This is a genomic window from Pseudomonas fluorescens, from assembly GCF_000730425.1.
In the GTDB taxonomy this organism is placed as follows: Bacteria; Pseudomonadota; Gammaproteobacteria; order Pseudomonadales; family Pseudomonadaceae; genus Aquipseudomonas; species Aquipseudomonas fluorescens_X.
On sequence record NZ_CP008896.1, the window covers coordinates 173,015 to 230,071 of the forward strand.

The 57,057-nt window shown below is 63.1% G+C and carries 47 protein-coding genes and 4 pseudogenes (1 of these 51 running past the window's edge); 29 read left to right on the forward strand and 22 right to left on the reverse strand.

The genetic code is table 11. From position 1 onward, the window contains the following. Positions 1–208, forward strand: partial view of a helix-turn-helix domain-containing protein gene (locus tag HZ99_RS00530; protein WP_038440507.1) — the 3' end only. It extends 356 nt beyond the left edge of the window; only the last 208 of its 564 coding nucleotides appear in the window; the start codon falls outside the window, past its left edge; the stop codon is at positions 206–208. A gap of 94 nt (positions 209–302) precedes the next feature. Here the strand turns inward: HZ99_RS00530 and HZ99_RS29080 are convergent. Next, a pseudogene (locus tag HZ99_RS29080) lies at positions 303–434 on the reverse strand (cupin); the annotation flags it as partial. A gap of 200 nt (positions 435–634) precedes the next feature. Between HZ99_RS29080 and HZ99_RS27470 the strand changes: the two are divergent. Further along, positions 635–895 (forward strand): annotated as a pseudogene (locus HZ99_RS27470) (M10 family metallopeptidase C-terminal domain-containing protein); the annotation flags it as partial. 194 nt (positions 896–1,089) lie between these two features. Here the strand turns inward: HZ99_RS27470 and HZ99_RS29085 are convergent. Continuing rightward, a pseudogene (locus tag HZ99_RS29085) lies at positions 1,090–1,190 on the reverse strand (GntR family transcriptional regulator); the annotation flags it as partial. Positions 1,191–1,605: 415 nt separating this feature from the next. On the opposite strand from HZ99_RS29085, the gene fae reads away from it, so the two are divergent. From fae to HZ99_RS00550, 4 genes are all read left to right on the forward strand, one after another. Further along, complete coding sequence (fae, locus tag HZ99_RS00535) at positions 1,606–2,118, forward strand: formaldehyde-activating enzyme (RefSeq protein ID WP_038440508.1); 513 nt, start codon at positions 1,606–1,608, stop codon at positions 2,116–2,118. A 10-nt stretch (positions 2,119–2,128) separates the two neighbouring features. Further along, the gene (locus HZ99_RS00540; RefSeq protein ID WP_038440510.1) at positions 2,129–3,163 is read left to right on the forward strand and encodes an aldo/keto reductase; all 1,035 of its coding nucleotides are present in this window, start codon (positions 2,129–2,131) and stop codon (positions 3,161–3,163) included. After that, positions 3,160–4,593, forward strand: coding sequence for an NAD-dependent succinate-semialdehyde dehydrogenase (locus HZ99_RS00545; RefSeq protein WP_038440512.1), 1,434 nt, complete (start codon positions 3,160–3,162; stop codon positions 4,591–4,593). The genes HZ99_RS00540 and HZ99_RS00545 overlap by 4 nt, the downstream gene beginning before the upstream one ends. A gap of 87 nt (positions 4,594–4,680) precedes the next feature. Beyond that, positions 4,681–6,042, forward strand: a complete 1,362-nt coding sequence (locus HZ99_RS00550) for an MFS transporter (RefSeq protein WP_038440513.1) — start codon at positions 4,681–4,683, stop codon at positions 6,040–6,042. A gap of 77 nt (positions 6,043–6,119) precedes the next feature. On the opposite strand, the gene HZ99_RS00555 is transcribed toward HZ99_RS00550, so the two are convergent. Continuing rightward, a complete protein-coding gene (locus tag HZ99_RS00555) occupies positions 6,120–6,995 on the reverse strand; it encodes a LysR substrate-binding domain-containing protein (protein ID WP_038440514.1) in 876 nt (291 codons plus the stop codon). A 137-nt stretch (positions 6,996–7,132) separates the two neighbouring features. Continuing rightward, positions 7,133–8,311 (reverse strand): hypothetical protein, encoded by a 1,179-nt coding sequence (locus HZ99_RS00560; RefSeq protein ID WP_038440516.1) that lies wholly within the window; start codon positions 8,309–8,311, stop codon positions 7,133–7,135. 195 nt (positions 8,312–8,506) lie between these two features. Between HZ99_RS00560 and HZ99_RS00565 the strand changes: the two genes are divergently transcribed. From HZ99_RS00565 to HZ99_RS00585, 5 genes are all read left to right on the forward strand, one after another. Further along, on the forward strand, positions 8,507–9,442 hold the full coding sequence (locus HZ99_RS00565) for a LysR substrate-binding domain-containing protein (RefSeq protein WP_038440517.1): 936 nt from the start codon (positions 8,507–8,509) through the stop codon (positions 9,440–9,442). 401 nt (positions 9,443–9,843) lie between these two features. Beyond that, the gene (gene aldA / locus HZ99_RS00570; protein WP_038440519.1) at positions 9,844–11,268 is read left to right on the forward strand and encodes an aldehyde dehydrogenase; all 1,425 of its coding nucleotides are present in this window, start codon (positions 9,844–9,846) and stop codon (positions 11,266–11,268) included. Between the two features lie 140 nt (positions 11,269–11,408). Continuing rightward, positions 11,409–12,731, forward strand: a complete 1,323-nt coding sequence (locus tag HZ99_RS00575; protein WP_038440521.1) for an MFS transporter — start codon at positions 11,409–11,411, stop codon at positions 12,729–12,731. Position 12,732: 1 nt separating this feature from the next. Continuing rightward, the gene (locus tag HZ99_RS00580) at positions 12,733–13,950 is read left to right on the forward strand and encodes a mandelate racemase/muconate lactonizing enzyme family protein (RefSeq protein ID WP_038440522.1); all 1,218 of its coding nucleotides are present in this window, start codon (positions 12,733–12,735) and stop codon (positions 13,948–13,950) included. A gap of 79 nt (positions 13,951–14,029) precedes the next feature. Beyond that, complete coding sequence (locus HZ99_RS00585) at positions 14,030–15,646, forward strand: GMC family oxidoreductase (RefSeq protein ID WP_038440523.1); 1,617 nt, start codon at positions 14,030–14,032, stop codon at positions 15,644–15,646. A 97-nt stretch (positions 15,647–15,743) separates the two neighbouring features. Here HZ99_RS00585 and HZ99_RS00590 read toward each other — a convergent pair. Further along, a pseudogene (locus HZ99_RS00590) lies at positions 15,744–15,893 on the reverse strand (cupin); the annotation flags it as partial. A gap of 179 nt (positions 15,894–16,072) precedes the next feature. Here HZ99_RS00590 and HZ99_RS00595 point away from each other — a divergent pair. From HZ99_RS00595 to HZ99_RS00625, 7 genes are all read left to right on the forward strand, one after another. Beyond that, entirely contained in the window at positions 16,073–18,232 is a 2,160-nt protein-coding gene (locus HZ99_RS00595; protein WP_051902965.1) for a TonB-dependent siderophore receptor, read from the forward strand. Between the two features lie 4 nt (positions 18,233–18,236). Next, entirely contained in the window at positions 18,237–19,583 is a 1,347-nt protein-coding gene (locus tag HZ99_RS00600; protein WP_038440524.1) for an alanine racemase, read from the forward strand. A 30-nt stretch (positions 19,584–19,613) separates the two neighbouring features. Further along, on the forward strand, positions 19,614–20,618 hold the full coding sequence (locus HZ99_RS00605; RefSeq protein WP_038440525.1) for an ornithine cyclodeaminase: 1,005 nt from the start codon (positions 19,614–19,616) through the stop codon (positions 20,616–20,618). Next, a complete protein-coding gene (locus HZ99_RS00610; protein WP_051902966.1) occupies positions 20,606–21,997 on the forward strand; it encodes an MATE family efflux transporter in 1,392 nt (463 codons plus the stop codon). Before HZ99_RS00605 ends, HZ99_RS00610 begins: the two co-directional genes overlap by 13 nt. A 186-nt stretch (positions 21,998–22,183) precedes the next feature. Then, positions 22,184–23,128, forward strand: coding sequence for an aminotransferase class I/II-fold pyridoxal phosphate-dependent enzyme (locus tag HZ99_RS00615; RefSeq protein ID WP_051902967.1), 945 nt, complete (start codon positions 22,184–22,186; stop codon positions 23,126–23,128). A 37-nt stretch (positions 23,129–23,165) separates the two neighbouring features. Continuing rightward, positions 23,166–24,176, forward strand: coding sequence for a PLP-dependent cysteine synthase family protein (locus HZ99_RS00620; protein ID WP_038440526.1), 1,011 nt, complete (start codon positions 23,166–23,168; stop codon positions 24,174–24,176). 178 nt (positions 24,177–24,354) lie between these two features. Next, a complete protein-coding gene (locus HZ99_RS00625; RefSeq protein ID WP_038440528.1) occupies positions 24,355–25,422 on the forward strand; it encodes an NAD(P)-dependent alcohol dehydrogenase in 1,068 nt (355 codons plus the stop codon). Positions 25,423–25,467: 45 nt separating this feature from the next. On the opposite strand, the gene HZ99_RS00630 is transcribed toward HZ99_RS00625, so the two are convergent. The 9 genes from HZ99_RS00630 to HZ99_RS00670 all read right to left on the reverse strand — a co-directional run bounded on the left by HZ99_RS00630 (position 25,468) and on the right by HZ99_RS00670 (position 36,192). Then, the gene (locus HZ99_RS00630) at positions 25,468–25,737 is read right to left on the reverse strand and encodes a DUF3325 domain-containing protein (RefSeq protein ID WP_080727639.1); all 270 of its coding nucleotides are present in this window, start codon (positions 25,735–25,737) and stop codon (positions 25,468–25,470) included. Position 25,738: 1 nt separating this feature from the next. Continuing rightward, entirely contained in the window at positions 25,739–27,277 is a 1,539-nt protein-coding gene (locus HZ99_RS00635; RefSeq protein ID WP_038440530.1) for a PepSY-associated TM helix domain-containing protein, read from the reverse strand. Next, entirely contained in the window at positions 27,274–27,561 is a 288-nt protein-coding gene (locus tag HZ99_RS00640; protein ID WP_038440532.1) for a DUF3649 domain-containing protein, read from the reverse strand. Before HZ99_RS00640 ends, HZ99_RS00635 begins: the two co-directional genes overlap by 4 nt. 210 nt (positions 27,562–27,771) lie before the next feature. Next, positions 27,772–29,112: a sensor histidine kinase gene (locus tag HZ99_RS00645; RefSeq protein ID WP_038440534.1), complete on the reverse strand. Its 1,341-nt coding sequence runs from the start codon at positions 29,110–29,112 to the stop codon at positions 27,772–27,774. After that, on the reverse strand, positions 29,109–29,828 hold the full coding sequence (locus HZ99_RS00650; protein ID WP_038440535.1) for a response regulator transcription factor: 720 nt from the start codon (positions 29,826–29,828) through the stop codon (positions 29,109–29,111). Before HZ99_RS00650 ends, HZ99_RS00645 begins: the two co-directional genes overlap by 4 nt. A 245-nt stretch (positions 29,829–30,073) precedes the next feature. Then, positions 30,074–30,895: a hypothetical protein gene (locus tag HZ99_RS00655; protein ID WP_115284142.1), complete on the reverse strand. Its 822-nt coding sequence runs from the start codon at positions 30,893–30,895 to the stop codon at positions 30,074–30,076. Next, the gene (locus tag HZ99_RS00660; RefSeq protein WP_038440536.1) at positions 30,892–32,493 is read right to left on the reverse strand and encodes a hypothetical protein; all 1,602 of its coding nucleotides are present in this window, start codon (positions 32,491–32,493) and stop codon (positions 30,892–30,894) included. The genes HZ99_RS00655 and HZ99_RS00660 overlap by 4 nt, the downstream gene beginning before the upstream one ends. Positions 32,494–32,638: 145 nt before the next feature. Then, positions 32,639–34,375 (reverse strand): hypothetical protein, encoded by a 1,737-nt coding sequence (locus HZ99_RS00665; protein WP_038440538.1) that lies wholly within the window; start codon positions 34,373–34,375, stop codon positions 32,639–32,641. Beyond that, complete coding sequence (locus HZ99_RS00670) at positions 34,372–36,192, reverse strand: tyrosinase family protein (RefSeq protein WP_038440539.1); 1,821 nt, start codon at positions 36,190–36,192, stop codon at positions 34,372–34,374. Before HZ99_RS00670 ends, HZ99_RS00665 begins: the two co-directional genes overlap by 4 nt. A 161-nt stretch (positions 36,193–36,353) precedes the next feature. Here HZ99_RS00670 and HZ99_RS00675 point away from each other — a divergent pair, with 161 nt between their 5' ends. Then, on the forward strand, positions 36,354–36,833 hold the full coding sequence (locus tag HZ99_RS00675; protein ID WP_038440541.1) for an Lrp/AsnC family transcriptional regulator: 480 nt from the start codon (positions 36,354–36,356) through the stop codon (positions 36,831–36,833). A 118-nt stretch (positions 36,834–36,951) separates the two neighbouring features. Here HZ99_RS00675 and HZ99_RS00680 read toward each other — a convergent pair whose 3' ends face one another. Further along, positions 36,952–37,380, reverse strand: coding sequence for a hypothetical protein (locus HZ99_RS00680; protein ID WP_038440542.1), 429 nt, complete (start codon positions 37,378–37,380; stop codon positions 36,952–36,954). Between the two features lie 119 nt (positions 37,381–37,499). Further along, positions 37,500–38,405, reverse strand: a complete 906-nt coding sequence (locus HZ99_RS00685) for a LysR substrate-binding domain-containing protein (RefSeq protein ID WP_038440543.1) — start codon at positions 38,403–38,405, stop codon at positions 37,500–37,502. A gap of 207 nt (positions 38,406–38,612) precedes the next feature. On the opposite strand from HZ99_RS00685, the gene HZ99_RS00690 reads away from it, so the two are divergent. The 7 genes from HZ99_RS00690 (at position 38,613) to HZ99_RS00720 (ending at position 45,269) form a co-directional block, all read left to right on the forward strand. After that, on the forward strand, positions 38,613–39,560 hold the full coding sequence (locus HZ99_RS00690; protein ID WP_029292973.1) for a branched-chain amino acid ABC transporter permease: 948 nt from the start codon (positions 38,613–38,615) through the stop codon (positions 39,558–39,560). After that, complete coding sequence (locus tag HZ99_RS00695) at positions 39,557–40,657, forward strand: ABC transporter permease subunit (protein WP_038440544.1); 1,101 nt, start codon at positions 39,557–39,559, stop codon at positions 40,655–40,657. The genes HZ99_RS00690 and HZ99_RS00695 overlap by 4 nt, the downstream gene beginning before the upstream one ends. Further along, entirely contained in the window at positions 40,654–41,427 is a 774-nt protein-coding gene (locus HZ99_RS00700) for an ABC transporter ATP-binding protein (RefSeq protein WP_029292970.1), read from the forward strand. The genes HZ99_RS00695 and HZ99_RS00700 overlap by 4 nt, the downstream gene beginning before the upstream one ends. Then, positions 41,420–42,136, forward strand: a complete 717-nt coding sequence (locus HZ99_RS00705; protein ID WP_038440546.1) for an ABC transporter ATP-binding protein — start codon at positions 41,420–41,422, stop codon at positions 42,134–42,136. Before HZ99_RS00700 ends, HZ99_RS00705 begins: the two co-directional genes overlap by 8 nt. Before the next feature lie 84 nt (positions 42,137–42,220). Continuing rightward, positions 42,221–43,360, forward strand: a complete 1,140-nt coding sequence (locus HZ99_RS00710) for a branched-chain amino acid ABC transporter substrate-binding protein (RefSeq protein ID WP_038440547.1) — start codon at positions 42,221–42,223, stop codon at positions 43,358–43,360. Between the two features lie 185 nt (positions 43,361–43,545). Continuing rightward, a complete protein-coding gene (locus HZ99_RS00715; RefSeq protein WP_038440549.1) occupies positions 43,546–44,037 on the forward strand; it encodes an L-2-amino-thiazoline-4-carboxylic acid hydrolase in 492 nt (163 codons plus the stop codon). Further along, positions 44,034–45,269: a Zn-dependent hydrolase gene (locus tag HZ99_RS00720; RefSeq protein WP_038440551.1), complete on the forward strand. Its 1,236-nt coding sequence runs from the start codon at positions 44,034–44,036 to the stop codon at positions 45,267–45,269. The genes HZ99_RS00715 and HZ99_RS00720 overlap by 4 nt, the downstream gene beginning before the upstream one ends. Before the next feature lie 53 nt (positions 45,270–45,322). On the opposite strand, the gene HZ99_RS00725 is transcribed toward HZ99_RS00720, so the two are convergent. Together HZ99_RS00725 and HZ99_RS00730 are read right to left on the reverse strand one after the other, a co-directional pair. Continuing rightward, entirely contained in the window at positions 45,323–46,690 is a 1,368-nt protein-coding gene (locus tag HZ99_RS00725) for an amidase (RefSeq protein ID WP_038440552.1), read from the reverse strand. A 13-nt stretch (positions 46,691–46,703) separates the two neighbouring features. Beyond that, a complete protein-coding gene (locus tag HZ99_RS00730) occupies positions 46,704–48,035 on the reverse strand; it encodes an MFS transporter (protein ID WP_038440553.1) in 1,332 nt (443 codons plus the stop codon). 212 nt (positions 48,036–48,247) lie between these two features. Between HZ99_RS00730 and HZ99_RS00735 the strand changes: the two genes are divergently transcribed. Beyond that, positions 48,248–49,276: a LacI family DNA-binding transcriptional regulator gene (locus HZ99_RS00735; protein ID WP_038440555.1), complete on the forward strand. Its 1,029-nt coding sequence runs from the start codon at positions 48,248–48,250 to the stop codon at positions 49,274–49,276. A gap of 57 nt (positions 49,277–49,333) precedes the next feature. On the opposite strand, the gene HZ99_RS00740 is transcribed toward HZ99_RS00735, so the two are convergent. After that, entirely contained in the window at positions 49,334–50,122 is a 789-nt protein-coding gene (locus HZ99_RS00740; RefSeq protein WP_038440557.1) for an AraC family transcriptional regulator, read from the reverse strand. A gap of 84 nt (positions 50,123–50,206) precedes the next feature. On the opposite strand from HZ99_RS00740, the gene HZ99_RS00745 reads away from it, so the two are divergent. Together HZ99_RS00745 and HZ99_RS00750 are read left to right on the forward strand one after the other, a co-directional pair. Further along, entirely contained in the window at positions 50,207–51,205 is a 999-nt protein-coding gene (locus tag HZ99_RS00745) for a bile acid:sodium symporter family protein (RefSeq protein ID WP_038447742.1), read from the forward strand. Between the two features lie 87 nt (positions 51,206–51,292). Beyond that, positions 51,293–52,468 (forward strand): sugar transporter, encoded by a 1,176-nt coding sequence (locus HZ99_RS00750; RefSeq protein WP_038440559.1) that lies wholly within the window; start codon positions 51,293–51,295, stop codon positions 52,466–52,468. A gap of 63 nt (positions 52,469–52,531) precedes the next feature. On the opposite strand, the gene HZ99_RS00755 is transcribed toward HZ99_RS00750, so the two are convergent. The 3 genes from HZ99_RS00755 to HZ99_RS00765 form a co-directional block, all read right to left on the reverse strand. Beyond that, on the reverse strand, positions 52,532–54,985 hold the full coding sequence (locus tag HZ99_RS00755; protein ID WP_038440560.1) for a TonB-dependent siderophore receptor: 2,454 nt from the start codon (positions 54,983–54,985) through the stop codon (positions 52,532–52,534). Positions 54,986–55,085: 100 nt separating this feature from the next. Next, positions 55,086–56,045: a FecR domain-containing protein gene (locus HZ99_RS00760; protein WP_038440562.1), complete on the reverse strand. Its 960-nt coding sequence runs from the start codon at positions 56,043–56,045 to the stop codon at positions 55,086–55,088. Next, positions 56,042–56,548, reverse strand: a complete 507-nt coding sequence (locus HZ99_RS00765) for a sigma-70 family RNA polymerase sigma factor (RefSeq protein ID WP_038440563.1) — start codon at positions 56,546–56,548, stop codon at positions 56,042–56,044. The genes HZ99_RS00760 and HZ99_RS00765 overlap by 4 nt, the downstream gene beginning before the upstream one ends. Positions 56,549–57,057 lie beyond the last annotated feature (509 nt).

Below are 57,057 nucleotides of genomic sequence, written 5' to 3' on the forward strand. Positions count from 1 at the left end.
GCCGGGCGATCGTTATTGCCCGGACCCCGACCTGGAGGGCTGGAGCGAACAGTTGTTCGTGTTTGAAGGCAGCCTGACCCTGGTGGTGGGCGACGGCGAAACCACCATCGCCGCCGGCGAGTTCTTCATGTTTCCCAGTCACCAACCCCATGCCTATCGCAATGAGGGGCCCGTGGCGGTGCGTTTCATCCGCAATGTGGTGATCTGACTCAAGCTGCAATGTCCCCTGTGGGAGCTGGCTTGCCAGCGATGGTCGCTAACGATAACGAGCGCGACCTGGATGATCGCGGAGCGGAGCGTTTCTAGATCCACACATCATTGAGCATGGTCCGCTCGCCACCCTGATCGCCGGTGTTCAAGACGCCGCGGGGTCCGACCAGCAGCAATTTCACCTCACCTTCGGCATACGGCTTGTGCTAGATGCCCTTGGGCACCTGTCGGTTTCCGAAATAAATGCGAGATTCCGCAAATAGCTGCGACTACAAATGCAGAAAAGGTCCACAGATGCGGGCCGGTGGTGTTGGGGGTTGGGGAGCAACGGAACAGAAAGTGCACTTAACCCCGCAACCCCCTGTGCCGCAAGGACAGTACGATAAAACCACCGTTTTGCCGAACCTGACCAGGGCTGCGTCCCTGGTCGGCGAATGACGCCGGCGCAAATAATACCCTGGACTTCTCCGGTTTTACCCAGGACCAGAAGATCAACCTCAACGAAGGCGCGTTCTCCAACGTCGGCGGCTTGGTCGGAAACGTCGCGATCGCCCAGGGCGTAACGCTGGAGAATGCCATCGGCGGCAGTGGCAACGATCTGCTGATCGGTAACGCCGCGGCCAACGAGCTCAACGGTGGCGCGGGCAATGACGTGCTGTTCGGCGGCTTGGGTGCGGATAAATTGTGAGTGGGCAGCGGCTGGCGAAACAGTGGAAAACTCTGAAAGCGCGTCCCGGGGTTACACAAGCGTTTTTCCCCTTGTTGTTTCCACCTGGGAGGCCTGTCAGTTTGACTTGAGTCATGAGCAGGCTGAGATCGTCGGCGTTATGCAAATAATCAAGGTGACGCAATTTCGCTCCCAGCCGGAACCGACCCCGGGTTGGCCAACAGGTCGTTATGGGGTGCGTCGGCAATCCGGCTGTAAAAATCCAGGTCAGGTTGCAGTAGCGCGTCAGGGGGGAGGCGCTTTCCATGCGCTGGAGCGTACGACTTTTTCCGAATTCTGTAGGCCCCCTAGAGGGGCATGCAGTGGTCAACCAAGGCCAAAAGCTCACGTCGCAATCATTCCGATCGATGTGCTCGCGAGCGTCCGATAGACGGACAGTCTCAATACACACGTCGCGGCAAAGGTCTTAGGCTATTACTAAAACTCATGACCGTATGACTTTTAATGGTTACGGGCCTCCGCAAACCCGGTGATACAACAGCGCCAACCTAGCTCATCCATAACAACAAAGAGCGTTTGCGCCATGACTCCATCCCGTCCTGCCGGCCTTCCCGGCCCACGCTGCCCCTGTCTCCGACTGTGCTCCTCGACCTGCATTTCCCACCTGATCCGGTTCCGGCTTGGCTGATCTGGCTCCCTTTCCTTGCATTCTCAAAGAGTAAGCCCCCATGCAACCACTCGACCTCTACATTGGTGAAGGTTTCGAAGGCCCGGGCGTCAACGCAGCCCATATCAACATCCTCATCGGTCCGCGCAACGGCCCCGCCGGGCAGGCTTTTGCCAGCAGCCTGGCCTCGCCGAGCCAGGGCCATTGCCCGTTCATGGTGATTGCCCAGCCGAACATTCCGGTCAAGCCCATGACCCTGTATGTGAACAAGGCGGCCATTGCCAGCGAGCTGCACGGCAACGCCACCTGGGGCGCATCTCAGGCAGGTATTGCCAAGGCGGTGCTCGAAGCGCTGCTGAATGGCGTCTTGCCGGCCGAAGCCGAAGACGAATGGGCGATCGTCACCGCCAACTGGGTCAATCCGGACTGCGACGATCTGGATGCGGTCTATCTCAACAACTACAACGCCTGCCGCACGGCGATCCGTGCGGCCCTGACCGGCAAGCCCGAGCGCGCCCAATTGGCGGATGTGGTGAGCCAGATCAGCAACCCGTTCTACACCCCCAAGGCCTGAGGAGCGCAGCATGCAATACATTCGTTTGGGTCATTCCGGCTTGCAAGTCTCGCGCCTGTGCCTGGGCACCATGAACATGGGCACCCCGGACTGGAAGCCCTGGATCTTCGATGAAAAGCAGAGTGAGCCCATCGTCGCCCACGCTCTGGATCACGGGGTGAACTTTATCGACCTGGCGGACTTCTATTCCGCCGGAGTCGGCGAGGAGGTAGTGGGGCGTATCGTCAAGCGTCTGGCCCGTCGTGAAGACCTGGTGATCACGACTAAAGTCGGCTATGGCACCCGCAGCGGGATCAACGCCAGTGGCCATTCGCGCAAGCACATCCTCGACAGCATCGATGCTTCGCTCAAGCGTCTGGGCATGGATTATGTCGATGTGTTCATGCTGCATTACTTCGATGTGAACACCCCGGTGGAAGAAACCATGCAGGCGCTGAACGACATCGTCCGCGCTGGCAAGGCTCGCTACATCGGAGTCTCCACCATGCTCACCGGGCAACTGGCGAAGCTGCTCATGGCCTGCGAACGCAATGGCTGGGTCAAGCCGATCAATATGCAGTTGCAACTGAACTGCGCCTACCGCGAGGAAGAGCGCGAGATGATCCCGTTCTGTCGCGACCAGGGGCTGGGTGTATCGGTGTTCAGTCCGCTGGCTCGGGGCCTGCTCACTGGTGACGTGCAGTCGACTCGCAACCAGACGGACTTCTTTACCCAGCAGATGTACAGCGATGAGGCCTCGTTGCAGATCGCCCATTCGGTGCAGCGGGTGGCCCGCGCCCGCGGCTTGTCCAACGCCCAGGTGGCCCAGGCCTGGGTGCTCAACCATGCCGGGGTCGACTGCATGCTGGTGGGCGCCGACACCACCGCGCAGTTCGACAGCGCCCTGGCGGCCTTGGATACCGCCCTGGATGCCGAGGAACTGCACGAGCTGGAACGCAACTACACGCCTTGCGATGTGATCAACGACTACAGCGCCGGCAAACGTATCCTGCGCACAGCCCGTCCGGGACTGGAGCGCTTTTCCCTGACCGAGGCCGTGGCATGAGTTCGTTGATCCGTACCGGTAATTTCATTGATGGCCAATGGTCCAGCGGCGGCGCCAGCTACCCGGTGTACAACCCGGCCAATGGCGAGCTGATCACCCAGGTGCAAAAGGCCGGCGCCGAGGAAACCCGCCTGGCCATTACCGCCGCCCAGCGCGCGCTGCCGGCCTGGCGCTCACTCACTGCCAAGGAGCGCAGTCAGCGGCTCAAGCGCTGGAGCGAACTGATGCTCGGCCAGCAGCGCGAACTGGCCACCTTGCTCAGCCGCGAACAGGGCAAGCCCCTGGCCGAAGCCATGGGCGAGGTGGTCTATGCCGCGAGCTTCCTGGAGTGGTTCGGCGAGGAAGCCAAGCGCGCCTACGGTGACGTGATCCCCAGCCATAAGGCTGACGCACGGATCATCGTGACCAAGGAAGCCATCGGCGTGGTCGCCGCGATCACCCCGTGGAACTTCCCCCTGGCCATGGTCACGCGCAAGGTCGGCCCGGCCCTGGCCGCCGGCTGTACGATGATCCTCAAACCCTCTGAAGAAACCCCGCTATCGGCCTTTGCCCTCGGGGTGCTGGCGGAGCAGGCGGGAATTCCGGCCGGTGTGCTGAACATCGTGTCCGGCGATGCCCCGGCCATCGGCGAAGCGCTGCAGGCTTCCAGTGTGGTGCGCAAGCTGTCGTTCACTGGCTCGACCCGCACCGGCAAGCTGCTGATGCGCCAGGCCGCCGACACCCTGAAAAAAGTCTCCCTGGAGCTGGGGGGCAACGCGCCGTTCATTGTCTTCGATGATGCTGACCTGGATGCCGCGGTCAAGGGCGCCATGGCCTCAAAGTTCCGTAACACCGGGCAGACCTGTGTCTGCGTCAACCGCTTCTTTATCCAGGATGGTGTGTACGAAGCTTTCACCGCCAAGCTGGCCGAGGCGGTTGCCGCGCTGCGGGTCGGCAGTGCCCTGGATGGCGATACCGAACAGGGCCCGCTGATCAACGCGGCGGCCCTGGCCAAGGTCGAGGCCCATGTCGGCGATGCCCTGGAGAAGGGCGCCCGGTTGCTTTGCGGCGGCCGTCGCCACGCCCTGGGCGGCACCTTCTTCGAGCCCACCATCCTCACCGAAGCCAGCGGCGAAATGCTGATCGCTCAGGAAGAAACCTTTGGCCCGGTGGCGGCGTGTTTTCGCTTCAAGGACGAAGCCGAAGTGCTGCAATGGGCCAATGACACGCCCTTCGGCCTGTCGGCCTATTTCTACAGTCGTGACATCGGCCGGGTCTGGCGCATGGCTGAAGGCCTGGAGGCGGGCATGGTGGGCATCAACGAAGGGATCATTTCCACCGAAGTGGCACCCTTTGGCGGGATCAAGGAATCGGGCCTGGGTCGTGAAGGCTCCAGGTACGGCCTGGACGACTACCTGGAGATCAAATACCTGCTGATGGGCGGCCTCTGAGGCCGGGCCCCTTGCCGCGCCGGCTCGCGGCAAGGGGCGCCTGTACCCGATTCATCTCTTATTCAAGAACAATAAATGGAGACGAACATGAGCACTGCAACCGTCAAGATCGATGACCTGCCCATTGGCCGGTTCCACCTGAAAATCGCCGGCCTGACCTTCGGTGCGCACTTCACCGACGGCTATATCCTTGGCCTGATCGGCATCGCCTTCACCCTGCTCAGTCCGCAGATGCAACTGGATGCGTTCTGGCAGGGCCTGATCGGCGCCTCGGCGCTGATGGGGCTGTTTATCGGCAGCCTGTTCTTCGGTTGGATCTCCGATCACCTGGGGCGGCAGAAGATCTTCCTGGTCAGTTTCGTGCTGATCACCCTGGCTTCGGTGATGCAGTTCTATGCCGAGACCGCCATGGGCCTGTTCCTGTGCCGGGTCCTGATTGGCATCGGCCTGGGCGGCGACTTCAGCGTCGGCCACGCCATGCTCGCCGAGTTCGCGCCGAAGAAGCACCGCGGTGTGCTGCTGGGTTCGTTCAGCGTGATCTGGACCTTCGGCTACGTTGCCGCGACCTTTGTCGGCACCGCGATGCTCAGCCTTGGCGACGACGCCTGGCGCTGGATGCTGGCGTCCTCGGCGATACCCGCCGGGCTGATCCTGCTGGCGCGCATCGGCACCCCGGAGTCGCCGCGCTGGCTGGTCAACCGTGGGCGCACCGCCGAGGCCCGCGCCATCGTCCACAAGCACCTGGGGGCCAACGTGGTGCTCGACGAACAGCCCTCGGGTGAAACCCGTTCCGGCTATGCCGTGCTGTTCAGCCCCGAGTACCGCAAGCGCACCACATTCAACTGCCTGTTCTTCGTGTGCATCGTCATGCCGTATTTCGCCATCTACACCTTCCTGCCGTCGATCCTGCAGAAGATGGGCCTGGCCGAGGGTTTTGGCACCGAACTGATGCTCAACCTGCTGCTGATCCTGGGCGCGCTGATCGGCATCTGGTGCACGGTGAAGTTTTCCCGCCGGGGGTTCCTGATCAACTCCTTTGTCATCCTGGCGGTGGCGCTGTTGCTGCTGGCGGTACTGCCGGGCAGCGCGGCGTGGCTGATGGTGCTGCTGTTCGGTGTGTTCACTCTGGTGCTGTCGGCAGTGAGCAACCTGGTGGGCGTGTTTCCGGCGGAGAGTTTCCCCACCGAAGTGCGTGCCAGCGGCATTGGCCTGGCCACCGCCGTGAGTCGCCTGGGTTCGGCCACCAGCACCTTCCTGTTGCCGGTGAGCGTGGCCGGGATAGGCCTCAGCCCGACCATGGGTATCCTCGCCGGGATCCTGGCATTGGGCGCACTGATTTCCTGGGCCTGGGCACCGGAGACCAAGTCCCTGACCCTGAGTCAGGCTTGCAGCGTCAACGGCGCCGAGCCGGCCAAGATCAAACTGCCTGGCGCGTCCGCCCCGATCTGACCTCCTGTTTTCAAGCAGGCCGCAGGCTCAGGTTTGGTGACTGCTACGAAGCCGGTTTGTTCAGGGGGTGTTCGTGCTCAAGGGTTACTCACCCGGCTCAGCCACTGGGTAAATAGCTGTACCTTGGACAGCCCCTGCTTGTCGTTCGCGACGTCTAGCCAATAGCCGTAGGGGCCGATCACTTCCACCGAGGTGATCGGCAGCAGGCGGCCGTCCGCCAATTCTCGCTCGATCATCTGGCGGTCGATCACCGCCAGTCCGCCACCCGCCAGGGCGGTATGGATCACTTGGTCCAGGGTGCTGAACTCCAGGCCCGCTCGGGCATCGAAATCGTCTCGGCCCATGGCCGCCAGCCAGTTCTCCCAGACCCGCAGGCGCTTGCCATCATGCAGGATGTGCAGCAGTGGAAACTGCCCCAGATCCGGTGCCAGGCCATCGACAAACAATTCCGGGCTGGCCACGGCGATGTGCCGCTCCATCACCAGCAACTGGCTTGAACAATGAGTGGCAGGCTCCAGGCCGAAGCGGATCTGGCAGTCGACCTCGGCCAGGCTGTCGTGGCTGCTGGTGTGAGTCACGCTGAGGCTGATGTCCGGGTAGCGCTGGCAGAAATGGCGCAGTTGCGCTGACAGCCAGCGGGTGGCCCAGGTCGGCGGCGCGACGATGCGCAGGCGCTGGCGCAGGTTGGGCACGCGCACGGCTTCCAGGGCGCGTTCGATATGGTCGAAGGCCGATTCCATCTGCGGTGACAGCGCCGTACCGGCCTCGGTCAGCGCCAGCCCTCGTGGGGTGCGCACGAACAGTGCGACACCGAGGTAGTCCTCAAGCTGCTTGATCTGGCGACTGACGGCGCCCTGGGTCACGTTCAGACCCTGGGCGGCCTGGCTGAAACTGCGATGGCGCGCGACCTCTTCAAAGACCCGCAACATGTTCAGGGAAGGCAGCTGACGCATGAAAGGGCGACTCCGCTGCGCCGTCGGCCCTCGGTCTTCGGGGCTGGGACCCGGGGCTGCGGGCAGGTTTATTGTTGTGGCCGGAACAGGCGCCAGTCCGTCCTGCACATTACCCAGCCCTCATCCCGCGGACTCGGTCAGAAGTAATACCCGAGGTTCACATACAGCTGGTTCTCCCACTGGTTGCTGCCGCCAGCCCCCAGGCTCTGGGTGTAGCTGCTGCCGCCGATATAGGGATCGTTCTTGCCGATCAGCCACTCGGTGGCAACCCAGAGTTTGCTCAGGGAGAACGAGCTGCCGAGGATCAGTCGCTGGGAGGTCTTGAACTCATCGGCGGATTTGTCGAAGGCGCTGTAGTTGGCGTACAGCTTGATACCGCTGAGCTGGTCGAACAGGTAATTGCCGGCGACGTCATAGCTCAGGTCCGCCACGTACAGGTTGCCGCGGCTCGCGACGTTGAAGGTGCCGTCGTAGCCGCCCAGGGTGACCACTTCATCGGTGCCGGCGTTGCGGGGCGACATCTGTTGGCGCGCCGCCTGCAACTGCAGGCCCCAGGGGCCGTTCTTGCCCAGGTAGTGCAGGGCCAGGGCGTTGCGCCGGCCGTGGTGGTCGGTGTCCTGGTTCTCCAGGGTAGAGGTCAGGCCGGAGAGCCCGACCTCGGATTTCCACGGCCCCAGGTCCAGGGCCCTGGCCAGCCGCAGCACCACCGTGTTGCGTTCCTGGTTGTCACTGCCGTCGGCCACGTAGCTGTCGGCCCCGGACACCACACTGGAGTAGGTCACGCCCTTGCTGGTGCCCTTGCCCTGCCACGCCGGGCGCAGGTAGTAGCCGGCCTGGAGGTTCCAGTCTCCACGTTGCTGGATGTATTTGGCGCCGACCTGCTGTACGTCTTCCAGGCCGATGACGTTGCCCAGGGTTTCGTAGAAGGTGCTGCCAAAGTACGGCTGCAGGCCGAACGGCACGCTGTTCAGGCCCACCTGCACTTGCTGGTCGGGGTTGAACCGGTAGCCGACCCAGGCGAACTTGGCGAACTGGATATCACCGTAGTCCCGGGTGTACTGGTAGGGGTAGGAACGGCCGTAGAAACGGTACTGGGCTTCGCCGATCCAGGTGTCGGAATTGTACTTGGCGCTGAGGTACAGGGTATCCAGGCCGAACTTCTGGATGTCGCGGTCCGGGTCGTAGTCCCAGCGCGCACGGATCGCGCCACCGAGGTCGAGGTTGTCGGTGACCTGGATCGCCATGGCCGGCGTGGCGAGGGTGGACAGGGCAGCCAGGCAGGCAGCGTTCAAGCGCAGGCAAGTGGGGCGGGGCATGGGGCGGCTCTCGTTTATTGTTATGTGAGATGCCAGGCAGTCTTGCCATAGAGCGCAGGATCGACAAACGATTATTTGGTCGGACAAACCTTCCTTAAATGCAGGTTACGGGTAGAAAAAATTGTCGCGACTGTAGGAAGAACCACCGCGGACGTGGGATGCTTGCCACCTCGTTAGCTGTGCTCGAGCCACTCCATGAAACGCAAAATGCCCGGTCTCAACGCACTCAAGGCCTTCGAAGTTGCTGGCAGCACCGGCAGCTTCACCCGCGCCGCCGAGTTGCTCAACGTCACCCAGAGCGCAGTCAGCCGCCAGGTACGCCAGTTAGAGGAGCAACTGGGCGAGAGCCTGCTGGAGCGGCGTCACCATCACCTGGAGCTGACCAACGCCGGCCGGGTGCTACTGCGGGCCTTGCACCAGTCCTTCGACAAGATCGAGCTGACGGTGCGCAGCATCCAGCAGAAGTCCCATGCCAATCGCCTGCACCTGAATGCGCCGCCGACCTTCACTAGCCGCTGGCTGATGCCGCGCCTGGGGCGCCTGCGCGAGCAGCATCCGGAGCTGGAGTTGAGCATCACCACGCGCTTGCAGGACAGCCTGGCGCAAACCAGTGCCCTGGACTGTGCAATCCGCTTTGGCGACGGTGAATGGGACGGCCTGGACAGCTCGCTGCTGTTCCAGGAGCGACATGTTGCGGTCTGCGCCCCCTCGCTGTACGCCCGGAAATCGAGCGAGCAGGACGTCGATCTGAGCCGCATGACCCTGTTGCACGTCCTGGCCCGGGAAGACCAGCGCTACCTGACCTGGAAGCACTGGCTGGATGCGGCGCGCATCAGCGGGGTCGATACCCAGGGCGGTTATGAGTTCGATCTGCTGGACCTGGCGATCCGTGCCGCCACCGATGGCCTGGGCATCACCATTGCCGACTGGCACATGGTCGCCCCGGACCTGGCCAGCGGGCAGTTGACCCAGGTTCTCAACGTGCATGTGGAAGGGCACCAGTCCTACTGGCTGGTGACGCGACCGGAGCAGACGCGGATGCCGCAGCTGCAGGTGTTTGGCCAGTGGCTGCAGGAAGAGATCTGGCTGGCGCAACGCCAGTTGGAACCGTCAACGGCGGTGACCGGCTAGGTGCCTTCGCTAACGGCGGCTTCCGCGCAAGGGCGGCGGCAGGCGATGCCAGTGCCGAGCCTCTGGCCTGGCCCTTTGTTGGCTAACATGCGTTTTTCGAATCTTTGTCGGCTTATTTAATCGTTTGTCCATTCGTAGCCGGATGCCAAGACTGCGGGTTACTCACATAACAAAAACCGAGTAACCCGCCATGCCTTACCTAGCTTCCTACGATTGTCCGAGTCCGCGCCTTGCGTTTACGACTCGTCACTTCCTGTCCGTTGCCATGCCGTCCCTTTTCTGGTCGCCGGCAGGCAGTGCCGTGCCCGGTCAGGCGCGCAAGGCGGGTTGAAGTTGAAGGAGTGGCCGAGATCGGTTCCCGGCCGCCCCAGTCATTCATGTCACAACGATGGGCATTCTCCATGCGACTCGAGCGAAATTTTGTCAACGGCCACTTCATCGAACCTGTCAGCAGCGCGTTGATCGCGGTGTACAACCCGGCCACCGAAGCCCAGGTTGGCGCGGTCTCGGCCGCCACCGCCGCCGAAGCCGTGGCCGCGGTCGACGCGGCCGCTGCGGCACAACAGATCTGGGGCACACTCACCAGCATCCAACGTGCCGAGCACCTGCGGGCCCTGGCCGATGCCCTTGAAGCACGGGCCGAAACCATTGGTGCAGCGCTGGCCGCCGAGTCCGGCAAAAGCCTGGAGGATGCCAGCAACGAAGCCCGCTATGCCGCGCAGATCACCCGCTACCACGCCGAGTGGGCGCGACGCATCGAAGGCGAGATCATCCCCAGCGACAGCCCGGACGAAAACCTGTTCCTGCACCGCGAGCCGATTGGCGTGGTGGCCTGCCTGATTCCGTTCAACTACCCGGTCTACACGCTGTTGCGCAAGATCGCCCCGGCGCTGATTGCCGGCAACACCGTGGTGGTGCGCCCGAGCAACAACACCCCGATCTCTGCCTTCGAGATTGCCCGGGCCGTGCAGCAGGCCGGACTGCCGGCCGGCGTGGTGAACATCCTGACCATGGACCACGCCACCGCCGCCAGTGTCTGCACCCACAAGGCCGTGGGCCTGATTACCCTGACAGGCAGCGTCAACGCCGGGCGCATCGTGCTCGACTACTGCAAGGCCAATATCGCCAAGCCTTCTCTGGAACTGGGGGGCAAGACCCCGGCCATCATCGAGGCCGATGCCGACCTGGAAAAGGCCGCCAGCGACATCGTCGGCTCCAAGACCACCCATTGCGGCCAACTGTGCACGGCGGTAGAGCGAGTCTATGTGCATGAGAGCGTGCACGAACCTTTCCTGGCCCTGCTCAAGGCCAAGCTCGTAGCGGTTCGCTTCGGTGATCGTACAGTCGACCCGGGGTTGATGGGGCCATTGGTCAATGCCAGTGCGCAACAGGCTGTCCATGCCCTGGTCGAGCGTGCCGTCGCTGCCGGCGCCGTGCTGGAAAGCGGCGGCGTACTGCCCCAGGGCAAGGGCCATTTCTACCCGGCGACCCTGCTCAGCGGGTGCAGCCAGGACATGGAGATCGTCCAGGAGGAAATCTTCGGCCCGGTGCTGCCGGTGCTCAAGTACCGCGACATCGACGAAGCCCTGGCCCTGGCCAACGATCATCAGTTCGGCCTGTCGTCGGTGCTCTACACCGAGAACTACCGTACCGCGATGAAAGTTGCCAATGCCATCGAAGCGGGCGAGCTGTACGTCAACCGCACCCCGGCCGACCCCTACCAGGGTTACCACGCCGGCTGGAAACGTTCCGGCCTGGGCGGCGATGACGGCAAGCACGGCATGCTCGAATTCACCCAGACCCGCCTCGTCGTCATGAAGTTTTAGCAGCCGCTGCAAATCTTGAGCGGCAAGCAAAGGCGCTGCGGTGCTTCTTGCGGCTTGAAGCTCAAAGTTTGCCGCTGCGCCTCTCCTATAAAAATAATGATCAGGGCGCCCGCATCGACGGGTAGCCCGAGGTTCCAGCTATGTCCAAGCATGCTTCCAGTACTGCCGCTGTTCAGGGTTCCACGCCGCTGGCCGCCGGCCAGAGCGACAAGGGCCGGCGCTATGTCCAATTGATGTTGCTGGTGCTGGCCGCGGGGGCGATCTATCCGATCCTCTACCTGCGCCAGGTCTACCAGACCACCATGCTCGAGGTGTTCCAGATCAATCACAGTGAGCTGGGCTATCTGTATTCGATGCTCGGGACGGTGTTCCTCATCAGCTACCTGCCCAGCGGCTGGCTGGCGGACCGCATCGCACCGCGTTTCCTGATTTTCTTCTCGCTGGTGGCCACCGGCGCCCTGGGCCTGTGGTATTCCACCGCGCCTTCTCTGACGGTGCTGATGATCATCTTCGGTTGCTGGGGCCTGACCACCGGCCTGACCTTCTGGGCCTCGGTGCTCAAGCGGGTGAAGATGATCGCCCGGCAGTCCGAGCAGGGACGGTTCTTCGGCATCCTCGACGGCGGTCGCGGGCTGGTGGAAGCCTTGCTGGCGACCCTGGCCCTGGGGCTGTTCGCCCTGGCCACGGAAACCCGTGGCGAGTCGGCCGCCGAGGGCTTCCGGCATGTGGTCTACCTGTATTCCTTTACCTGCATCGCCATTGGCTGCGTGCTGGTGCTGCTCAAGGATCCCAAGTCCATGACGGACACCGCGCCGGTGGAGCAGGGCAGGTTCAACCTGCTGAGCGACCTGGCGATCCTGGTGAAGATTCCCGAGCTGTGGCTGGTGACCGCCATCGTGTTCTGCGGTTATCACATCTTCTGGGCCACCTACAGCTTCTCCGACTATCTGCAGGGCAACGGCATGACCGCGGTCATGGCCGGCACTATCACTACCATCAAGTTGTGGATGCGGCCCATTGGCGGCATTGGCGGCGGCTGGCTGGGGGACCGTTTCTCCAATGTATCGGTGCTGGTGGTGGCGCTGTTGCTGGCGTCCCTGGCGATGCTCGGGTTGATCGTGTTTCCGGGGCTGAACCACCTGGGGCTGCTGATTGCCACGGTGATCTTCATCGGCCTGATGACCTACGCGATTCGCGGGCTGTACTGGGCGATTCTCGACACCTGTGACATTCCGCTGCGCATCACCGGCCTGGCCATCGGCATTGTCTCGGTGGTGGGTTACCTGCCGGACGCCTTTATCCCGCTGATCAACGGCTACCTCACCGAACACTTCCCCGGTGCCCTGGGCTACCAGCTGTACTTCGGCTACATCGCCGCGGTCGGCCTGCTCGGCACGCTCGCGGCCCTGGTCCTCAGGGCTCGGGTCAACCGTAAAACCGTCAATCACAAGGCAGGTGCCTGAGATGAAAATCGTCGCCCTTGAAACCCATGTCGTTGCTGTCCCGCCGCCGCATATCGGTGGCATGTACTGGTTGTTCGTCAAGCTCAGGACTGCCTGCGGCATCGAAGGCGTGGGTGAGATCTACGCCGCCACCTTCGGCCCCCAGGCCATGCTGCCGATCATCGAGGATGTGTTCCAGCGCTACCTGCTGGACCAGGACCCGCACCATATCGAGCGCTTCTTCCGCCAGGCCTATTCCAGCGGATTCACCCAGCGCCCGGACCTGACCATGATGGGTGTGGTCAGCGGCCTGGAAATGGCCTGCTGGGACATCATCGGCAAGGCGGCGAACAAGCCGGTGTATGAACTGCTGGGGGGCAAGGTCCACGAGCGCCTGCGCTCCTACACCTACCTGTACCCGCGCAACAGCAGGGGCGAGTACGACTACGACGACCCGGACCTGGCAGCCGAGTGCGCCGTGCAGAACATGAACCAGGGGTTCACCGCCCTCAAGTTCGACCCGGCCGGTCCCTATACCGCCTACTCGGGCCACCAATTGTCCCTGGAGGTGCTGGAGCGCTGCGAAACCTTCTGCCGCAAGATCCGCGAGGCGGTGGGCAATCGGTGCGACCTGCTGTTCGGCACCCATGGGCAGATGGTGCCGTCGTCGGCGATTCGCCTGGCCAGGCGCCTGGAAAAGTACGACCCGCTGTGGTTCGAAGAGCCGGTGCCTCCGGGCCAGGAAGAGGCCATGGCCCAGGTCGCGGCCAAGACCAGCATCCCGATTGCCACGGGCGAGCGCCTGACCACCAAGTACGAGTTCTTCAAGCTGCTGCAGGCCGGCGGCGCCTCGATCCTGCAGATGAACGTGGCGCGCTGCGGCGGGCTGCTGGAAGCCAAGAAGATCGCCAGCATGGCCGAGGCCTACTACGCACAGATCGCCCCGCACCTGTACAACGGGCCGATCGGCGCCGCGGCGAGCTTCCAGCTGGCCACCTGCACGCCGAACTTCCTGATCCAGGAAAGCATCATGACCTGGGGCGGCTTCCATGCCCAAGTGCTGACCAAGCCCCTGCAATGGGAGGACGGCTACATCATCCCGTCCTCCGAACCGGGCCTGGGGGTAGAGCTGAACATGGACGTGGTGCGCCGTCATTCGCCCTACGGCGGCGAGCGCCTGCACCTGCAAATGGCCGCGACCCCGGCCGACGTCAAGGACACTTCGCCCGCGAGGGGCTGAGACATTTTCCCGCCATTGCGGACGGGGCATGGGCAGCCGCTGGTGGCTGCCTTCAATACGACTGACGCGGTAACCCTGCATGACATACGACTACATCATCGCCGGCGCGGGCGCTGCCGGCTGCATCCTCGCCAACCGGCTTTCGGCCTCGGGCCAATATTCGGTGCTGCTGCTGGAGGCGGGCGGCAAGGACTCATCGTTCTGGTTCAAGATCCCGGTGGGGTTCGCCAAGATGTACTACAACCCGACCTTCAACTGGATGTACTACAGCCAGCCGCAGCAGCAGCTCGACGGCCGTGCGATCTACGCGCCCCGGGGCAAGGTGCAGGGCGGCTCGGGCTCGATCAACGCGATGATCTACGTGCGTGGCCAGGCCCACGATTTCGACGACTGGGCAGCGGGCGGCAATGACGGCTGGAGCTTCAAGGAGGTGCTGCCGTATTTTCGCAAACTGGAGAGCCATCCCCTGGGCGACAGCCAATATCACGGGAGCAGCGGCCCCATCAGCATCACCCCGATGAAGGGCCAGACCCACCCGATCTGCGAGGCGTTCCTCAAGGGCTGCGAGCAGTTGGGCTACCCGCGCAGCGAGGATTTCAACGGCCCGGATTTCGAAGGCGCGGGCATCTATGACGTCAACACCCGCAATGGCCAGCGCTGCTCCAGCAGCTTCGCCTACCTACACCCGGCCTTGAGCCGGCCGAACCTGACCGTCGAGCACCATGCCCTGGTGGACCGGGTGCTATTCGATGACCTGCAACAGCGGGCGATCGGAATCTGCGTGACCCAGCACGGTGTGGTCCGCACCTTCAGCGCGAACAAGGAGGTGATCCTCTGTGCCGGCGCGGTGGACACGCCGAAGATTCTGCAACTGTCCGGCGTGGCCGACCGCGAACTGCTGGCCCGGCACCGGATTCCCCTGGTCCGGCACCTGCCGGCGGTGGGCCGCAATCTGCAGGATCACCTGTGCGTCAGCTATTACTACAAGGCGAATGTACCGACCCTGAACGATGAGTTTGGCTCGCTGTTCGGCCAGCTCAAGCTGGGGCTGCAATACCTGCTGACCCGCAAGGGCGCGCTGGCCATGAGCGTCAACCAGGCCGGCGGCTTTTTCCGTGGCAACGAGCTCCAGGCACATCCCAACCTGCAGCTCTACTTCAACCCGCTGTCGTACCAGATTCCCAAGAGCAACAAGGCCAGCCTCAAGCCCGAGCCGTATTCGGGGTTCCTGCTGTGCTTCAACCCGTGCCGGCCCACCAGTCGCGGGCACATCGAGATCGCCTCGGACAACCCGCGGGACGCGGCCCTGATCGACCCCAACTACCTGAGCACCGAGAAGGACATTGACGAGGTGCTGCAAGGCAGCCGGCTGTTGCGCCAGATCATGCAGGCACCGGCGCTCAAGGGCATCACCGTCGATGAAGTGCTGCCGGGCCCCGGGGTCGAGAGCGACGCACAGATGCTGCAGTACTTTCGCCAGAACAGCGGCTCGATCTACCACCTGTGCGGCTCCTGCGCCATGGGTGGCGATCCGCAGGAGTCGGTGGTGGACAAGCGTCTCAAGGTGCATGGCCTTGATGGCTTGCGCATCGTAGATGCTTCGATCTTCCCCAATGTCACCTCCGGCAACACCCATGCGGCGGTGCTGATGGTGGCGGAGAAGGGCGCTGATCTGATTCTTGAGGAAGCCCTATAGAAAAACGTTCGAATTATATTGAGTTGCCCCTGGTTTCCTAGACTACACCTGCCTGCCACCGGCGCTTGTAAGGTTAAAGGGGCCCTAATTGAAAAACGGTGTCCGCATGGCTGTGCCAGACAAAATCCCCCTCGATCTTCACCACCTTGAATTGGTAGTCGTTCATCTGTGCGATGACCTTGGGTGCCCATTGCTCGTTGAACAGGCTGTATTTGTGCGCAAAGTTGGTGGCGGTGCAGGCGGGCATGTCCGTTATCTCAGCTGATCCGGGAAAGTCCTGACCTTAAATGCCGCAGGGCAACAGGTATTGAATGATCGTGCGATTGTCAGCTCAATAGAAACGTTATATTGTATCTATCAATAACGATTCTCATGTTTCGCCATGCCTGAGGTCGGCTTGTTTACTTTCGGCTCAAGGGATTGCAGATGAACCAGTTGCACGGGATCGCTCCGCGGCTTTCAACGGTGTTGGCGATGGGGCTGTTGTCCTCGCTCACGGGCTTGCCCGTCGTCGCGCAAGAACGCGAAGAATCAGTCACTGAGCTTGAAGCCACCCGGGTCAGCGCCCCGTTGAACAAGGCGCTGGAAGTGAATGCGGGTGGTTTCGGCGCCAAGGACGCCATGGAAGTTCCCCTGGCGATCCAGAGCTATTCCAGCAAGACCATCGCCGACAGCTCCGCGCGCACCGCCGTCGATGTGCTGAGCCTCGACCCTTCGGTGCTCAGTTCTTCCGGTGGCAGCGGTTTTGACAACTTCCGCCTGCGCGGCTTTGCCATGGATAACTTCAACACCATCCGCCGTGACGGCCTGGCCCTGGCCCCGCACCACGACGTCCCCCTGGAAAACGTCGAGCGCATCGACGTGCTCAAGGGGCCGTCGGGCTTTCTCTACGGCTTCAACTCGCCAGGCGGCACCATCAACTACATCCTCAAGCGCCCGACCCTGGAGCCGCTGCACACGGTCAGCGTACAAGGCTCGTCGTTGCTCGGCCGCTATGTGGCGATTGATACCAGCGATTCATTCAACGACGGCGCCATTGGCTATCGCCTGAATGCCGGCTACGAGAAGAACGGCGACTTCGATCACGCCCGCGACATGGAGCGCAAGTTTATCGGCCTGGCCACCGACTTGCGCCTGAGCGACCGCGCGCTGTTGCAACTGAATGCCGACTGGTCGCGCAAATCCACGGTCTCCGACCCGTTGCTGCGTGCCGACCAGAGCGGTCGCGCCAACCCACTGGACCCATCCAGCTATGTGCTGCCACCCAAGGTCAATCGCCGCGATCTGTTGACCGGCTCCTGGTTCCGCCACCAGACCGAAGGCGCCAACTTCGACGCCAAGTTCGAGTACGAGCTGGATGACAACTGGACCTCCGTGACCCAGGGCAACTACTCGCGGGTCGAGCGCCATGGGGGCTACAACGATCTGTTCGGGATCAAGCCCAATGGGGATATCGGCTCGGCCGACTTCTACGTGTCCCGTGGCGAAGTGTTCAGCACCTGGTCGCTGCAGTCGTACCTGGCCGGCAAGTTCGCCACCGGCAATCTCTATCACGACGTGTTCTTCGGCACCGGCTACAAGCAATTCAAGGACGTCAGCCCGTTCTGGGATTCGGTGGACAGCAGTACGCCAGGCATCGGCATCGGCGATGTCTCGGTGAGCAACATCCGGCACCCGGTCAACCCGCCGAAATGGCATTTCGGCCCGGAGCAAGCCACCGACTTTGTCTCCTCCATCAAGGAAACCTCGGTCTTTGCCAGCGACCTGATCTCCCTCACCGAACAGTTCCAGGTGATGCTCGGTGGCCGTTACATCTGGTACCGCGCCGAACAGCTCTCGGCCATCGCGCCTGCGCAGAGCCACAACGTGTTCGTGCCCAGCGGCGCCTTGATCTACCGGCCCTGGGACAGCCTGATGACGTACATCAGTTACTCCAAAGGCTTTGAAAAGGGCGACTACGCCCCCTACAACGCAACCAACGCCAACCAGCCCACCGATGCCATCGAGTCCAAGCAGTACGAGGTCGGCCTCAAACTGGACCTCGACAGCCGCCTGAACCTGGGCCTGGCGGTGTTTGATATCCGGCGCAAGGCCAGTTACCTGAACACCAGCAACACCTATGTCAGCAACGGCGAATTCCACCACCGTGGCGTCGAGTTGACCCTGGCCAATCGCGTCACCGACGCCTTGACCCTCACGGCCAACGCCGCCTACCTGGCCACCCGCATGGAGGATGTGGATGACGTCACCGTGGACGGCAAGCGCACCGAAAGCGTGCCCAAGTGGAAAGGCGCGTTCGGAGCCCTGTACAGCGTGCCCGCCGTGCCCGGCCTGTCGTTGGACAGCACGCTGAGTTATGTCGGCAGCCGCCCGGTGGATGCGCAGAACAGCGGCTACATCCCCAGCTATACCTTGCTCGACGCTGGCATCAGCTACCGCTCGAAACTGGCGGATACCCCGGTGACCTACCGCCTGCACGGCAAGAACCTGACCAACAAGTACTACTACGCCAGCGCCTATTACCAGGGCGGGCTGGATGTGGGGCGCGAGCGTGAAGTGTTCCTTTCGGCCAAGTTCGAGTTCTAGAACCATGACTTATTCCAGCTCATTGCCCGGCCTGCGCCACCTGTGGGTCGAGCGCCTGCTTGATCAGCACCGTGGCAGATTGATCGAACTGGTCGATGGCCTCGGCTCGCCACTGCACCTGCTGTGCCCCCAGGTCTTTCATGCCAACGTCGAAGCCTTCCAGCACAGCTTTACCCAGGCCCAGGTGCGCGGCAGCCTGTTGTTTGCGAAGAAGGCCAACAAGGCCAACTGCTTTATCCAGGCTTGCGCGCAGTGTGCGATCGGGGTGGATGTGGCCAGCGTCGGTGAGCTGCAAAAGGCCCTGGCGGGTGGGGTGGCCGGCTGCGATATCGGCGTGTCCGGCCCGCGCAAGAGCGATCAGTTGCTGGGGTTGAGCTTGAGCCATCAGTGCCTGCTGGCGGTGGACTCCCTGGAGGAGCTGCTGCGTATCCTGCAATTGGCACAATCGCTGCGCCAGCGCGCACGCCTGCTGCTGCGCTATTGCCCCAACGGCCAGTCCCATAGCCGTTTCGGCCTGAATACCCGGGAGTGCGACCAGGCGTTGGTGTTCTGCCGCCAACATGTGGCAAACCTGGACCTGCAAGGCTTCTCCTTTCACCTGGGCGGTTACGACACCGAACAGCGGGCGCAAGTCGCCAGCCACTTGGTCGACCTGTGCCAGGCCAGCGAGCTGGACAGCTGCCGCACGGTCAACCTGGGCGGTGGTTTTGCCGTGCGTTACGTCGACCCGGCGCAGTGGCAGGCATTTATGGCCGAGGACTGCGCCGAGCGCTATCACAGCGACAAAGGCTTTGCCGGTTTCTATCCCTATGGTGCGCGCCGCGCCGGTGCCGAGGCCCTTGACGACATCCTCGCCACGCCCGTCAGCCCCGGCCTGAGCCTGGGGCAAAAGGTCATCGAGCAGGGCGTGCGGCTGATCATCGAGCCGGGCCGCGCCTTGCTCGACCAGGCCGGGATCAGCGTGTTTCGTGTGCAGGGCGTCAAGGATCGCCGCGCCAGCGACGGCTATGCCCTGGTCACGGTGCAGGGCAGCAGCTTCAACCTCTCCGAGCAGTGGTTCAACAGCGAATTCTTGCCCGACCCGTTGCTGCTGCCGGCCACGCCCCGCCCGCCATCGCCCTTTGTAGCCTGCATCGGCGGGGCCACCTGCCTGGAGTCAGACATGCTGACCTGGCGCAAAGTCTCCTTCGACTACCCGATTCAGGCCGGTGACCTGCTCATCTACCTCAATACCGCCGGCTATCAGATGGACTCCAACGAGTCGCCCTTTCACGAGGCTCCATTGCCACACAAAGTGGTACTGGAGCTGCGAAGCCAACACCTGCGCTGGAAGCTGGACAGTCTGGCTTGAGCGTGCAAACCCTTCAACAAGGAGCCTTGAGTGAACAGTCCGAACAAAACCGCTGCCCCCGCCGATCTATGGGTGCTGCCCCAGGCCGCGCTCGAAGACCTGGGGGTGAGTTACCGTGAAGTCCTGCAGGTGGTCGAGCAGGCCTACAAGGCCTTGCGCAGCAGCGATTCGCAGAACCCGCTCAAGACCATTGTCGAGCCTGCCGACCGCCACTCCATCAGCTACTCGATGGTCGGCCGCGATGGCGCCAGCCACACCGTGGGCTTCAAGGTGGTCTACGAGCATGATCCGCAGCGCACCCGCGACGCTTATCAGTTCCACTCGTTCATCTTCCTGTGTGATGACCGCACCGGTCGCCCGATTGCCCTGATGGATGTGGTCAAGCTCGGCCCGCTGCGCACCTCGGCCACCTCGGCGCTGATGGCCAGGGCCGCGTGCCCGGATGCCCGCAGTGCCCTGGTGGTCGGCACCGGCGTGCAGGGCCAGGTGGCGTTGCCCATGTTGCTTGCGGCCATGCCTGAGCTGGAGCGTCTGTATGTCTACGGGCACTACGCCGAGGGCTTGCGTGCGGTGCGGGACAACCTGCACAAACACTACCCGCTGCGCGATGTGATCGTGGTCGATGACCTGCAGGCGGCGGCTGGCGAGGCCGATATCATTCTTGGCGTTGCCGGGCTTTCGGCGCGCCAGCAAGTGCAGCGTGCCTGGCTCAAGCCTGGCGCCGTGGCGGTGCTGGTGGGCTATGGCATCGATGCCGACGTACTGCACGGCGCCGACTACCGCATCGCCACCGACACCGCACAAATGCAGGTCACCAGCGCCGACCTGGCCGCCGCCGACGGCAGCCTGCCCGCTGTGGACGCGCAACTGCCGGATATCCTCCTGGGCCTGGCGCCCGCACGCCGCCATCCTGGCGATGTGGTGTTCGCCTACAACAGCGGCATGGTGGTGACGGACGTCGCGCTTGGCCGCTTGATGGCTGACCGCGCCCTGGCGCAGAACCGTGGGCAGAGGGTCCAGTTATGGTCGGCCTGAATGCCGTACAACCCGGCGCCTGGCGCGCCGACAGCCGGGCCCTGCTGTTGCTGGCGCTGCCCTTGATCCTGACCAACCTGGCCTATGTGGCCCTGACCACCATCGATATCGTGGTGCTCGGCACCCTGGGCGCCAAGGAGCTGGCGGCGGGTGGCCTGGCCATCGCGCTGTTCAACCAGTTGCGCACCACCGGCACCGGGCTGGTCACGGGCGTCAGCAACCTGGTAGCCCAGGCCAATGCCCAGGGCGATGAAGCCCAGGTGCGGGCGCTGCTGGTGGCGGGGCTGTTCTGGGCGACTGTCAGCGGCCTGGTGTTTATGGGCGTGCTGCTGGGCTTGCGCCAGCCGCTGGCCTGGCTGGGCCAGGATGCCAGTGTGGTGGCCAATGCCATGGACTTCCTGCTGATCATTGCCCCCGGTCTGTTGCCTTGCCTGTGGTTCCAGGCGCTGCGCCACTTTACCGTGGGCCTGAAATTCCCCGGGCCGTTGCTGGCGATCACCCTGGTATCGATCTTCCTGACGGCCGCGCTGAACTACGTGCTGGTGTTCGGCAAGTTCGGTGTTCCGGCCTACGGGCTGGCGGGGGTGGCGATCACCAGCGCGGTGGTGTTCCTGTTGTCGTTTTTGATGTTCCTGGCGGTGGTGCTGACCCATCGGCGCCTGGCCGGCTATTTCAAGTGTGCGCAACTGCGTTTTTCGCCGGCGGCGATCAAGGCGGTGTGGAAGCTCGGGTTGCCGATTGCCGGGACCTATGCCAGCGAGGCCGGGTTCTTCAGCGTGCTGACCCTGCTGATCGGCACCCTGGGCATGGAAGCGCTGGCGGCGCAGACCGTGCTCAACCAGATCATCTACATCGTGTTCATGTTCTCGGCGGGCATCTCCCATGCGGCTTCGATCCACATCAGCGAGGCCTGCGGTACCGGGCAGTATCAGCGTGCGCGGCAACTGGGGCGCCTGGGGCTGGGGCTTGGGGTGGTGGTCATGCTGCTGTTTGCCATTCCCTACGCGCTGCTGCCTGAACAGGTGATCGGCCTGTTTATCAGCACCGAACACGCCAACAACCTGGATGCGGTGCGCCTGGCGACCACCGGTTTATTGATTGCCATCGTCCTGCAGGTGTTCGACTCCAGCCAGAACATCGGCAACGGCATCCTGCGTGGCATAGGCGATACGGCAGGACCGCTGCGTATTTCGCTGTTCGGCTACTGGCTGGTGGGGCTGCCTGCCGCCTGGTTGCTGGGCATTGTCAGCCCCTACGGGATCTTTGGCGTGTGGGCCGGCCTGGCGATTGGCCTGGCGGCCACGGCGCTGCTGCTGATCGTCTCGTTTGAACGGCAACTCAAGGCGCTGGACCGCGCGGGCGCCATCGCACTGTCATAACAAGGAGGTGTTCCATGCATCAAGACAATCCCACCCGCCGCATCGAGGCGCTGGTGCGCCCCAGCGTGCGGCGCTTGCCCCTGTATGACCCGGGTGCCGATCCACGCCAGTTGGGTACGCCAACGGTGACCAAACTGTCCAACTGCGAAAACCCCCTGGGCATGTCGCCGGCTGCCGCTTCGATGCTTGCACGCCAGGGCGGGGCTGGAACGTTACCCCGACCCCACAGGCCGGACCCTGCGGCAACTGATCGGCGGGCAACTGGATGTAGACCCGGCGCGGATTATCCTCGGCAACGGCTCGGAAAACATCCTTGAACTGTTGTGCCTGGCGCTGCTCGATCCCGAGGACCGGGTGGTGACCCAGCAACCCTGTTTCAGCCTGCATGAAAGCCTGCCATTGATGATGGGCGCGACGGTGGACAAGGTGCCGCTCAATGATGACTTCAGCTTCAACCTGCGCGCCTGGGCCACGGCCTTCCAGCAACCGGCGAAGCTGTTGATGCTGAGCACCCCCTCCAATCCGGTGGGCACGGCGCTGTCGCACACGGAACTGACGGCACTGATCGCCGCGGCCCCTCCCGACACTTTGCTGGTGATCGACGAGGCGTATTTCGAATTCGTCGAGAACGGTGCCGACGCCCTGGCGATCCTCGGCGCGCAGCCGCGGCCATGGATCATCCTGCGCACGTTTTCCAAGGCGTATGGGCTGGCGGGGCTACGGATCGGGTATGGCATCGCCTCGCACCCCAGCCTGATTGATGCGCTGCACCGGGTGCGCACGCCGTACAACGTCAATCAACCCGCTCAGGAAGCGGCCCAGGCCGCCTGGCTCGACCCGCAACACGTGATGCGCAGCCGCGAGTTTGTCGCCATCGAGCGCCAGCGCCTGACCGCGCAATTGCAGGCTGCGGGGTTTCGCGTGGCGCCGTCCCAGGCCAATTTCCTGTTTATCGATACCGCCTGTAACGCCCTGGAAGTGGTCGACGAACTGCTCAAGGACGGCATCATCGTCAAGGCCTGGCGCGAGGCGGGGTACACCGGGTTCATCCGTGTGTCCCTGGGCCTGCCCCAGCAAAACCAGGCATTTTTCGCCAGCCTGCAACGCGCCGTCGCGGCCCTGGCCGGGTAAGTGCCGAGCCGGTTTTTCATACTGCCCAGAGGTTGTCATGATCAAGACTTGCCTGTCCGAACTGATCGGCGATACACCGCTGCTCAAATTGTGCGTCACCGAAAACGGCAGCTGTGTGCTGCTCAAGCTGGAGCAATTCAACCCCACCGGCACCGCCAAGATCCGCATGGCCCGGCAGATGCTCGACGAGGCGCAGGCCTCGGGGCAGTTGCAGCCTGGTGGACGGATCGTCGAGTCCACCTCGGGCAACACCGGGTTGGGCCTGGCGTTGCTGGCTGCCGAGCGCGGCTACCGCTTTACCGCGGTGGTCGACGAACACGCCAGCCCCGACAAACTGCGGGCCATGCAAGCCTTTGGTGCGCAGTTGGTGCGGGTGGGTGACCCCGGTGGCGGGCTGGCCACCGCCGATCGCGACGCTACCGCCGAGCGAATCGCCAACGAGCAGGGCGCCTACTGGACCCGCCAACACCACAACCCGGCCAATGCCAATGGCTACACGCAACTGGCAGCCGAACTGCGCGCGGTGCTTGGCGATGAAATCCACTTTTTGGTGGGCGCCGTGGGCACCGGCGGCTCGCTGTGCGGCACCGCACGCGCCCTGAAACAGCATGCCCGTGGCCTGCAGGTGATCGGTGTCGAACCCTGCGGCTCGGTGATTTTTGGTGGCCCGGGTGCGCCGTACCATCAGTCCGGTACCGGCACCCCGGAGGGAGCGGAAATCGGCGCCGTGGTCGACTATGCGCTGATTGATAAAGGCCTCACCGTCAGCGATGCCCAGGCCTTCGAAACCGCGCGCTACCTGGCGCGGCATTATGGCCTGCTACTGGGGGGCTCCGCCGGCGGGGTGATCTACCAGGCTCTGCGTGAAGCGCGGCACGCCCCGGCCCATAGCGTGATCGTGGCGCTGGTGTGCGATGGCGGCGAAAAATACCTCGACACGGTGTTCAACGACCAATGGATGGCCGACCGGCAACTGCTGGCGCCGCAGGTCCATCGCGAGCTGGGGCAGTGGCTGAGCGCGCAGCCCCAGGCCAAACAGCGGGCCTAGCGGCTTGCCGGCGATGACGTCAGTAAAAACACCTCGGGGTGTCAGGCATCCAGCGTCATCGTTAACGACCATCGCCGGCAAGCCGGCTTCTACAGGGGGCAAGATTTACTTCGGTTGAACGGTGGGGCGGCTATGCTGGTCAACTGACCTTCAATGTCGACGCAAAGAGGTGACCGCAATGGCCAAGACTTACAGCTACGCCGCCCGTGACGCCAAAGATGCCCTCAAACCCTATACCTTCGAGCGCCGTGCCCCCGGTGCCGATGATGTACAGATCGATATCCTCTATTGCGGGGTGTGCCATTCCGACTTGCACACGGTACGCAATGAGTGGAACAACACGCTCTACCCGTCGGTACCTGGCCATGAAATCGTCGGCCGGGTGACGGCGGTGGGGGCCAATGTCAGCCGCTTCAAGGTCGGCGACCTGGCTGGCGTCGGTTGTATGGTCGACAGCTGCCAACACTGTGAATCCTGCGCCGAGGGCGAGGAGCAGTACTGCGAGAACGGCTTTACCGGGACCTACAACGGCCCGGTGTTCGGCGGCGAAAACACCTTTGGCGGCTATTCGGACAATATCGTGGTCAAGGAGAAGTTTGTCCTGCGTATTTCCCACGATGAGGCGCACCTGGCAGCCGTGGCGCCGCTGTTGTGTGCCGGGATCACCACCTATTCGCCGCTGCACCACTGGAAGGTCGGCCCTGGGCAGAGGGTCGGTGTGGTGGGTCTCGGCGGCCTGGGCCATATGGCGGTGAAGATCGCCCACGCCATGGGCGCCCATGTGGTGCTGTTCACCACCTCGCCGAACAAGCGCGAAGACGGCCTGCGCCTGGGGGCTGACGAAGTGGTGGTGTCGAAGAATCCCGACGAAATGGCCAAGGTCGCCAATAGCCTGGACTTCATTCTCAACACCGTGGCCGCGCCCCATGACCTGGACGCGTTTCTCAACCTGCTCAAGCGCGACGGCACCATGACCCTGGTGGGCGCGCCGGACAGCCCGCACCCATCGCCCTCGGTGTTCAACCTGATCTTCAAGCGCCGCAGCCTGGCCGGCTCATTGATCGGTGGCATCCAGGAGACCCAGGACATGCTGGACTTCTGCGCCCGGCACGCCATCGTCTCCGAGATCGAGATGATTGATATCCAAGGCATCAACGAATCCTACGAGCGCATGCTCAAGGGCGACGTGAAATACCGATTCGTGATCGATATGGACAGCCTCAAGCGCGATATCCAGGCGGCCTGATCGCTGTAGGCGCCGGCTTGCCGGCGCCTACAGGGGGGCGTGCGATCAGCGGGTGGTGTAGGGCAGCAGGAACGCCACGCTGAGCCCGGCCAGTGAAATCAAGCCGAACCACGCCACCGGGCCCATGGCCCAGCCCCAATCCAGTACGCTGACGGCAAAACTCGCCGCCAGCAACGCCCAGCCCAGCCCGCGCAGGCCACGTCGCCGCCTTGGCGAGGGCAGGTGCCGCATGAGCTGCTTGTAATGCCGCTCCAAGCCCAGGCATAGCCCCGCCATCCCGGCACAGGCCAGCAATAACGCCGTAATCAATGCCATCTCAATTGACCTGCGCCACAGTTTGCTTGGCCACGGGCCGTGCGCTGCGTTCCTTGGGTGGCAGGTACAGTTTCCAGCACGGCCAGGCCAGCAGCAGGCCCAGGCCCACGCAGGTCAACTCCAGATAGAAGTAGTCACCCTGGCTATCCCCCAGCAGGTTCAGCGCCGGCAGGCCCAGGCAGAGTACAGCGGCCAGCGCCAACTGCTCACGCCAGGCACTGCGCCAGGGGCGCAGAATCGCGTGGCCCAGGCTCAGCAGCCACACCAGGAAAAACACCCGCACCTCCCAGCCACCGCGCTGCGCCAGCTCCACGGGCAGCAAGCGGTTGGCCCACAAAAAGGCCGCGCACGCCACCATCAAGCCGGCCACCGCCGCCACATTCAGGCGTTCGGCGATGTGGTAGAGCAGGGCACCGACAGCGCCTTCGCTATCGTGGCGGCGGCGGCGCTTGACGGTAAACAGCACCACACCGGTTGCCAGCATCGCGCAACTGGCCAGGCCGCAGACAAAGTACAGCCAGCGCATGGCGTAGCCGCCAAACTGCGCAAAGTGCAGGCCGGCCATGACCTTTTGCGTCAGCAGGCTTGGCCGGCTGACTGCCGGTTGGCGCAGGACTTCGCCGCTGACCCCGTCAAACAACATGCTCTGGCCCTTGGTCAGCTCAATGCGATTGCCCAGCACCGGCCTTGCCTCGATCCGCGCATCGCTGCGCCCGGGGTTGTGGATCGACAGGCTGGACACCGGCCCCATGGCTCGCTCGGCCTCGGCCAGCAGCGGTTCAAGCGCCGTCAGCTCGGCCGCTTCGCTGCGCTTGGGGCGTTCGCCGCGCACCTGCTGCTCGGCGGGCGCGCCACGCAGGGCGCGGCCCAGGTTGTCGCGATCACCGTCGAACAGCGCATCCACCGCCGCCGGCATGTAGATCAAATAGAAAATCACCAGCCCGGTATAGGTGATCATCAGGTGAAAGGGCAGCACCAGCACCGCCGTCGCATTGTGCGCATCCAGCCACGAGCGCTGGCCCTTGGCCGGGCGGAAGGTGAAGAACTCCTTGAAGAACTTCTTGTGGATCACGATCCCGCTGATCAGTGCCACCAGCATGGCCATGGCGGCCAGGCCAACGGCCCAGATCCCCAGGTCACGGGGCAGGTTGAGGGTGAAGTGGAAGCGGAAGAAGAACCCGCCTCCGGCGGTTTCGCGCACGGCCAGGGGTTCGCCGGTATGCGGGTCGAGCGCCATGCCGCCGCCACGCCGTTGTTCGCCGGCCGATACCGTCAGGGTGTCGGAGCGCTCGCCGGGCAGGCCGATGTTCCAGGTCTTCGCCTCGGGATGCTGGCGCGCCAGATAGCCGAGGGCCTGTTGTGCGGCGGCGCTTTGCGACAGGCTGGAGGTGGGGATTTCCGGGCGCATCCAGCTGTCGATTTCCTTGTCGAACATCGCCAGGGTACCGGTGAGGAAGATCGCAAACAGCAGCCAGCCGAACACCAACCCGCTCCAGGTGTGCAGCCAGGCCATGGCCTGGGTCAGGGTCTTGTGCTTCATCCCAGCACCTCGCGCCATTGTGGCCAGAAGCCAATCGCGGCCAAGGGCAGCGCCAGGGCCATCCCGGCCCAGGCGCGCCAAGCGCTACGGCAGGCAAAGACCCAGAGAATCGCCAGGGTGTAGACCAGGAAGGAGGGCAGGCTGGCGACCACCAGGGCATCTACCTTGTCCATGGGCAACAGGCGCGCCAGGGCGGCGGTAAACCCATAGGTAAACAGGTAACCGCCGAGCAGCGCGGCGACTATCCGCGAGAGCGTCGGCCAGGCAGGGGATTGGCTTTTCATAGAGGGCTCATCAGCGTTAGACCAACACGAATCCCCTTATGGGACCAGGCTTGTGTGGGAGCTGGCTTGCCTGCGATGGCATCACCTCAACATTACCTGATAGACCAAGGCGTCTGCATCGCAGGCAAGCCAGCTCCCACATAGATCGAGTGGGTCACAAGAAGCTCAGGGTCATAATGCTAGTGATTCTCATATGAGAGTAAACGCAATTTACAACTTATACACTTTGAGCCGCAGATGCAGGCACAGCCCCGGCGTGGTGTTCTGTGCCCATAGCTGGCCGCCTTGCAACTGCACGATGCTGCGCGCAATCGACAACCCCAGGCCATAACCGTCACCCCCCGGGCGGGCGGCATTGAGGCGGGTGAAGGGCAGAAAGATCTGCTCCAGTTTGTCCGGTTCGATCCCCGGGCCCTGGTCCTGGATGCACAGGTGCCAGAAGTCGCCCTCAAGGGTGCCGGTCAAACGCACCACGCCCTGTTCGGGGGAGTGGCGGATGGCATTGCGCAGGATATTTTCCAGGGCCTGGGCCAGGCCATTGAGGTTGCCCAGCACCCAAACGCCGGCGGGCAGTTCGCAGGGCAGGCGCTCGCTGGACCAGCCACTTTCAAAACAGGCGTCTTCGCGCAGCAGGTCCCACAGCGGCTCCATCTCTACCGCCTCCACCGGCATCGACGGGCGCTCGGTATCCAGCCAGACCAGCTCCAGGGTGCTGCCGATCAAGCGCTCCATGCCTTGCACTTCGCGTTCCAGGCGCTGGCGCAGGGCACCGGGATCGGGCTCGCGCTCACCGGCCACCCGCAGCCGGCTCAAGGGCGTGCGCAGTTCGTGGGACAAGTCCCGCAACAAGCGCCGTTGCAACACCACCGTGCTTTCCAGGCGCTCGGCCATATGATCGAAGGCCCGGGCCAACTCCCCCAACTCATCGCGCCGGCGCGTGACCTGGGGGCCGACCCGGGAGGCCAGGTCACCGGCACTCAGGGCATTGGCCTGGCGCCGCAGGATCACCAGCGGCGAAATCAGTACCCGGTACAACAGCACGCCAAACAACAGCGCCAGGCATGTCGGCAGCACCTGGCGCAGCAAAATGTCCCACCAGCCGCGGCCCTGGCGGGGATCCAGGCGCAGCGGCAATTCCATGACCAGACGTGCCGCACCGTCGCTGAACGGAATATAGAAAGTCGGCCGCCCACCCGGGCGGCCCACTGGCCAGTCGATCTGGCGCACAAAGTCCAGTTTGTGTTGCTCAGCCGTGGTCAGCGCCTGGGAGGACAGCGACTGGTGGCCGTCCACCACCGCCGCCCATACCTGCTCCTGGGCACGCAGGTTTTGCAGGAACTCATCGACCCCCACCGCGCCGTGTGCGCGCCAGGCTGTTTCGGCCTGGCGCGCGTATTCATTGAGGATGTATCGGGTGGGGGCGGGCAGGCGTGCGGTGGCTTCATAGATACGCTGGCTCACATTCACTTGCAGGCTGACCACCAGCAGGCACAGCACCGCCAGCAAGCCGATCAGCTTCCACAACAGCGAATGGCGGTGGGGCAGCCTCATGATTCCAGCCGGGTCAGCATGTAGCCTGTACTTCTGACCGTCTCCACGCGCCCGGCGGTGTAGCCGATGGCCTGCAACTTGCGCCGGATCCGGCTGACATGCATATCCAGGCTGCGATCGTGCCGGGAATAGGCGCGGTGCATCACCTGCTGGTACAGGAACGCCTTGGTCAGTACCTCATCGACATGGGCCACCAGGGTTTCCAGCACCCGATACTCGGTGGTGGTCAGGTCGGCCCATTGCTCATTGAGGCTGACATCGGTGCGTTGCTCGTCGAACGTCAGTTGCGGGTCCTCATGGCGAGCCGTGCCGGGTACCTCATGTTCATAGGCCACCCGGCGCAGGATCGCATCGATGCGCACATCCATCTCCAGCATGCTGAACGGCTTGGGCAGGTAATCGTCGGCGCCCTGGCTGAAACCGGTGATGCGGTCCTGCTCGGCACCGAGGGCCGACATCAGGATCACCGGCACCCGTTGGTGGCGGCGCAGTTGCGCGAGCACCTCCAGGCCGCTGCTGCCTGGCAGCATGATGTCCATCAGGATCAGGTCGAAAGGCTGGGCGCGCACCAGTTCGACGATTTCTCCACCGTTCTGGCGCAACGTGACATCGAAGCCACGTTGGCCCAGGTGGCTGTCCAGGTGGGCGGCGAGCACCGGGTCATCCTCGACGGCGAGGATGCGGCGCGCAGCGGGGAGCGAAGGCTGGGCATGCATGGGGATTTCCTGCGAATGCGAATGTTTCTAAGTCGCGCATTCTGGCAAATCTGCCGGCACATTCCTATCGATTGCGCTTTATTGCTGCATTTTGGGGTTAAGCCATGACAACGGTCGCAGCCTAAAGGGGAGTCGTTCCAGGCTCTTGGGGTGGGCTTGCCCGCGATGGCGGGGTGTCAGTCGAAGCGTGTGTCGGCTGATCCACCGCTATCGCTGGCAAGCCAGCTCCTACACGGGGGCGTGGCTTAAGGCTGGCAAGGATCCGTCTTGTTCAGCAGGTTCCCCGTCGAATACCACACGCGCTGCGCCGCCGGCCCCAGATCCAGGGCGACCGGTGCATCCGCGCGGCCTTCGAGCAGCGTGGGGTAAACCCCAGGCTTGAGCGGAGACTGGCAGACAATGGGCAACGACTGCACGGTGGTGAAGTTCAAATCTACCGTCGACACCAATTGCGCCGCTGAAAACGGCGCTGGCGGGCCGGGCAGGGTAATGATTTCCTGGAAGTCCGGGTCCTGGGCGATGTAGTGCGTCAGGTGCGCTTCATTGCCCCGGCCAAACAGGGTGTACACCAGCTGTCTGGGCCGGTCGATACCCAGGTTGAATGGCCGGTAGATCACCACGGACTCGACCGTCACCGGCACGTTGTCAAACAGCACCGGCCCCGGCGTGCCGCCGCCATCATTGGAGTAGCCGTCGTAGATCGTGGCCTTGAACGAGGTCACTTCACCGGCCTTGAGCTGGGGCAGGGTGAACATGTCGTTGTCGACGTTGATCAGGTTGTACGGCTTGCTGGGGTTGGCCGCGCGCAGTGCCTGGTACTTGGCCATCACGTCGGCGGGCAGGCTGGCCTGCAGGACGATCTGGTACCTGTGCTTTTCCGTGGTGAACATCGGCATATGCACCAGGAACAGGGTCTGCGAGCCGACCATGAACATGCCGTGATTGCCCGGTGCATCGGCATCGGCACCGTTGCTGACCGCGTGCAGTTCGTGGGCCGAATGGGCGAAGGCCTGGGGGGAGAGCGCGATTGATAGCGCAAGCAGCAGGGTTGCAAGGGAGTGTTTCATGGTTGGCCGTCCTTGAGGGTTTCGAAGGCATGCACGCGCTTGATCAGGCTTTTTTGCTTGGCCGAGTCGGCGTTGTTGAACAGGAACGAGAAGTCCGAGGCCAGGGTGCTGCTGCCGGCGATCGTCGCCTTCTGGTGGCAGTCGCTGCAGTTCATGCCTTGGACGTAGGTCTCCATGGTGGTATTGGCCACCGGTACGTTGCTATCGCTGATAAAGGCGCCATAGCTCAGCGGCACTTTCGCTCCAGGCCCAGGCTCCGGGTCATGGGGCGGCGCAGGGACGGTGATCCACAGCACATTGATCAGCTTGTAGTACTGGAACACCGACTGGCCCTGGGTCTGCTGGGCCAGGTTGGCCTGTACCGCGCCGTTGAGGGCCTGGAGGTCTGTGGGCAGGGGGTTCAGCCGGGTGGTCTGTACCGGTTGGTTGCGTGGATAGGGTTCGGTGCAGTCGCGATCCGGGTGCTTTTGTTTGCACTGGATGCGCGCCACGTTTGGCGTGCAGACGTCAGGCCCACCGGTGCAGTTGGGGTTGTTGAAGGTGTAGCCTTCGGGAGGAACCTGCTGCGGGGGCGCCTGGAGCGGTTCCGGCACATTGTCCACCTGCTCGAAGGTGGTCCAGATGAACCCCTTCGAACTCTGGGTCTTGTTGATGATATGCAGGCCCACCAGGCCCACCACCTGTTGAGTGCATTGCAGGGTGGTGGGGTTCTTGAGCCAGGCGACGGTGGTCAGGTAGCGCCCATAGAGCTGGGGTTTGCCGGTGAGGATGCGCCAGGCCGCCTTGAGTTCCAGGGCGCCCAGTTTTTCCTGGGGCAGTGGGCTAAGTGGCATGGAACGCATCAACTCGCCGGCGGGCAAGGACAGACCGGCAGGGTGCTTGCCATCGGTGTTTTGCGCGACGGCCAGTTGGTTGGCGGCATCGTACAACCCGTTGTTGACGATGTAGTCGAACTCGGCTTTGCCCACTTTGCGTTCGAAATACACCAGGTTGCCGGTCTGGTCCGTCAGCCAGCCACCGGCGGCCTCCATGATCGGGTCGGGAATCGAGGCCAGGGTGCCACTGGACAAGTGGAAACGGTGCTTGGCGTTGATCGCGCTTTCCGAGGTGGCATTCATGAACTTGCGCGCCCCCACCGACAACGACTGGAGGGTGTCCTGGCTGCTGCAGTTGGACGGCACCAGTGTTTGCACGCCCCAGTCGCTGGGCTTGGGGGCGCCAGGCAGGAATATCTCGTTGGCGTCCTTGTAGCTGGCCCACACCGGCGCCACGCTCATGGGCTGCCCGGAGGCCGGCGGCACCCCGAATTGCTTGATGTCGACCGTTCTGTCCGGCTCGCCTGCCAGCTTGGCATTGGCGGGCCATCCGGGGTTTACCGGCCAGTTCAGGGCAATGAATAACTGCCAGCCAAAGCAATTCATGAAGCTCTGGCCGGTGGTGTTGAAGTTATTGACGGGCAGAAAACCGCCGCTGTTGGGGTCGAACACCAGTTGCTGCTGGACGCAGTTATCGGCATCGGACGCCTGGGCCGAGGGCAGGAGAAACAGTGACAGCAGCGTGCCGACCAGCAGCAGACTGCTCAAGCGAGACCTGTACATCATCGTGCTCCTTGCATGATAGCGATTCTGTAGGAGCCGGCTTGCCGGCAAAAAACCTGAGGACGCTACAGGGCATCAGGTGCCCGGCGTTATCGTTGGGGATTTTCGCTGGCAAGCCAGCTCCTACAGGGGACGGTGTTTGCCCTTAAGTGGACGGCACCAGTGCCAGCCCGGATTCCCACGGATGGTCCGCTGCGCTGACGTTATCCGCCTCGCCGGGGTTGAGCGCGCGGACCATCACCAGCCCTGGCGCAGCGTTGGGTGCGACAGTGATGGTCATGATGTACCCCTGGGTCCCGCCGGAATTGGTCTGGCCGGGAATGGCCGAGGCATCAGGCAGGAACTGCGTGACCTGCGCCGTCACCCCGGGGTTGTTGAACTGGATCCGTGCGGTGGCGGCGGTGGTCTTGAGGTCGGCGCCCTGGACCACCAGGGCAAATTGCCCGCTGGTGCCTTGCGCCAGCCACGCCGGCAGGTCGGTGGGCGACTGGCCGTAGAACAGGTCCAGCGGCAGCAATTGCACGGGCCAGGGTTGCAGGCCAGCGACCCGGTCCTTCACACAGGGAACCGCTGGCGGCGTGGTGCTGATCGGGGTGGTGGTGACACTCAGGCCTACCAGCAGCTGCTGGGCAATCACCCACACATAGTCGATGGCCTGGCCGTTGATGGTGATGTCGTTGATCGAGAAACCCGCGCTGGCCGGCACTTCGAATACCGCCTGCAGGATCTGGTCGGAGCCATTGATTGCCGATTTGGCGGTGCCTCGGGTAATGCGCCAGTACTGGCTCACATCCTGGCCCTGGGGGCCTTTCCACGCCTCGAAGTTGGTGGGTTGTTGCAAGTACAGGGCGATGGGGTTGGTCAGGGAGAGGCGGTTGGTGGCCGCGGTCTGATTGGCGGCAAAGCCGATATGCGGGTCGGAGTTGCGATAGTTCTGCCCATATTGCGCGCAGCAGATCAGGGACTGGGCACTCTGGCTGCTGCTCAACGGCCGCATGATCGTGGCGGCCGCCGCCAGGTAGACCTCGGCGCTGAGGGTGTTGGGGCCGGAGGTCAGGTGCATCGCGCCGCCGAACTGGCCGGGAGTACAGGCGGTGCCGGCGTTCCATTTGTTGACGGTGTCATAGGCCGGCAGGCCTGTGGTCGGGTCAATCACCGGGTCGCCGGCCTTGCCGGTCGGGCAGTTGGCGGTGTAGCGCAGGTACAGGTCTTCCAGTTGCACGGCCGGGTCGATGTAGTCGCGATACAGCCCCAGCACGGCATTCGGGTCGATGCGCCACATGGCCAGGAAGTACGCCGGGTTTTCGCTGGTGAAGGTGATCTTGCGCATGTTGCCGTTGGTATCGCGCACAATCGACCATTCGCAGTATTCGTCCAACCAGCCCCGTGGCCCTGAGGGTGAAAAGTCTTTGTATTTACCATTCCAGTCGATGCTCGGGCAGCGGGTCACTGGCAATTGCAGCAGGGTGCCTTTTTTGTCCGGGTCATACAGGGTGTAGAGGGTGCCGTTGATGGTGATCTGGCCGTTGTCGGTCAGTTCCATGACCTGTTGCAGGGTCATGGCCTTGCCGCCCAGTTGGGGGATCACGGCGATGCCACTGTTGTAGAAAAAGGTCCACAACCGATTGGGGAACGGTGGCCAGGTAATCGCTGCCGGGGTGTTGGGGCCATAACCCTCGACCAGCGGGTTGTAATAGCCCGAGCGGGGCGCGTCATACAGGCCCGACCACGGGTTGCCGATGATCGCCGCTTCAGTCCAGCCGGTGACGTCGTTGTTCCAGTCGGTCTCAAATTGCGGCAACTGCTCTTCCAGGCCCAGCTTGTTGTAATCCTTTGGCGCTTGCCCAGCGGGGGAGGTGAATTGCGTGAAGGGCGTGCTCATGACAGATCTCCATGGGGTGTGGGGGGTGACGCGGCGCAGCAACCGGCACTCGGGGGAGGGTCGGCAACGGTCTGGCGTGGGTCGTCCCACACCAGTTGGGCGATAAAGCCAGGCAGCGGCGCGTACTCTTGCGGCGCCAATACCCGGCCACTATCGAGATGGGTGACCAGCAGGCTCAACTGCACCGCGTCCGTGGGGCCAAGCTGCAAGGCCGTGGCACTGCGCGCGGCATTGAGCGCACGGCAGACGCCCTGGGTGATGCAGCGCCCCTTGTCATCCACCAGCCCCATGCCGATGCGACTGAAGCGCCCGACGTAGTGCGGGTTATCAGCATTGACCTGCTGGGGCGTGGCGTCGGGCTGGTTGAGGAAGACGTCGATCAGATAGGTGTCGTGGGTGCAGCGCACATGGTCGAACACCACCCACGGGCCGCTGGCCTGCACGGGGTCCTGGGCAGGGGGGGCGCTGTGTGGGCAGCAGGCTTTGGCGCTAGCACGGTGCGCACCAAACGGCGGCGCCACCGGTGGCCCGTAGTCATAGCCGATATGCCGGCTGTCCTGGGCCATATCGCCCAGGGTGGTATAGCGCCAGGCATCGGCACTGGTGAACGTGACCGTATCGGCCTGGCTGCCGGCAAACGGCTGGAGCAGGCACACGGTGGTGTACTGCGCCGCCGGGTTGGCGCGGATCCAGATCTCCAGCACGCGGTCGATATTGGCGTGGTAGGAGCAGAACACCGGGTCAAACGCGGTGTAGGCGTTATCGGCCATATCGCCACCGATCCAGCCGTGATAGTTGTCGTGGGGCTGTTCGTAGAGACCGTCGAAATTCAGCGCGCGGTTGGGGTACAGGTCGTCCTGTTGCGGCGGATCAAACACGGTGATATTGGCCCAGGGATACCCCGGCACGCCCTGGGGCTGGCTGAAGGTCTTGAATTGCAGGGCATCGACCACCTGCTGCTGGAAAATCCGGCTCATGCCATACAGTTGGGTGCGCTTGACGCGCTGCTGGTCGCCCTGGGTGTAGAACAGGGGGTTGCGTTGCACGAACCGGCAGTCCACAGCCTCGACATTGCCCGAGGCACAGACTTTCGAGCGACCATCCTTGGCCGCCGCATAGCGCAAGGGGTTGCGCCGCACCTCGCCGCTGTGGGGGTGCACATAGGTTTCATCGAGAAAGGCCTGGGGCAGACCGGCCTGGGGGCTGCCATCGACACTGGCGTCCTCGGCCATCCAGTCCCAATACGGGATCGGGCAATCGATCAACGCCTCCAGGTACAGCAGGTAGGCGCGATGCCACAGGGCGAAGGCTTCTTGGTAATGCAGGCACCAGTTGGTGTGGATATAGGCATAACGCTGCCAGGGCGAGCCACTGTCCGGGTTGCCAATCTGCATCACGTCGTCCAGCCGCGCGCGGTACAGGTCCAGTTGCTCCTGGCTCAAGGCGCGAATGTCCTGGCGCACGCGCTTGACCGGATGCGGCAGATCCGGTGGCGGGATGCGTTCGGCGATATCAAAGGGCGAAAAACTGTTCAGGCGCCAGCCCTGGTTGACCCACAGGCGGAAGGTTTCCAGGGCGTCGATGGGCCAGAATTGCCGGTCATCCAGGGTCAGCGGCATGTTGCGCGAGGCCAGGTGCTGGTAGATGGTTTCGGACCAGGTCTTGACCGAATCGGGGTCTTGCAGGAACACATCGTAGGCATTCATGCAGCGCACCCAGGAGCCTGCGACGTTGGCGCGGTCTGCGGGGGGGATCCAGTAAGGCGCGGTAAAAAGCCCTTGGATATCAGTGGCCCATGTCGGTTTCGCGACGATCATAAGATCCCTCTCACGCGGCCCCCATGCTGGATTTTCCGGGGCTGCTAAGCTGGAGTTGATGGTAACGGGCCACTGTGCAGTGATTTGTGCAAATTGGTTGGGCGTTACGGCGGATTCATTGCAATTTTCTCAAGGAAGAAGTGGAAATAATGACAGACGCCATGGATCTGAAAATTCTCGGCAAATTGCAGAAAGATTGCACCCAGAGCCTGGACCTGCTGAGCGACAGCGTGGGGCTGTCCTCGACCAGTTGCTACCGGCGCATCCGACGCCTGGAGAGCGTGGGGATCATCAAGGCCAAAGTCGCGGTGCTGGATGAAAAAAAGCTGGGGATCCAGGTCACCGCGTTCTTTTTGATCAAGCTGGACAAGGACAGCAACGACATTGACCGCAAGATGCAGCACATCCTGGTCAATCACCCGGAGATTCAGGACTGCTACCTGATGACCGGGGAGTTCGATTTTGTGATGGTGGCCAAGTTTCGCGACGCCACGGAGTACACCGAATATATCTATCGGTTTCTCGACACCTACCGGGATATTCCGATTCGTACGTATTCGTCGACGTTGGTGGTGCGCACAGTGAAGAAGTCTTATGAGCTGCCGTTGCAGGGAGTGCAGCACCTGCCTCCAGACTTGTAGAACTCGTGCAGGAGCCGGCTTGTCGGCGATGGCGGTGTACCCGCCAACAATGACTCAACTGACCCACCGCCATCGCGGGCAAGCCAGCTCCCACAGGCTTTAATGATCCGGTTGCCTGTCAGGCCGCCACTGCCTGAAGCTGCAACGCACCCTCGACATCCTTGACCAACCCACTGGCCAGCAACAACGGCAGCAAACGCTTGTGCAGCTGCGGCTCGACAAATTCCTTCACCGTCTCCAGGGCCAAGTCACCACTGCCCGGCAGTTCCGCCTTGGTGTACGACAGCCAGGCCTTTTTCAGCATCTGCAACACGTCGCTGCCAGCGGTCAACGCAAAGCGGCGGTGGGCGGTGTGGCCCTGGAAGTCGAAGGTGTGCTGATACTCGTAACCGTTCTCGTCACCCGCACTGGCAACGCAGCGCACGCAGGTGCAAGGGCCGTCACCAAAGGCAGCCAGCAGGTAGCTATTGAAGTCCACCACGGGCTTGAGCGACAGGCGCTTGTCCACTTCGAACAGGTCGCCGGTCATTTTTGCGTCGTTACTCAAGGTGCATTTCCTCGCAGGTCTACGGCTGGTTTTTCAAAGCTCGGCATCATACCAGCCGACAGCCGAAGCAGTCGCCCAGCCTTGCCCATGCCCAACTGTAGGAGCCGGCAAGCCGGTTCCTACAGGGGGGTGTGGCCCAGGCGGCTCTTGATCCAGTCGTACAGGTTGTTGCCTTCGCTTGACAGCTCGCTGTTGGCCCGGCGGCACAGGTAGTACTGGCGACCGTCATCCACCTGCTGGTCGAACAACTGCACCAGTTCACCGCTGGCGACCAAGGGCGCCACCAACGGCGCCCGCAGCAGCGAGCAGCCAAGGCCGGTGAGGGTGGCGGTCAGGGTCAACTGGCCGTCCTCCAGCAGCAGGCCATTGTGCGAGTGAGCATGTTGTGCCTTTGCCGCATCGAACCATTGGCCCCAGGTGCCGCGTTCTTCGTCGTGCAGCAGCGGCCGTTCGGCGAGGGCCTGGGGGGTGTCGATAGGGCCGTGGCGCTGCAGGAACTGGCGGCTGCAAAACGGCGTGACCGCGCCGCTGATCAGTGGCTCGCTGTGATAGCCCGGCCAATGCCCGGTGCCAAAGCGGATCGACAGGTCGGCGGCATCGCTGGGGTAGCTGCGGTGGTTGGCGTATGTGACGTTGATATCCAGCGCCGGGTTGGCCCTGAAAAATTGCGGCAGGCGCGGAATGAACAGATTGGTCGCGAACATCGGGATCAGGCTGATGGTGACCTGGCGCGTCGCGCTTTTTTCCCGGACGTGCTCGGTGGCACTGCGCAGTACCGCGAATGCCGAGCGAATCGCCCGATAGTACTCGCGACCCTCTTCGGTCAACCCCAGGTTGCGGCCTTGGCGCAGGGTCAGGGGTTGTTGCAGGAAGCTTTCCAGCAAGTGCAGTTGATGGCTGACAGCCGAGGGCGACACCCCCAGTTCGCGGGCGGCGGCATTCACGCCACCATGGCGGGCAAAGGCCTCGAAGGTGCGCACGGCACGGAGGGGCGGATCGTTGGCTAACTGTTCTAAATTATTCATGTGTTGAATTAAATACCAAGTAAAAAGATAAATAAAGCGCCATCAGCCTCGATAACATGCCGTATATAGGGCGTTTGGTATTTGGTATAACCATATTCCTTTCAGATATTTGATAAAAACAGAATAAATAACTAGTGTTCCGCGCTCTGGCTTTTCAGTCGGTGCGCCCTGGCACCGACGTTTTTGTGTAGGGAGTCGATGGTTCTCATGGATGCGTTTATCCAGCAACTGCTCAATGGCTTGCTGTCGGGCAGTCTCTACGCGCTCGTGGCCTTGGGTTACACCATGGTCTACGGCATTTTGCGGATCATCAACTTTGCCCACGGCGATGTATTGATGATTGGCGCGCTGGTGGGCCTGTCGGTGATCCGTGTGCTCCAGGCTGCCTTCCCGCAGATGCCGCCGGTGCTGTTGCTGTTGGCAGCGGCGATGATTGCCATGGCCTTTTGTGCGGTGCTGGCGGTGGTGATCGAGCGTGTCGCTTATCGGCGTTTGCGTAACGCCCCGCGCCTGGCGCCGTTGATCAGTGGTATCGGCGTGTCGCTGTTGTTGCAGACCGTCGCCATGCTGGTCTGGACCCGCAACCCGCAGATGTTCCCGCAATTGCTGCCCCTGGAACCCATCGAAGTGCTGGCCGGCGACGCCACCCACGCCGCCGTGACCAATGCCACCGCGCTGACCACCATTGGCGTGGCGTTGAGCCTGATGGTCGGGCTGTTGCTGCTGGTGGAGCGCACGCGCTTTGGCCGGGCCATGCGCGCCGTGGCCGAGAACCCGCAAGTGGCAAGCCTGATGGGCATCAACCCCAACCGCATTATCGTCATGACCTTCGCCATCGGCGGCGCCCTGGCTGCACTGGCGGGCATCATGATGGCCAGCAACTATGGCAGCGCGCATTTCTATATGGGCTTTTTGCCCGGCATCAAGGCGTTTACCGCCGCCGTGCTGGGCGGCATCGGCAACCTCAAGGGCGCCATGCTCGGCGGCTTGCTGCTGGGGCTGATCGAAGCCCTGGGCACCGGCTACCTGGGGGCTGCCACCAACGGTGTGTTCGGTAGCAACTATCAGGATGTGTTCGCCTTTATCGTGTTGATCGCGGTCCTGGTGTTCCGGCCCCAAGGGTTGCTGGGCGAACGACTGGCGACCCGCGCATGAGCCTGGCATCCGTTGTGAGCCCTTCGAGCAAGCGTGCCAGCCTGGGCCTGCTGCTGTTCGCCCTGGCCCTGGTGTTGGCCCCGTGGATTGTCGGGCATGCCGGCGGCAACACCTGGGTGCGCACCCTGGATTTTGCCCTGCTGTACATCATGTTGGCCCTGGGCCTGAACATTGTGGTGGGGTATGCCGGCCTGCTGGACATGGGCTTTATCGCCTTCTACGCGGTGGGCGCCTACCTGGCGGCATTGCTTTCCTCGCCCCACCTGTTGCAACAGTTCCCGGCCTTGCTGGCGCTGATGCCGGAGGGCATGCACACCTCGATCTGGCTGATCCTGCCGCTGGCCGCGTTGCTGGCGGCCGGATTCGGGGTGATTCTCGGGGCCCCGACCCTGCGCCTGCGCGGCGACTACCTGGCCATCGTCACCCTGGGCTTTGGCGAGATCATCCGCATCCTGCTGCGTAACCTCGATCGCCCGGTGAACCTCACCAACGGTCCCAAAGGTATCGCCCAGGTCGATCCGGTGACGTTGCTGGGGGTCAACCTGGGCCGCACTCAGGAACTGTTCGGCCTGCGCTTGCCTTCGGTCTACCTCTATTACTACCTGTTCGCCGCGCTGGTGGTGCTGATCCTGTTTGCCTGCATCCGCCTTGAGCGTTCGCGCATCGGCCGCGCATGGATGGCGATCCGCGAGGATGAAGAGGCGGCCCAGGCCATGGGCCTCAATACCCTGCGCCTGAAGCTGCTGGCATTTGCCATCGGCGCGGCGTTCGGCGGTATCAGCGGGGCGTTGTTTGCCTCGTTCCAGGGCTTTGTTTCACCGGAATCCTTCACCCTCAATGAGTCCATCGCCGTGCTGGCCATGGTGGTGCTCGGCGGCATGGGGCATATCCCCGGGGTGATTCTGGGCTGCGTGTTGCTCGCGGCCCTGCCCGAAGCGTTGCGCGCCAGCATGGGCCCCTTGCAGCAGGCGTTGTTTGGCCAGGTGCTGGTGGACCCGGAGATTATCCGCCAGCTGTTCTACGGCCTGGCGCTGATTCTGGCGATGTTGTATCGACCCGCCGGCCTCTGGCCGAGCCGCACAGGAGGTGCACCTTGAACCATCCGTTATTGCAGATCGAGAAGGTCAATAAACAGTTTGGCGGCGTGGCCGCGCTCGATGACGTGAGCTTGAGTATCGAGGCCGGGGAAATCTACGGCCTGATCGGGCCCAATGGCGCCGGCAAGACCACCTTCTTTAATGTGATGACGGGCCTGTACACCCCGGACTCCGGGCGCTTTCAACTCGACGGCCAGGAATACCAGCCCACGGCGGTGCACCAGGTGGCCCGCGCCGGCATCGCGCGCACGTTCCAGAATATCCGCCTGTTCAATGCCATGAGCGCCCTGGAAAACGTCATGGTCGGGCGCCATGTGCGCACCCATAACGGCGTGTGGGCGGCCTTGAGCGGGCATTCGCGCGGGCGCGAGGAAGAAGCGCAGACCCGCGCCCACGCCCATCGCCTGCTGGCCTATGTCGGCCTGGCCGGGTTTGCCCACTACCGCGCCGACAGCCTGTCCTACGGCCACCAGCGGCGCCTGGAAATCGCCCGTGCCCTGGCCACCGAACCGCGCCTGCTGGCCCTCGACGAGCCGGCAGCGGGAATGAATGCCAGTGAAAAAGTGCAACTGCGCAGCCTGCTGGAAAAAATCCGCGACGACGGCCACACCCTGCTGCTGATCGAACACGACGTGAAGCTGGTGATGGGCGTGTGTGACCGCATCAGCGTGTTGGACTACGGTCGCGTGATCGCCGTGGGGGCGCCTGCCGAAGTGCGCCGTCACCCGCAAGTGATCCAGGCCTACCTGGGAGCCGGCGCCCATGTCTGAAGCGTTGCTGCAGATTGACGGCCTGAAGGTGCGCTACGGCGCCATCGAGGCGGTCAAGTCCCTGGATCTGCATATTGATGAAGGCGAACGGGTGACGCTGATCGGCGCCAATGGCGCCGGCAAAAGCTCCAGCCTCAAGGCCCTGACTGGGCTGCTGCCGGCCGCTGCGGGGCAGATCCGCTTTGCCGGGCGCTCGATCCTGAACCTGGCGCCCCATGAACGCCTGACCCTGGGCATTGCCATGGTGCCGGAAGGGCGCGGCATTTTTGCGCGCATGAGCGTGCTGGAAAACCTCCAGGCCGGGGCGTTCCTGCGCCGCGACCCACAGCAGGTGAACCAGGAAATCCGCCAGTTGTTCGAGCACTTCCCGCGCCTGGAAGAGCGCTTGCACCAGTCGGCTGGCCTGCTCTCCGGTGGCGAGCAGCAGATGCTTGCCCTGGCCCGCGCGTTGCTGTCCAAACCACGCCTGCTGGTACTCGATGAGCCGTCCATGGGCCTGGCGCCGATCATGGTCGAGAAGCTGTTCCAAGTGATCGACGATGTGTGCCGCCAGGGCATGACATTGCTGCTGGTCGAACAGAATGCCAGGCTGGCCCTGCAAGTGACTGACCGCGCCTATGTGATGGACACCGGGCGCATCAGCCTCAGCGGTGCCAGTGACTCATTGCTCGACCACCCCGAGGTGCGCAGTGCCTACCTCGGTGAATAATCCCCTAACAAACGCCACCGGACGCCCGGCGTGTTTCGCCAACCCCACAGGCCATGAGGGCCTGATGAGAAACAGGAAAAAACCATGAACAAGACTGCCCCCTTCAAACGCGTACTGTTGTTGAGCCTGGCCTTGAGCGGTGTGGCCCAGGCCGACCAGACGGTACTGATCGGCCTGGCCGGGCCCTTGACCGGCCCGTCGGCGCGGATCGGCAAAGACCTGGAAAACGGCGCGCAACTGGCCATTGACCAGGCCAACGCCAGGCACCCGAAAATCAATGGCGAGGCGGTGACGTTCAAGCTGGTGTCCGAAGATGACCAGTCCGACCCACGCACCGCCGTCACCGTGGCCCAGCGCCTGGTGGACGAAGGCGTGGTGGGAGTGGTTGGCCACTGGAACACCGGCACCAGCATCCCGGCGGCGCGGGTCTACCACGACGCCGGGATTGCCCAGGTCGCGCCGGTGGCCACCGGTCATGCCTATACCCAGCAAGGTTTCGACACCAGCTTTCGGATCATGGGCCATGACGATGATGGCGGCCAGGTAGCCGGCGACTATGCACTCAAGACCCTCAAGGCGCAGCGCATCGCCGTGATCGACGACCGTACCGCGTTCGGCCAGGGCCTGGCGGACCAGTTCGTCAAATCCATCGAGGCCGGTGGTGCCAAGGTGGTTGCGCGCGAGTATGTGGATGACAAGACCATCGACTTCAGTGCGGTGCTGACCAATATCCGTGGGCAAAACCCGGACCTGATCTTTTTTGGCGGTGTCGACTCCCAGGCTGCACCGCTGGCCCGGCGCATCAAGCAATTGGGGATCAAGGCGCCGTTGATGGGCGCTGGCGGCTTTGTCAGCCAGACCTTCCTGCAACTGGCACAGAACGAAGGCGAGGGCGTGATCGCCCTGGAGCCGGGCCTGGCCGTGGCGCAGATGCCGGGTGGCAAGGCCTTTGAAGAGGCCTATAAGGCACGCTTCAAGAGCAACATCGAGCTGCACGCACCCTTTGCCTATGACGGTGTGGGCGTGCTGATCGCCGCTATCGAACAGGCCAATTCCACCGACCCGCAGAAGTACCTGCCGGTACTGCGCGCCATCAGCTATCCAGGCGTGACCGGGACCATCGCGTTCGATGTCCAGGGCAACCTACAGACCCCGTCGTTCACCGTTTACCAGGTCAAGGCCAATCAATGGCAGCCGGTGAGCGTGGCTGGCGGCAACAAGTAACGCGCTGGATTTAAGTGTAGGCGCTGCTCATGTAGGAGCTGTCTCGCCCGGCGAGGCTGCGATGGGATCACCGCGGTGTATCTGCGACACCGTGGTGTCTGCATCGCAGCCTCGCCGGGCGAGACAGCTCCCACATTTGGCAGCACCCACATTGGATCTTCGCAAGCATTTAGATGAGGCACACCATGAGCAAACTCGAAGGTGAACTGGGCATCCTGGCCCGCCGGCGCATCGAAGCCGAGATCATCAAGCCGATCTACGAAATCCTCGTGCGCGAGCAGGGCAAGGCCTTTGCCGCAGCGGTGATTGGCGAAGCGGTAGGCAATGCCGCGATCCAGGCAGGCAAGCACTTTGCCGCCCAGGAAGAGCAGGGCGCCGACCTCAAGAGCTTCGTTGAACTGCAAGTGCTGTGGGAAAAGGACGACGCGCTGAAAGTCGAGATCATCGCCAGCGACGCCGAGCACTACGACTATGACGTCAAGCGCTGCCGCTATGCCGAGATGTACCACGAAATGGGCCTGGGCGAGATCGGCCACCTGTTGTCGTGCAATCGCGACGAGCTGTTTATCGTCGGCTACAACCCGAATATTCAATTGACGCGCACCCAGACCATTATGGGTGGCGCGCCAAGCTGTGACTTCCGCTACCACGCCAAGCCCCGGGAGCCACGCTCATGAGCGCTCTGGCCCGGGTCAACGGCGAGCGCCTGTGGGACTCGTTGATGGAAATGGCGCAGATCGGCGGCACCGCCAAGGGCGGCGTTTCGCGCCTGGCCCTGACCGACGAAGACCGACGTGGGCGTGACCTGTTCGTGGCCTGGTGCACCGCGGCCGGGTGCAGCATTCGTGTGGACGCCATGGGCAATATCTTTGCCCGCCGCGCCGGTCGCCATGAGCACTTGGCTGCGGTGTTGACCGGCTCCCACGGTGACTCGCAGCCAGCGGGTGGCAAGTTCGATGGCATCTACGGCGTGCTGGCCGGCCTTGAAGTGCTGCGCACCTTGAACGACCTGGGCATCGAGACCGACCGGCCGATCGAGGTGGTCAACTGGACCAACGAAGAAGGCTCGCGCTTTGCCCCGGCGATGATTTCCTCGGGGGTATATGCCGGGGTGTTCGATCTGGAATACGGTTTGTCCCGCGAAGACAAGGCCGGCGTGACCATCGGCCAGGCGCTGCAACAGATCGGCTACGCCGGCCCGCACCCGGTGGGTGGGCAGGCGGTGCATGCGGCGTATGAGCTGCATATCGAGCAGGGCCCGATCCTTGAGGCCCAGGACCTGACCATCGGCGTCGTCACCGGGGCCCAGGGCCAGCGTTGGTATGAGGTCGAGCTGAGTGGGCGCAGCGCCCATGCCGGCACCACACCCATGGATCATCGCCTGGATGCGCTGCTGGGCTTTGCCCGGGTGGTGGAGGCGGTCAACCAGATCGGCCTGGCTCAAGGCGCCGAAGGGCGGGCGACGGTAGGCATGGCCAATATCTTCCCCAACTCGCGCAATGTGGTGCCGGGGCGGGTGTTTTTCAGCGTCGAGTTCCGCCATCCCGATGAGGTGGTGCTGGCCGTGCAGGATCAGCAATTGCACGAGGCGGTGGCGCGGATCGCCGAGGGCATTGGCCTGCAGGCCAGTGTCAGGCAAATCTTCCAGTACGCGCCGATTGCCTTCGACAAGGGGTGCGTGGACGTGGTGCAGGCCGCAGCCGAGGCGCTGGGCTACAGCCATCGGCGGATGATCTCCGGGGCAGGGCATGATGCCTGCTACCTGAACCAGGTCGCGCCGACGGCGATGATCTTCGTGCCGTGCGTGGATGGCTTGAGCCATAACGAGGCGGAAGAGATCCACCCGCATTGGTCGACGGCCGGGGCGGATGTGCTGTTGCAGGCGATTCTGGCTTCGTCGCGTGAGTGATGGATATACCCGATTCAAAATGTGGGAGCGGGCTTGCCCACGAAAGCGGTGGTTCAGCCACCCCCTGTAATCCGCACAAACAGCCGGCTCATCACTTGCAACAACCGATCGTCCGTGCCAGCCGCGCCTATCACCTGTAACCCCACCGGCATACCCCTCACGTGCCCTACCGGCAGGCTGATCGAGGGCAGTCCGGTGAGGTTCCAGGCGCTGGTATGGCTGAGTACGGCGGCGCGTACATCAATGTCCTGTTCGCCCACGCGCACTTGGCGCGCGTTCACCTGTGTGGCGGTAATCGGCACAGTGGGTGAAACCAGCCAGTCATAGTCTTCGAACAACCGGGCCATGGCCGCTTTGTACTGTGCCTGGGTGGCCTGTGCGCGAATGTACTGCCAGCCTCTGACCTCGCTCGACACCTCAAGGCGCTCGCGCACCTCAGGGTCAAATTTGTGCGGCGCATCGCGCATGCGTTCGGCATGTACCGCAAAGGCTTCGGCACGTTGCAATGTCTGCAAGGTGTCCTTCATGCCCGCCGCCATTTTTTGCAGTTCGTCGGTCTCCTGCAACGCGTCGCCAAACAACTGCCGCGCTGCCTGGTAGACCTGTTGATCCACCTCGGCGTCGACCGGGCCGAGGCTGCCACGGGTGATCCAGCCAACCCGCAGCGGCTGCGGGTTGGCAGCAGGGGCACAGGTGCGTGCGGCCAGCACTTCAAACAACAGGCGCGCATCTTCAACGTGGTTGGCGATAGGGCCGACGTGGTCGAGGCTCGATGACAGCGGGAATACGCCCGTCACCGGCACGCTGGCGAACGAGGGCTTGAAGCCGACCGCACCGCACAAGGCCGCCGGAATGCGGATCGAGCCGCCGGTGTCAGTACCCAGCGCCAGCGGCACCATACCGCTGGCCACCGCCGCGGCACTGCCTGCGCTGGAGCCGCCGGTGATGCAACGGGCATCCCACGGGTTGCGCGCCGCACCCTGCAGTGAACGGTCGCCGGTCGGGCCGTAGGCGAATTCGTGGGTCAAGGTCTTGCCGATAATCACCGCCCCGGCCTCGCGCACCCGTTGTACGCACAGTGCATCGTGGTCCGGCTGGAAACCGTCGAAATGCGCCGAGCCGTAGGTGGTGACGTAGTCAAACGTGTCGATGTTGTCTTTGACCGCCACCGGTATGCCGTGCAGCGGGCCCAGGTCCAGGCCCTGGGCCAACAGCGCGTCGGCCTTGCGGGCCTGGGCCAGTGCCACGGATGCATCGACTTGGACGAATGCATTCAATAGCGGGTTCAAGCGTTCGATACTGTCCAGCGCCGCTTGCGTCAGCTCGACACTGCTCAGGCTGCCGGCACGCAGGCGCTCGGCCAGCGTGATGATCGATTGACCAAAAAAGTATCCAGCGTGGGTAGGCTTCACCAGGCTCATAAATGTAACTCCATCAAACAACAGCGGGTTGAGAGGACGGGGCAACCTGACGCCCGCCCGGGCGCACCATCAGCATGGCGCTCATGCCCAGCGCCGTGGCCACGGCGGCGGCCACGAACATCGATGAATAGCCGTAACGCACGGTCAGGTAGCCGGTCAGCATGGGGGCGATAAACGACGCGGTGTTGGCGATAAAGTGCGTCATGCCGCTGTAGGCACCCACCCGATTGGACGGCGCAGTGTCGATGACCACGGCCCAGTAGACGGAGTTGGGCAGGGCATTGAGCGCGTTGGCCAACGTCATCAGGGCAATCACACCCCATACGGTCTGGGCTTGGGAAACCATGATGAAACACAAGGTTGTCAGCAGCAGGCAGGTCGCGGCCAGCCAGCTGCGGGCGACTTTCAGGTTGCCGGTGTGGCGCAGCAGCAAGTCCGAAATCTTGCCGCCCAGCAGCACAGTGAAGCAGGCGCCGGTCCACGGGATCATGCCCATGTACCACAGCGACGACAGGTTGTAGTGGAACTCGTCCTGTAGGTATTTGGGGGTCCAGGTCAGCAGCAGGAATGTCACGTACACAAACGAGAAGTACCCGACGGCGTTGAACAGCAGGTCCTTGTTCTTGAAGAAGTGCCAGATCGGCGCAACGCTGGTAGTGGGCGTCGACGCATTGGCGGCCTCGGCGCGCTCTTTGCGCAGGAAGTCGAGTTCGGCCTTGGACACGCGCGGGTTTTCATCCGGGGTGTTGGTGAAGCGCGTCATGAAAAACACCAGCAGCGCCAGGCTGACCACGCCCAACACCACGAACATGCTGCGCCAACTGCCGGTCAGGGTTTGCAGGCCCACAGCCACTGGCGCGGTGAGCAATGCACCCAATGGGGTACTCAAGAGGCCGACTGCGACCACAAAACCGCGCTCCTTGGGCGTGGCCCAGTTGGCCACGCTCTTGTTGATCACCGAGTAGGCCGGACCTTCGGCAAAGCCGAACAGCACGCGGATTGTGGCGAAACCGGCCATGGCCGAGCCGCCGAGAAACGCCAGCCCGAAGTCGCCGGCAAATGCCGTGGCGATTTCGAAGATCGACCAAGTGCCACCGGCGATCAGCCAGATGCGCTTGGCACCAAAGCGGTCGGCCAGAATGCCGCCGACCAATGCCCCAAGGATGTAGCCGTAACCGAAGTAGCCCAGGACATTGCCCCAGTCGGCTTTGTCGAAACCATACTCGGGAAGAATGCTCGCCGACGCGTAGGCAATCGCGCCACGGTCGATGTAGTTGAGCAAGGCCATGAGCATGATCAGGAAGAAAATCTGGTAGCGGAAAGACGGGATAGGGGGGCTGTTCATAGGGATCTGACTCTTCAAAATGATGGCAGAAGTCAAAAAGTCGGCCGCGTCCGGCGTATTTTTATTGGTTGCCCAAACGTTTGGGTTGGCGAAATGTAAGGTGGGAAAAAAATTTAGTCAAACGTTTGGGTAAAGATTTATCTGCGGCTGCGGCACGCCTGTTCGGGTAGAATCTGCGCGCTAAATATCAGACAGTTGGAAGCCCCCAAGACATGCCGAGCCAATCTCGCCCAGCCACCTTGAAGTCCATGGCGACCGCACTTGGCGTGCATGTCTCCACGGTGTCCCGGGTACTCAACGGCGACCCGGCCGGGGTCGAGCGCGCGGCGTCTGCCGAAGTGGTGGCGCGTATCCGGGAGTTGGCAAAAGAGCTGGATTATCGGCCGAACACGCAGGCATCTAGCCTGAAACTGCGCAAAAGCCAGGAGATCTGTGTGCTGATGCCGCGCCTCACCGACCTGGTGATGGCGACTATTTACGACAGCATTGACAGTGCGGCCGAACAGGCCGGCTACCTGACCTTCGTTTCCAATACCGACGACCAGCAGCCACGGCAGATGGCGCGTGCCGAACACGCCTTGCGCCGCTCGGTGGCAGGGCTGATCGTCGGTGACTCCCATGTGGGCGAAAGCCAGCCGCTGCTGGAGCTTTTGACGCGCAAGCATATTCCCTATGTGCTGGTCAGCCGGCAGATTGCCGGGCATCTGGCGGCGTGCAGTGACGATGAACGGGGTGGCTGGCTGGCGGCCGAGCACTTGTACCAGTTGGGCTGTCGCGATGTGGCCATCCTGGCGGGGGAGCGGCATGCCTCGACCGGAGCTGATCGCACCCGCGGTTTTACCCGCTTTTACCGTGAGCAAGGCATCACGCTACGCCCGGAGTGGACGCTCAATGGCCCTTTTGACAGCCTGACCGGGCACCGCCAGGGCGAGTATCTGCTGGGCCTTGACCCTCGGCCCCAGGCGTTTTTCGCGGTCAATGACTTCCTGGCCATTGGCCTGATGGGCGCCGCCCGTGACAGGGGCTTGATGCCGGGCAAGGACATTGCCGTGGTGGGCTTCAACGACATACCGCTGGCCAACGAATTGATGGTTGCGCTGACCAGCGTGCGCCTGCCGCTGGCTGACATGGGCCGGCATGCGGTTGAGCTGTTGCTCAAGCGAATCGAGGGTGAAGCTGCCGAGTCGATTATCGTGGCACCGCAGTTGCAGGTGCGGGCGAGTTCGTCCCTGTTGCGCTGAAGGGGTGGCTGTACCCGGTCAAAGCCGGCGCCTACAGGGATTGGGTGGGGCATTCAATCAGCGGAAAAACTCCCCCGGCGTGGTAGCGAACTGCTGGCGAAATGCGGCGATAAACGCCGAAACCGACTCATACCCACAGCCCAGCGCCACGTCCGTTACCCGTTCGCCGCGTTCCAGGTCGGGCAGGGCGCCGAGCAGTCGCAGGCGCTGGCGCCAGGCGCGAAATGTCAGGCCGGTATCGCTCACAAACAACCGGCTCAGGGTTTTTTCGCTGACCCCCAACCGCTGGCTCCACTGCCCCAGCGTGGTCGCCTGTTCCGGGTGCAGGTTCAAGCTGCGATAGATCTGGCGCAATCGGCTGTCCAGCGGCAGCGGCAGCATCAGGTCTACCTGCGGTGCGGCGGCCAACTGGTCGAGCAACACCTGGGCCAGGCGCCCATCCGGGCCCTCTTCGGCATATTCCACCGGCAGTTCGCTGAAACGGCGGATCAACTCGCGCAGCAGGTCGCTCACCGCCAGCACCTGGCAATGTTCCGCCGCCCAGGCCGTGACGCTGCAATCGAGATACAGGCTGCGCATTTCAGTGTGCGGCGAACTGAACACCCGATGGGGCATGCCCGCCGGAATCCATACCGCCCGTTGCGGCGGCGCCATGAAGCGTCCGGCGCTGGTCTGGATTTCCAGTACGCCGGATATGGCATACGACAACTGCACCCACGGGTGACTATGGCGGCGGGTCAGCGCGCGATTGGGCAGGGATTCGGTGCGGCCATACACCGGGCGCGGCAGGCTGGAGAGCCCGGGGATGCTGCGGCGAACGGCCTTTTCATGTCCTTTGGGCGGCATTTACTGGCTCATTGGCGTTAGTCGGTAACAAGCCGTTACGTTAGAGTCGCCATGACGCCCTGGCAACCCCTGGAAGAACAGCCCATGACCCGCCCCCGGTTTTTACCCGATAACTTCACCCTGACCCTGATTGCCACGGTGCTCCTTGCCTCTTTGCTGCCCGCCAGTGGCCAGACCGCCGTGGCCTTCGGCTGGGTGACCAACCTGGCCATCGCGCTGCTGTTTTTCCTGCATGGCGCCAAGCTGTCACGCCAGGCCATCATCGCCGGTGCCGGGCACTGGCGTTTGCACCTGCTGGTGTTCAGCCTGACCTTCATCCTGTTTCCACTGTTGGGCCTGGCGCTCAAGCCGCTGTTGTCACCGATGATCGGCAACGATCTGTACATGGGCATGCTCTATCTGTGCGCGCTGCCGGCCACGGTGCAGTCAGCCATTGCCTTTACTTCGCTGGCGCGGGGCAATATCCCGGCGGCGATTTGCAGCGCGGCGGCGTCCAGCCTGTTCGGGATTTTCCTCACGCCCTTGCTGGTGACCCTGCTGCTCAACGTCCATGGGGATGGCGGCTCCACCGTGGATGCGATCCTCAAGATCAGCGTGCAACTGCTGCTGCCGTTTATCGCCGGGCAGATTGCCCGGCGCTGGATCGGCGAGTGGGTTGGGCGCAACAAGCACTGGCTGAAGTTCGTCGACCAGGGCTCGATCCTGCTGGTGGTCTATGGCGCGTTCAGCGAAGCGGTCAACGAAGGCATCTGGCATCAGATTCCGCTGTGGGAACTGGGCGGCCTGGTGGTGGCCTGCTGCATCCTGCTGGCACTGGTGCTGGTGGCGTCTGCGCTGTTGGGCAAGGTTTTGGGTTTCAACCAGGAAGATCGCATCACCATCCTGTTCTGCGGTTCGAAGAAAAGTCTGGCGACCGGCGTGCCCATGGCCCAGGTGCTGTTCGCCGGCAGCACCATGGGCGTGTTGATCCTGCCGTTGATGCTGTTCCACCAGATCCAGTTGATGGTCTGTGCAGTGCTGGCCCAGCGCTATGCCAACCGCCCGGAATCCATTCCCGAGATCATGGCGCAGGTCGATCCCTGAACCATCGTGTTACTATTTTTCCGCGCCGCTCAAGGGCAGGCATCGGGCCGTCAGGATCGGCGCGCAACCGAGTAAAACGACCTGTCGATGAGCACTTGCACCGCGACACCTCAAGCCAACTGGCAGCCCGTCATCGCCCTGGCGCTGGCTGCCTTTGTGTTCAATACCACCGAATTTGTCCCGGTCGGCCTGCTCAGCGCCATCGGCGCCAGTTTCGACATGCCGGTCGCCAGGGTCGGCCTGATGCTCACCATCTATGCCTGGGTAGTGTCGTTGACGTCGCTGCCGGTGATGTTGCTGACCCGTAACGTGGAACGGCGCAAGTTGCTGATTGTGTTGTTCGGTATGTTTATCGCCAGTCATGTCCTTTCCAGCGTGGCCAACAGCTTTGGCCTGTTGATGGTCAGCCGCATCGGCATTGCCTTGTCCCATGCACTGTTCTGGTCGATCACGGCCTCCCTGGCGGTGCGCCTGGCGCCGCCGGGCAAGCAGGTGCAGGCGTTGGGCCTGTTGGCGACAGGCACCTCGCTGGCGATGGTTTTGGGCATTCCCCTCGGGCGCCTGTTGGGTGAAGCCATGGGCTGGCGCACCACGTTTATCGTGATCGCCGGGTTTGCGGGGGCGTTGGTGTTCTGGCTGGCGCGCACCTTGCCGTTGTTGCCAAGCCAGAACTCCGGTTCCCTGCGTAGCCTGCCGATGCTGTTCAAGCGCCCGGCGCTGGTGGCGCTGTATGTGTTGACGGCCATGGTGGTCACTGCCCAGTTCACTGCCTACAGCTATATCGAGCCCTTTGTGGAACGCGTCGCGGGGCTGGGCGGCAATGCGGTGACCTTGGTGTTGCTGGTGTTTGGCGGGGCGGGGATTTTTGGCTCGCTGTTGTTCAGCCTGCTGCACCGTTTCAACCCCTATCGTTTTTTGCTGGTGGCCGTGTCGGTGTTGGCACTGTGCCTTGGGTTGCTGCTGCCCTTGAGTGGTGATGTCTCGTACCTGGTGGCGTTGAGCGTGTTCTGGGGCATGGCGATCATGGCCTTTGGCTTGGCGTTGCAGTCCAAGGTGCTGGTGCTGGCGCCGGATGCCACCGATGTGGCAATGGCGATGTTCTCCGGCATTTACAACATCGGCATTGGTGGCGGTGCGCTGCTGGGCAGTTGGGTCGGCGGGCACTTTGGCTTTGCCTGGATCGGCGCGGCGGGGGGCTTGTTGGCGGTGGCGGCGCTGGGTTTGTACTGCCTGTCGATCTATCGGTTCGGGCAGGGCGGTTAAGGCACCGTAGGAGCCGGCTTGCCGGCGATGGCGCCCGTAAGAACGCCATCGCCGGTCAGCCCATCAGAACTGCGGTGTGTACTTCACACTGAACATCACATTGCGCGGGTCGCCGTAGAAGTTGTTGCCATTCAACTGGCTGTACCCGGAGGTGTAGTAGGTCTTGTCGAACAGGTTGTTGGCGTTGATGGCCAACCCCACCTCTGGCGTCAGTTGGTAAGCCAGCCGCGCATTCCAGACGGTGTAGCCCGCCACGTCATAGGTGTACTCGTACCCCAGGGTATGGCTCTGGGTAGTAAAGCCCAGACCGGCACTGACCTTGTCCCAGTCGCCGGCGAATTGGTAGTCGCCCCACACCCGCAGCATATGCTTGGGCGTCCACTGGCTGAAGACCCGGCCCTTGTTATCCGGGTCCTCAAGGTACTTGGTGGTGTTGTAGGTGTAGCCGGCAAACAGTTGCAGGCCGCTCAGCACTTCACCGCTGATCTCTGCTTCAAGGCCCTGGCTGCGGACCTTGCCCGATCCGGTTGCGCAGTAGGTGCCGCCGCAGATTTCGCCCAGGGAGTAGTCGGTGATCGCACGGTTTTCCTGGTCGTAGCGAAACAGCGCCAGGGAGGTATTGACCCGCCCGTCCAGCAATTCGCCCTTGAGGCCGACTTCGTAGTTGCTGCCAATCACCGGCTTGACCACCGCACCGCTGAGGTCACGCTGGGTCTGTGGCTCGAACACGTCGGTGTAACTGGCATACACCGCCCACTCGCGGCTCAGGTCGTAGACGATCCCGGCGTAGGGCGTGACTTCGCCGGTTTCGTTGGTGGTGCTGGGCTTGTTGACGCTGGTGGCGTGAGTCACCGCCACGATGCTTGCCGACGTGTAGCTGTAGTCATACCAACTGGCCCGGGCGCCGAGCACCAGAGTCAGCGGGTCGATCGGCTTGAGGCGCCAACTGCCATACAGGCCTTTTTGGCGGATGTCGTACTTGCTCGGGGTAGCGCGGCCGCCCGGGGTGTTCATCAGGCCTTCGTAGCTGGTCTGCGGGCGATGGTTATTGATAGCGAAGATGTTGTCGGTGCTGTCGTTGAACGTGCGGGCAATGACGTCGTTGGTGGTGTACTTGGAATAGTTGCCGCCCAGGGTGATTTCCTGGGCCATGGACAGCGCCTCGAAACGCCCGGTGAGGTGGGTGTCCAGGCCGATCTTGGTGCCGTCGAAATCGGTGTACCAGTCGGCATATGACACGCCGCTGCCGTCGGCTTCGATGCCTTCGTTGTTGGTCTGCACGCGCTGGTGGGTCGACGTGTTTTCTTCTTTCATCCGCACGGCGCCGACCTTGAGCTTCCAGTCGTCGTTGAAACGGTGCTCAAGGTCGGCATACAGGGTGGTGACGTCGATCTGCGAGTGGTTCCAGGGAGAGCCGGTGAAGGTCGAGCGCGACAGGTCGATGGATTTACCGGTGGCATAGCGCGGCAGGCCGCGCAACATTGGCCGCGACTCGGCGTTGGTGCGGCTGACGGCCAGGCCCAGGGTAGTGTCTTCCTGCAGGTCGAAGTCCAGGGCGCCGTACAGCGAGTGGGTCTTGCTCCATTCGTAGTCGATGAACGAATCACTCTGGTCTTCGTCCGCCACCATCCGTCCACGCAGGGTACCGCTTTGGTTCAGCGGGCCGCCGGCGTCCAGTTGCAGGCCGTAGTGGTCCCAGCTACCTGCCTTGGCGGTGAGGGCGACGGTGGGCGCTGTCTGCCCGCGCTTGCGTACCAGGTTGATCGCGCCACCCGGGCTGCCAGTGCCCTGCAACAGGCCGGAGGCGCCGCGCAGTACTTCCAGGCGGTCGAAGAAGATCAGGTCCTGGGTGGCCCAGTTGCCCAGGGCATAGGTGTTGCGTGGGATGGGCACGCCATCGTACTGCCAGTCGTCGATCTGGAAGCCACGGGAGGTGATGATCATGCCTTTGCCGACGCCTTGCACACCCACCAGGCCGGTGGTCTGGTTGACCGCGTCCTTGAGGTCGACCAGGCCCTGGTCATCCATTTGTTTGCGGGTCATCACCGTGATCGACTGGGGGATTTCCTTGAGGGTGTGGGTGCCCTTGCCGATGGTCACCGCACGGGCGGCGTAGGAACCGGAGCCTTCGGTGGTGGTGGGGTCAATGCTGTGCTCGACGATGGAGGTCACGCCCAATTGCAGTGCGCTGGCGTTGTCGCTGGCAGGCTCGACACTGAAGTTGCCCTGCTCGGTGACCCGCAACTGCAAGCCGCTGCCCGACAGCGCGCGGTCCATGGCCTGTTCGGCCGGCATCTGGCCAATCACTGCCTGGGCCTGTTTACCCTGCACCAACACGGGGTCCAGGGACACAATGCGCCCGCTCTGGCTGGCGATGGCGTTCAGTGTTTGGGCCAGCGGGCCGGCCGGCAGGTTGAAAGACAGGCTTTGGGCCTGCACCAGGGCAGGGCTCGCTAGGGTTGCCAGGGTTGCCAGGGTAACGGCGACAGAAAGGGCGTGGGGCCAAGGGTTGAGCACAGCATTCTCCTGAAGGTGTGGACGTGTCAGGAGATAAGTGGGCCGAGAAATGAAAACCGGACACAAATAAGAGTGATTTGCATAAAAAAGCTGGCCTGGGTTATTTGGCGCGAATCAGGGTCAGCCACGGGCTGTAGTGGTCCACCCGGATCGGCAGGGTTTCGGCCAGGGCTGCGAAAGCACGACGGGGGTCGTTGAGTGGAAACACGCCCTGCACACGCAAGCCGCGCACCTGTGGGTCGACGCGCACAAAACCACGGTTGTAAGGGCGCAGGGCGTTGACCACCTGTTCCAGGGAGTCATCCAGCACGTTCAGATGCCCGGCGAGCCAGTCGGCCCGGTAGCTCTGGTTGCCGGCCAGCGGTTCGATGCGATTGGCGTGGAGCAGCACCGATTGGCCTTGCAGCACGGTGTGCTGGATGCCGTTGTGCAGTGTGGCCTGGACCGAATGCTCCAGCACCACCACCCGCGTGGCGCCTGGCTCCTGGGACACGAGAAAGCGCGTGCCCAACGCTTGGACGCTGCCCTGGGCGCTGCGCACGCGCAATGGCCGCTGGGAGTCGGCCGCCACCTGAATCACCAGTTCGCCGTGACGCAGGATGATCAAGCGCTGATGCTGATCGAATTGCAGGTCGACGGCGCTGCCTGCATTCAGGGTCAGGCGGCTGCCGTCCAGCAGGGTGAAGGTCTGGCGTTGACCGCGCGCGGTGTGCAGGTCGGCCAGCAGGTCGTCACCCAGCGGGCTGCGCGCCGCCAGCCACAGACCGCCACCCAGCAGACCCAGGCCCGTAATGGCCCGCAGCACTTCGCGGCGTGAACCCTGGGGTTGCAGCAGCACTTGCCGCGCTTCGCCGGGCAAGCGTTTGTCCAGGGCGCGCAGGGTGTTCCACGAGCCGCCCAGGCGCTCCTGCAAGCGGGCCCAGGCCTGGGCGTGGGCCGGGTCCATCGTCAGCCAGGCATCGAAGCGTTCCTGCAACCGTGCATCCGGCTTGTCGGCGCGCAAGCGCACCATCCAGTCGATGGCCTGTTCGCTGACCGGGTCCAGGCGGGCCTTGCTCATGGGGCCAGTTCGGCCAGGTAGCACTGGCGCAGGGCCTGTTTCATATAGCGGCTGACGGTGCGCTCGGACAATTGCAGTTTGCGTGCAATCGCCACGTAGCTCATACCGTCCAACTGGCTGTAGAGGAAGGTGGCCTTGACGATCAACGGCAAGCCATCAAGGGCACGGTCAATCGCCACCAGGGCCTGGATCAGTTGCAACTGCTCTTCGGGGGACGGTGCCAGCGCTTCGGGCGTTGCAGCCAGGCGCTCCAGGTAGGCGGTTTCCAGGCGGCTGCGGCGATAACGGTCAAAGATCAGCCGGCGCGCAATGGTCGAGAGATAGGCCCGTGGTTGCTCGATGCTGTCGGGATCGACCCGGGCGGCGAGCATCTGGCAGAAGGTGTCGGCGGCGGTGTCTTCGGCGTCCGCGTGGTTACGTACGCGGTGTTGGATATGTTGCAGCAGCCAACGGTGATGATCGTTGAAAAAGAAGCCCAGCTTGCGGAGTGGAGGTGATTGCACGGGTCGACTTTCTCAAGGGTGGTATTGTGAATCGTTCTCAATATTACCTTTTGCGCGAGGGGGGCTGCAACAATATGCAATTGTAGGCGCGAGCAAGCTCGCGCCGACAAAAACGGCATTACGGTTTTACAGGAATGGGTTGCGCGCAGCCATCCAGTGCCTGATCAACCAGCCCTTGCACACCGTCGAGCATCCGGCAAATGTCCAATGCCACGTTGCGTGGCGTGCCGTTGACTGGCGGCGCCTTGGGTTTGTGCGTCTGGGTTGCTGGGTTCAGGTAGTGGTTGATCGCGCGGTAGGCGCAGCTTGAAGTTGGCTTGAGTCGTAGCCTTGATGAAGCGGGGGGGGGGGCTGTGCTTGATCATGGTGAAGCTTTTTTGATTAATGGGGCCGCCACCTTCCGCGGTCAAACGAATTAGGGTGGCGGCTGTACGCGGGTTGAACGACCGGTAATCAAAGGAACCCGGCATACCCGAAGGTATCCCGCGCACAGCCGCCGCGACACGATA

Excerpts from the sequence above, each read along its gene's own strand:
- fae (WP_038440508.1), top strand. The coding sequence starts at position 1,606 with ATGCAACCACTCGACCTCTACATTGGTGAAGGTTTCGAAGGCCCGGGC.
- HZ99_RS00540 (WP_038440510.1), top strand. The coding sequence starts at position 2,129 with ATGCAATACATTCGTTTGGGTCATTCCGGCTTGCAAGTCTCGCGCCTG.
- HZ99_RS00545 (WP_038440512.1), top strand. The coding sequence starts at position 3,160 with ATGAGTTCGTTGATCCGTACCGGTAATTTCATTGATGGCCAATGGTCC.
- HZ99_RS00550 (WP_038440513.1), top strand. The coding sequence starts at position 4,681 with ATGAGCACTGCAACCGTCAAGATCGATGACCTGCCCATTGGCCGGTTC.
- HZ99_RS00555 (WP_038440514.1), bottom strand. The coding sequence starts at position 6,995 with ATGCGTCAGCTGCCTTCCCTGAACATGTTGCGGGTCTTTGAAGAGGTC.
- HZ99_RS00560 (WP_038440516.1), bottom strand. The coding sequence starts at position 8,311 with ATGCCCCGCCCCACTTGCCTGCGCTTGAACGCTGCCTGCCTGGCTGCC.
- HZ99_RS00565 (WP_038440517.1), top strand. The coding sequence starts at position 8,507 with ATGAAACGCAAAATGCCCGGTCTCAACGCACTCAAGGCCTTCGAAGTT.
- aldA (WP_038440519.1), top strand. The coding sequence starts at position 9,844 with ATGCGACTCGAGCGAAATTTTGTCAACGGCCACTTCATCGAACCTGTC.
- HZ99_RS00575 (WP_038440521.1), top strand. The coding sequence starts at position 11,409 with ATGTCCAAGCATGCTTCCAGTACTGCCGCTGTTCAGGGTTCCACGCCG.
- HZ99_RS00580 (WP_038440522.1), top strand. The coding sequence starts at position 12,733 with ATGAAAATCGTCGCCCTTGAAACCCATGTCGTTGCTGTCCCGCCGCCG.
- HZ99_RS00585 (WP_038440523.1), top strand. The coding sequence starts at position 14,030 with ATGACATACGACTACATCATCGCCGGCGCGGGCGCTGCCGGCTGCATC.
- HZ99_RS00595 (WP_051902965.1), top strand. The coding sequence starts at position 16,073 with ATGAACCAGTTGCACGGGATCGCTCCGCGGCTTTCAACGGTGTTGGCG.
- HZ99_RS00600 (WP_038440524.1), top strand. The coding sequence starts at position 18,237 with ATGACTTATTCCAGCTCATTGCCCGGCCTGCGCCACCTGTGGGTCGAG.
- HZ99_RS00610 (WP_051902966.1), top strand. The coding sequence starts at position 20,606 with ATGGTCGGCCTGAATGCCGTACAACCCGGCGCCTGGCGCGCCGACAGC.
- HZ99_RS00620 (WP_038440526.1), top strand. The coding sequence starts at position 23,166 with ATGATCAAGACTTGCCTGTCCGAACTGATCGGCGATACACCGCTGCTC.
- HZ99_RS00625 (WP_038440528.1), top strand. The coding sequence starts at position 24,355 with ATGGCCAAGACTTACAGCTACGCCGCCCGTGACGCCAAAGATGCCCTC.
- HZ99_RS00630 (WP_080727639.1), bottom strand. The coding sequence starts at position 25,737 with ATGGCATTGATTACGGCGTTATTGCTGGCCTGTGCCGGGATGGCGGGG.
- HZ99_RS00635 (WP_038440530.1), bottom strand. The coding sequence starts at position 27,277 with ATGAAGCACAAGACCCTGACCCAGGCCATGGCCTGGCTGCACACCTGG.
- HZ99_RS00640 (WP_038440532.1), bottom strand. The coding sequence starts at position 27,561 with ATGAAAAGCCAATCCCCTGCCTGGCCGACGCTCTCGCGGATAGTCGCC.
- HZ99_RS00645 (WP_038440534.1), bottom strand. The coding sequence starts at position 29,112 with ATGAGGCTGCCCCACCGCCATTCGCTGTTGTGGAAGCTGATCGGCTTG.
- HZ99_RS00650 (WP_038440535.1), bottom strand. The coding sequence starts at position 29,828 with ATGCATGCCCAGCCTTCGCTCCCCGCTGCGCGCCGCATCCTCGCCGTC.
- HZ99_RS00655 (WP_115284142.1), bottom strand. The coding sequence starts at position 30,895 with ATGAAACACTCCCTTGCAACCCTGCTGCTTGCGCTATCAATCGCGCTC.
- HZ99_RS00660 (WP_038440536.1), bottom strand. The coding sequence starts at position 32,493 with ATGTACAGGTCTCGCTTGAGCAGTCTGCTGCTGGTCGGCACGCTGCTG.
- HZ99_RS00665 (WP_038440538.1), bottom strand. The coding sequence starts at position 34,375 with ATGAGCACGCCCTTCACGCAATTCACCTCCCCCGCTGGGCAAGCGCCA.
- HZ99_RS00670 (WP_038440539.1), bottom strand. The coding sequence starts at position 36,192 with ATGATCGTCGCGAAACCGACATGGGCCACTGATATCCAAGGGCTTTTT.
- HZ99_RS00675 (WP_038440541.1), top strand. The coding sequence starts at position 36,354 with ATGGATCTGAAAATTCTCGGCAAATTGCAGAAAGATTGCACCCAGAGC.
- HZ99_RS00685 (WP_038440543.1), bottom strand. The coding sequence starts at position 38,405 with ATGAATAATTTAGAACAGTTAGCCAACGATCCGCCCCTCCGTGCCGTG.
- HZ99_RS00690 (WP_029292973.1), top strand. The coding sequence starts at position 38,613 with ATGGATGCGTTTATCCAGCAACTGCTCAATGGCTTGCTGTCGGGCAGT.
- HZ99_RS00695 (WP_038440544.1), top strand. The coding sequence starts at position 39,557 with ATGAGCCTGGCATCCGTTGTGAGCCCTTCGAGCAAGCGTGCCAGCCTG.
- HZ99_RS00705 (WP_038440546.1), top strand. The coding sequence starts at position 41,420 with ATGTCTGAAGCGTTGCTGCAGATTGACGGCCTGAAGGTGCGCTACGGC.
- HZ99_RS00710 (WP_038440547.1), top strand. The coding sequence starts at position 42,221 with ATGAACAAGACTGCCCCCTTCAAACGCGTACTGTTGTTGAGCCTGGCC.
- HZ99_RS00715 (WP_038440549.1), top strand. The coding sequence starts at position 43,546 with ATGAGCAAACTCGAAGGTGAACTGGGCATCCTGGCCCGCCGGCGCATC.
- HZ99_RS00720 (WP_038440551.1), top strand. The coding sequence starts at position 44,034 with ATGAGCGCTCTGGCCCGGGTCAACGGCGAGCGCCTGTGGGACTCGTTG.
- HZ99_RS00725 (WP_038440552.1), bottom strand. The coding sequence starts at position 46,690 with ATGAGCCTGGTGAAGCCTACCCACGCTGGATACTTTTTTGGTCAATCG.
- HZ99_RS00730 (WP_038440553.1), bottom strand. The coding sequence starts at position 48,035 with ATGAACAGCCCCCCTATCCCGTCTTTCCGCTACCAGATTTTCTTCCTG.
- HZ99_RS00735 (WP_038440555.1), top strand. The coding sequence starts at position 48,248 with ATGCCGAGCCAATCTCGCCCAGCCACCTTGAAGTCCATGGCGACCGCA.
- HZ99_RS00740 (WP_038440557.1), bottom strand. The coding sequence starts at position 50,122 with ATGCCGCCCAAAGGACATGAAAAGGCCGTTCGCCGCAGCATCCCCGGG.
- HZ99_RS00745 (WP_038447742.1), top strand. The coding sequence starts at position 50,207 with ATGACCCGCCCCCGGTTTTTACCCGATAACTTCACCCTGACCCTGATT.
- HZ99_RS00750 (WP_038440559.1), top strand. The coding sequence starts at position 51,293 with ATGAGCACTTGCACCGCGACACCTCAAGCCAACTGGCAGCCCGTCATC.
- HZ99_RS00760 (WP_038440562.1), bottom strand. The coding sequence starts at position 56,045 with ATGAGCAAGGCCCGCCTGGACCCGGTCAGCGAACAGGCCATCGACTGG.